This window comes from Streptomyces sp. TRM68367 (genome assembly GCF_014495685.1).
Taxonomy (GTDB): Bacteria; Actinomycetota; Actinomycetes; order Streptomycetales; family Streptomycetaceae; genus Streptomyces.
In genome coordinates this window covers 1-55,749 of record NZ_JACTVI010000054.1, presented here as the reverse complement: position 1 = coordinate 55,749, position 55,749 = coordinate 1, and the positions used below count along the sequence as shown (strand labels likewise).

Here is a 55,749-nt window from a genome sequence, read left to right as displayed (position 1 = left end):
AACGGACACTTCCTTTGTACTCACCGCCAGAGACTATCTCGCGGCTTTCCTCCGGGCGCTTCCCTTCGGTGTTTCCGACTCTATCAGACCTTTTCCCGATCCGATTTCCTCGATGCTTTCCAGGTTCCCGCTTCCGCGTTTCCCTTTCCGGCGATCCGACTTTATCAGAAGTTCCGGGCCGGACTGACCGGCCATCCGTTTCCGAAACCGTCGGAGGGGGGCTTCTTTGAAATCAACGTTTCAAGAAGCTGACAGACATTCACTGTCACCTTCGTGGGCTGAGCCCACCTCCAGGCAACTGTTCAAATCTACCTCCCCGCGCCTCCCGTGTCAACGGCTCTTGCGGGGCGAAGAGGAGACTAGCAGTCCGAGGCGCGCGTCCGCACATCAGGCCGCCGTGGGGGCGGCGGCGCTGCGCTCGGCCGGCTCGACGTCGCCGGTCTCTCCGGTGCGGGCAGCACGACCGCCCAGGACGTAGACGTACGCGAGGAACGCCACCTCGGCGGCGACTCCGATGGCTATGCGGGCCCAGGTGGGCAGGCCGGACGGGGTGACGAAGCCTTCGATCGCGCCGGAGACGAAGAGGACCAGGGCCAGACCGATCGCCATGCCGATGGCGGCTCGCCCCTCCTCGGCGAGGGCCGAGCGTCGGGTGCGTGGGCCCGGGTCGATGAGGGTCCAGCCGAGGCGTAGACCGGTGCCCGCGGCCACGAAGACCGCGGTCAGTTCGAGGAGACCGTGCGGGAGGACGAGGCCCAGGAAGGTGTCGAGGCGGCCGGCCGAGGACATCAGGCCGATGCCGACGCCGAGGTTGAGCATGTTCTGGAAGAGGATCCAGAGGACGGGCAGGCCCAGGAAGACCCCCAGGATCAGGCACAGTGCGGCGGCCCAGGCGTTGTTCGTCCAGACCTGGGCGGCGAAGGACGCCGCGGGGTGGCTGGAATAGTAGGTCTCGTACTGGCCGCCGGGGCGGGTGAGCTCACGCAGTTCGCCGGGGGCAGCGATGGTGGCCTGTACTTCGGGGTGGGTGCCTATCCACCAGCCGAGCAGGGCGGCTACGGCGGTGGACAGGAGGGCGGTGGGTACCCACCAGTGGCGTGACCGGTAGACCGCTGCGGGGAAGCCGTGGGCCAGGAAGCGTGTGACGTCGCGCCAGGAGGCGCGTCGAGTGCCAGTGACGGCACTACGCGCGCGTGCGACGAGCTGGCTGAGCCGGCCCGTCAGCTGCGGGTCGGGGGCGCTGGACTGGATCAGGGAGAGATGGGTGGCGGTCCGTTGGTAGAGACCTACGAGTTCGTCGGTTTCGGCGCCCGTGAGGCGGCGCTGGCGGCGGAGCAGGGCGTCCAGGCGATCCCACTCGGCTCGGTGGGCGGAGACGAAGACGTCGAGGTCCATCTGTGTGCCTGCTCCTGGGCTGTTCGTCGGCGGCTCGTCGCGGATCAGCTTGTCGTACTGCGACGCGATGCGCCCTCAGCTTGGCAGACTGGCCGTGTTCGAGGCAGGTCAGGGGAAGGACGGCGGCGTGAGTGATCTCGTGACGGGCGAGGCGGTGGCGCTGGAGCTGCGCCCCGCGAAGTTGCCCAGCAGGGCGCTGGCCGTGCTGCTCGATCTGGCAGCGGCCGTGGCCGTCTACGTGGTGGTGACCATCGTGCTGGTGGCCTCGACGGCTTCCCTGGACGAGGCGGCGCAGACTGCGCTGTCGATCGCGACGTTCGTACTCCTGCTGGTAGGCGGGCCGATCGCGGTCGAGACGCTCAGCCACGGCCGGTCGCTGGGGAAGGTGGCGTGCGGGCTGCGGGTGGTGCGGGACGACGGTGGGCCGATCCGGTTCCGGCATGCGCTGGTGCGAGGACTGATCGGGGTGATCGAGATCCTGATGACCTTCGGAGTCGTCGCCTGTATCGCCTCGCTCGTGTCGGCACGCGGCCGGCGGCTCGGGGATGTGTTCGCGGGGACGCTCGTCGTGCGTGAGCGGGTGCCTGTCGCGCCGGCCGGCTTTGTGCCGCCGCCTCCGCCATGGCTGGCCGGGCGGTTCTCGGAGCTGGATCTGTCGGCCGTGCCCGATGGGCTGTGGCTGGCCATTCGGCAGTACCTGACGCGGATGCGGCAGCTGGATCCGCAGGTCGGCTGGTCGATGGCGGAGCGGCTGGCGGCCGAGCTCGCGGCCCGTACGGGGGCTCCGGCACCGGAGGGTGTGCCGCCGGCGGCGTATCTGGCGGCGGTGGTGCAGGAGCGGCAGGCCCGGGAGGCTCGGCGGGCCTTCGGGAGCGGCGCGGCGGCGCGTGCGGAGCAGCAGTCCGACGGAGGGGCTGTGCCCGGTGAGCTGGGTGCGTACGGGTTCCCGGCGGCACAGTCGCCGACGGCGGCCGGATACGGGGCCGGGTCCGCCTGGACCGAACGGCAGGGGGATGTTCCGTCGGCGGAGGGTCCCCGGAGCGATGTTCCGCAAGCCGGAGTTCCGCGGACTGATCCTCCGCGAGCCGACGTTCCACGGACCGACGCTCCGCAGGCCCACGTTCCAGCGGATGAGCGGCAGGCCGCCGCATCACCGGACGCGCAGGCGGACGAGCGGCCTGCCACCAGGTTCGTCCCGCCTGCTTGAGTGCGCGTTCGTACGGGAGACGCTCCGCCGGCACGGCGGACTCCGGCGAACGCCGGTCAAGGGAACACGGACGGCGGTGACTCCAGGTCCTCCAGCTCGATGCCGGGTGCTGCGAGGACCACGTCGCCGGCGATGTGCACGGTGTGCTGCTCGCCCGTGTCCAGGGCTGTGACCTGGTATTCGTCCACGATCAGAGGGGCGTTGTCAGTGGCGTGTGCTTCTCTTTTCAGCAAGGCCCAGGACTGGTCCACGGTGCGCGGGGCGAGGACCGGGTCCGTGAAGGCCACGAGGCGTACGCGGGTAGCTGTGGAGGAAGGGGTGAGGCGCAGGAGACGGGTGGTGGCGATGAGGAACGCGGGGGATGTGCCGGTGAAGGCATGGGCGCGCACGCTGCCTTCCGTGGCATGAGTCCCCGTGGGGTCGGTGCGGACCCAGGTGACGCCGTCGAGGGCGGCGCCCCGCACCTGCCAGCTCGTGGCGTGGAGTTCGAGGCGGATAGGGCGGCCGAGTTCGTCGAGGGTGAGGTCGACGGAGCCGCTGTGCTCGCCCGCGGGGCTGGTCAGCTGGGAGACGTAGCGCCAGCCGGAGGGTCCGACGGCGCAGTGGAAGTGTTCGTCTGCGAGGGAGGTGTGATCGTGCGGATCGTGGAGCGAATAACGGCCGCGGGGCATGGAGGTCCTGGGTCTTGACGGGCTGGGCCGGCCGCCGGTCCGCCAACGGGGCAGGCCCCCGGCACGGGGGTGCGGGGGCCTGCCTCGGAGGACCTGCTGCTGAGGGGCGCGTCAGTGCACGGACGCGCTCACCACGAGCCTCGGGGTGATCTCAGTAGCGGTAGTGGTCCGGCTTGTACGGGCCCTCCACCGGCACACCGATGTACTCGGCCTGATCCGGGCGCAGCGTGGTCAGCTTCACGCCGAGGGCGTCGAGGTGGAGACGGGCGACCTTCTCGTCGAGGTGCTTGGGCAGCACGTAGACGCCGATCGGGTACGCGTCGGTCTTCGTGAACAGCTCGATCTGCGCGATCGTCTGGTTCGCGAAGGAGTTGGACATCACGAACGACGGGTGACCGGTGGCGTTGCCCAGGTTCAGCAGACGGCCCTCCGACAGAACGATGATCTTCTTGCCGTCGGGGAAGGCCCAGGTGTGGACCTGCGGCTTGACCTCGTCCTTGACGATGCCCGGGATCTTCGCCAGGCCGGCCATGTCGATCTCGTTGTCGAAGTGGCCGATGTTCCCCACGATCGCCTGGTGCTTCATCCTGGCCATGTCGCCGGCCATGATGATGTCCTTGTTGCCGGTCGTGGTGATGAAGATGTCAGCCGTCTCGACGACCTCGTCCAGCGTCGTGACCTGGTAACCGTCCATCGCCGCCTGCAGCGCGCAGATCGGGTCGACCTCAGTGATGATCACCCGGGCGCCCTGGGCACGCAGCGACTCCGCGCAGCCCTTGCCCACATCGCCGTAACCGCACACCACCGCGGTCTTGCCGCCGATCAGCACGTCCGTGGCCCGGTTGATGCCGTCGACCAGCGAGTGGCGGCAGCCGTACTTGTTGTCGAACTTCGACTTGGTGACCGCGTCGTTGACGTTGATCGCCGGGAACAGGAGGACGCCGTCGCGCTGCATCTCGTACAGGCGGTGAACGCCGGTCGTGGTCTCCTCGGTGACGCCGCGGATCTCGGACGCCAGCTGGGTCCACTTCTGGGGCGTCTCGGCCACCGTGCGGGTCAGCAGTTCGAGGATGACTCGGTGCTCGTCGGACTCGGCGGTGTCGGGCGAGGGGACCTTGCCGTCCTTCTCGTACTCGACGCCCTTGTGGACGAGGAGGGTGGCGTCGCCGCCGTCGTCCAGGATCATGTTCGGGCCGCCGGTGGAGCTGTCCGGCCAGGTCAGCGCCTGCTCGGTGCACCACCAGTACTCCTCCAGGGTCTCGCCCTTCCACGCGAAGACCGGAATGCCCTGGGGGTTGTCGGGGGTGCCGTTCGGACCGACGGCGATGGCGGCCGCGGCGTGGTCCTGGGTGGAGAAGATGTTGCAGGAGGCCCAGCGGACCTGCGCGCCCAGGGCCGCGAGGGTCTCGATGAGGACGGCGGTCTGCACGGTCATGTGCAGGGAGCCGGTGATGCGGGCCCCGGCGAGGGGCTGGGCCTCGGCGTACTCCTTGCGGATCGCCATCAGGCCCGGCATCTCGTGCTCGGCGAGGCTGATCTCCTTGCGGCCGAACTCGGCCAGGGAGAGGTCGGCGACCTTGAAGTCCTGTCGGTTGTCGACAGTCGTCATTACGGGCTGCTCCTCGGGTTGGGTCGAGGTGGGTACGGCTGATCTGCGCGGCGGCGGGCACAGGAATGCCCGAAGAGGACACTGGCATGCCCGCGTACGCGCAGCGCAGTCCGTCGGAGGCCCTCTCTCCCTCGGCCGGTCCGTCACGGGACCGCCCGACCGCCATCAGCAGCGACGTCTGGCTCCGTCCCAAGCTACACCGGTCGGCCCGGCCGACCCCAGCCCACCCGCGAACAGTTCACGCCGACCACGAACGGTAATCGGGCCGCCGGCCGGGACCCCAGGTCGAGCGGACGTGCTCAGGCGGCCGCTACTCTCTGCGGCCGCGGAGGTTCCGTGGGAGAGGGAGGGGCGATGGGCACGGTGCGAAGACTCGCGGTCGCGGCGTGGGTGCTGGGGCTGTCGGGGCTGGCGTTGGCGGCCGCGTGCGTGGTCGGTGTGCGGGCGGGCTACCAGGCGAACACGGTGGCGAGCGACAGCATGGCGCCGACGTACGCCGCCGGGGACCGGGTCGTCTTCGAGCGGATCGGCGGGGAGGAGGTCCGGCGGGGTGATGTGGTGGTGTACGCGGCGCCGGAGCGGTACGGCTTCGACGCCGGTGTCATGGGCCGGGTCGTCGCGGTGGGCGGCGACCATGTCGTGTGCTGTACGGGCCAGGGGGCGAAGGAGCGGATCACCGTCAATGGCAGGCCGCTGGACGAGCCGTATGTGAAGGACGGTGTGGTGGACGGGCTGCACCGGCCGTACGACGTGCACGTGCCCGAGGGGCGGATGTTCGTCCTCGGCGACCACCGGGTGAACTCGCGCGACTCCCGGTTCTTCGCGGGCGACCACGGCGGGACGGTGCCCGTGGAGGCGGTGCGGGGCCGGGCGACGGACAACTGGACGGTGCCGGTGCTGCTGGGTGTGGCGGCGCTGCTCGGGCTGGTCGCCGCGCTGGCCGGGCTGGGCTTGGCGATCGCCGCCGTGGCCGTACGGCGGCGGAGGGCTGCGTCGGCGCCGCCGTGGCCGGTGCGGGCCTAGAACGGCCGCGCCTGCTCGTGCCCCGGGGCGCGGCCGGGGTGCGGCAGCGTCTGCCGTCGTCGGTCGGACCGGCCCCGGGCACGCGCGGACCGACGCCGGTGAGGGTCTGGAGACGGCCTGCGGGGCCCGCCGAACGGCTCGGCGGGCCCCGTGACGCATGGGTGAGGTCAGTGGTCGGAGCCGTGCGAGGCCGGGCCGCCGGGGGCTGCCTCGCGGTCGGGGCCCTTGGCGGCCTCGGACTTGCTGTAGATGTCGGGCTCCAGGTAGATCACCCGGGCGATCGGGACGGCCTCGCGGATGCGGGCCTCGGCGGCGTTGATCGCGGAGGCGATCTCGGTGGCCGAGTCGTCGTGCTGGACGGCGATCTTGGCGGCGACCAGCAGTTCCTCGGGGCCGAGGTGGAGCGTGCGCATGTGGATGAGGCCGGTGACTGTGTCGCCGTCGACGATCGCGGCGTCGATCTTCTGGACCTCCTCGACGCCCGCGGCCTCGCCGAGCAGCAGGGACTTGGTCTCCACGGCGAGGACGAGCGCGATCAGGATGAGCAGGACACCGATGCAGATGGTGCCGATGCCGTCCCAGACGGCGTCGCCGGTCATCAGGGCGAGGCCGACACCGCCGAGAGCGAGGATCAGGCCGACGAGCGCGCCGAGGTCCTCCAGGAGGACGACCGGCAGCTCGGGAGCCTTGGCGTGGCGGACGAACTCCTTCCAGGAGTGCTTGCCGCGCAGGACGTTGGACTCCTTGATGGCCATTCGGAAGGAGAAGGTCTCGGCGATGATCGCGAAGACGAGGACGCCGACCGGCCAGTACCAGTGCTCCAGTTCGTGCGGGTGCTTGATCTTCTCGTAGCCCTCGTAGAGGGCGAACATGCCGCCGACCGAGAAGAGCACGATCGAGACGAGGAAGGCGTAGATGTAGCGCTCGCGGCCGTAGCCGAAGGGGTGCTGCGGGGTGGCCGCGCGCTGCGCCCGCTTGCCGCCGACCAGCAGCAGGGCCTGGTTGCCGGAGTCGGCGAGCGAGTGCACGCCCTCGGCGAGCATCGACGACGAGCCGCTGAACGCGAACGCCACGAACTTCGCTGCAGCGATCGCGAGGTTGGCGGCGAGTGCCGCCACGATCGCCTTGGTACCGCCTGACGCGCTCATGTGTTCGCGTTGTCCCTTCGTACGCCGTTCCCGGGTCGCGCCGCACGCGCGCGTACGGCGTCCCGGACTTTGCCCTTGCTTGACGGTGGGCCATTGTTGCAGCCCGGTCCGACAGCGGGTTGCCGGACCGCCAGGTGGTTGCCGTCAGGCGGCGACAGTGGCTCTGAACAGGGTGCCGGTGCCGGACACTTCGGCCCTTTCGCCCGCCGGTACGAAGACGGACCGGCCGGGGGCCAGCTCGTGCTCCCCGGCGCGTACGTTGCCCGCCGTGCAGAGCAGGATCTGCGGGGTCGCGCGCGTGAGGTCGTGGGCGGCGCCGCCCTCCGGGAGGACGTACCGGGACAGCCGGAACTCGTCGATGGGGGTCTCGTAGACCTCCTCGCCGTCGGGGGGCGCCTCGGGGCGCAGTACGCCGGGGTCGCCGGCCTCGAAGCGGACGATGCGCAGGAGTTCGGGCACGTCGACGTGCTTGGGCGTCAGGCCGCAGCGCAGGACGTTGTCGGAGTTGGCCATGATCTCGACGCCGAGGCCGCTGAGGTAGGCGTGCGGGATACCGGCGCCGAGGAAGAGGGCCTCGCCGGGCTGGAGCCGGACGTGGTTGAGGAGCATCGCGGCGATGACGCCGGGGTCGCCCGGGTAGTGCTGGGCGATGTCGGCGTAGGGGGCGTGGGCGCCGCGGAGGCGGGCGCAGGAGCCCGCGGCCTCCGTGACCGTGCGGGACATCTCCTCGGGGTCGGCGGTGAGGATCGCGGTCAGGACCTCGCGCAGGGCGGCGTCCTCGGGGCGGGCGTGCAGCAGGTCGACGTACGGCTTGAGGGAGTCGACGCCGAGGGCGTCGAGCAGGCCGGCGGCCTCGTTCGGGTCGCGGAAGCCGCACAGGCCGTCGAACTCGGTGAGGGCGCAGATCAGTTCGGGCTTGTGGTTGGCGTCCTTGTAGTTGCGGTGCGGGGCGTCGACCGGGATGCCGCGGCGCTCCTCGTCCTCGTAGCCCTGTTTTGCCTGCTCCAGGTCGGGGTGCACCTGGAGAGAGAGGGGGGCGCCGGCGGCGAGGATCTTGAGGAGGAAGGGCAGGCGGGGGCCGAACTTGGCGACCGACGCCGGTCCGAGTTCCTTCTCCGGGTCGGCGTCGACGACCTCGACGAGCGTGCCGCGCTCGGTGCGCGAGGGGGCGCCCGGGTGGGCGCCCATCCACATCTCCGCCTGCGGCTCGCCGGTCGGCTCGACGCCGAGCAGCCGCGGGATGGCAGTGGTGGAACCCCAGGCGTAGGGGCGGATGGTGTTGTCGAGGCGGTCCATGGGGTTCTCTCTGCCGGTTCTCGGTACGTTACGACGTTTCAGTGCGCTGCGGCTTCGCCGTCGATACGACGCGGCCGGTCTTCGCGTACGCCGGTCAGGGCGTCCTGGGCAAGGTCAGGCGCCCGAGGCGAGCGCGAGGTAAACGGCGGCGAAATCCGTGATGGCGATCAGTTCCGCGAGGGTCTCCAGGTCGCCGCCCGGTTCCGGCTCCAGTTCGCTGATCGGCGTGTCGTGGCTCAGGGCCAGGTCACGGGCGGCCGGAGCGGCGGTGAGGCCGCCGATCGGGCGGTCCCGCAGCAGCACCACGCGCGCGTGCAGGGCGGGCGGCTCCTCGACGCGGTCCCGGAAGAAGTCGTCCGGGTCGGCACTCGCGGCGAGCGGGCCGGCGAGCAGGGCGCTGTGCGCGGCGAGTGCCTCGGGCAGTTCGGCGACGACGGCGGGGTGGCCGGACAGTTCGGCGAGGGCGGCCGCGAACCGGCGGCCCGCCGCGCCGGCCGAGATGCCCTCCGTCCAGACCACCGGGAGCGCGTCGGCGAGTTCGGCGGCCAAGGTCTTGGCGGGGTTGCTGTACGTCGCGATCGCGGGCCCGCAGCGCTCGGCGATGGTGTCGAGGCGGTCGGCGACCTTTCCGAGGGCGTCGGGCGGGGCGGCGAGCAGGCCGATGCGGTCGAGGAGCACGAGGAGGGGCGTGAGCAGGGCCCACAGGACGCCGGGGGCGGAGGCGGCGAGTGGTTCGTCCTGGTCGTACGGGGCGGTCGCCATCGGGATGAACATGCCGTGGGAGCCCTGCACCACCTCGTTCAGCGGGGAGCCGGCGGGGGTGACGGCGACGACGCTGCAGCCGCGGCGGTAGGCCTGCTCGGCGAGCAGGGACAGGCCCGGCTCGCTGCCGTCCGGGGTGGCGATCAGCAGCAGGTCAACGGAGCCGACCCAGCCGGGCAGTTCCCAGCGCAGGGCGCCGGCTGCGGGGGCGACGCCGGTGGGGGCCAGACGGGTGACGGGGCTGCCGGCGCCGGCGAGCGCGCCCAGGAGGTCGGCGGCGTGGGTGGCGGCGGCGCCCGGCCCGGCGATCAGGACGGCGCGGGGGCGGCCGTCGGGCTTGAGGTCGCTGACGCCGGCCTCGGTGGAGTGCCGGGCGGAGGTGCGGACACGGGCGCCGGCCTCGGCGGCGCCGCGGAGCAGGCCGCGGTGGTCGGCCTCGGCGAGGCCCTCCGGGGTGTCGAGCAGCGATTCGTCGAGCATGAGCGGCAGTCTCCGATCGCCGGGGCGTTGGGTGCGCGGGGGCGCGTCGTCTGCGGTGCGCGGGACGCGGGTCGCCGGGTCGTCGGTTTTTCTCCGTGCGCCGGATCTCTGCTCACCGGCTGGCGGGATTTCTCTGTACGTCGGTCTGCGTCTCCGTACGTCGGTTTTTTACGCCGGGCGGCGGGCTTCGTCGACCAGGAGGACGGGGATGCCGTCGCGGACGGGGTAGGCCAGGCCGCAGTCCTGGCTGGTGCAGATCAGCTCGGTGTCCTGCTCCTTGAGGGGGGCGTGGCAGGCCGGGCAGGCGAGGATCTCCAGGAGGCCGGCTTCGAGCGGCATGGGGGCGGGTCCCTTCGGGCGGAGTGGGTACGTGCGGGTATGCGGATGTGCCTGGTCAGGGTACCGCCGGTGGGGGGTGGGGTGGCGGGGTTGGGCGGGGTCCGGTGGGTGGGCGGCGTTGCGGTTGCCGTGGCGGTGTTTCGCCCCCGCCGCCCCTACCCGTCCCGTCCTGAAGGGGCTGCGCCCCTTCGACCCCGCCCGGGGACTCCGCCCCCTGGATCCCCGCCGGGGCTCCGCCCCGGACCCCGGCCTTTGCCCACCCACCACCCGACACTGTCGGCCAAGGGGTGGGCGTGGACCGGCAGACCGCACGGTCGACCGAGAAGTGACCGTTGTCCGGCCGGTCGGACGCGGGGTGGCCATCGCCAGGTCGGCCGGACGCGAGGTGGCCATCGCCAGCCGGCCGGACTCGAGGTGGCCGTCACCCAGGCCGTGTCAGCCCCTGATGATCGACAGGGCCTCGTCCCTCACCTTGGTCATCGTCGTTTCGTCGCGGGCCTCGGCGTTCAGGCGGAGGAGAGGCTCCGTGTTGGAGGGGCGGACGTTGAACCACCAGTCGGCGGAGGAGACGGTGAGGCCGTCGAGGTCATCGACGGTGACGCCCTCGCGTCCCTCGTACGCGGCGCGGATCGCGGCGAGGCGGTCCGTCTGGTCGTCGACGGTGGAGTTGATCTCGCCGGAGCCGGCGTAGCGGTCGTACTGGGCGACCAGGGCGGAGAGCGGGCCGTCCTGGCCGCCGAGGGCGGACAGGACGTGCAGGGCGGCCAGCATGCCCGTGTCGGCGTTCCAGAAGTCGCGGAAGTAGTAGTGCGCGGAGTGCTCGCCGCCGAAGATCGCGCCGGTGCGAGCCATCTCGGCCTTGATGAAGGAGTGGCCCACGCGCGTGCGCACCGGCGTGCCGCCGTTCTCCTTCACGACCTCCGGGACCGACCAGGACGTGATCAGGTTGTGGATGACCGTGCCCTTGCCGCCGTGCTTGGCGAGCTCGCGGGAGGCGACCAGGGCGGTGATCGCCGACGGGGAGATCGGAGCGCCGTGCTCGTCGACGACGAAGCATCGGTCGGCGTCGCCGTCGAAGGCGATGCCGAGGTCGGCGCCCTCCTCGCGTACTCGCTTCTGGAGGTCCACGATGTTGGCCGGGTCGAGGGGGTTGGCCTCGTGGTTGGGGAAGGTGCCGTCCAGCTCGAAGTACATCGGGACGAGGGTGAGGGGCAGGCCGGCGAAGACAGTGGGCACCGTGTGGCCGCCCATGCCGTTGCCCGCGTCGACGACGACCTTCAGGGGGCGGATGGCGGCCAGGTCGACGAGGGAGCGCAGGTGTGCCGCGTAGTCGTTCAACGTGTCGCGCTGCGTGATCGTTCCCGCGTGGGTGGCGGGCTCTGGAGCTCCCGACTCGCTCCACTGCTCGACGAGTTCGCGGATGTCCGCGAGCCCCGTGTCCTGGCCGATCGGGGCGGCGCCCATGCGGCACATCTTGATGCCGTTGTACTGCGCCGGGTTGTGCGAGGCGGTGAACATCGCGCCCGGCAGGTTCAGCGCGCCCGAGGCGTAGTAGAGCTGGTCGGTGGAGCACAGCCCGATCTCGGTGACGTCGGCGCCCCGGGCCGCCGCCCCGTGCGCGAAGGCCCGCGCCAGGCCTGGGGACGAGGGCCGCATGTCGTGCCCGGTCACGATGGCGCTCGCGCCTGTGACCTGCACGAAGGCCGCCCCGAAGAGCTCGGCCAGCGACTCGTCCCACTGGTCGGGGACGACCCCGCGTACGTCGTACGCCTTCACGATCTGCGACAGATCAGCAGCCACGGACAACCCTCCTGAAAGTCCAATCGGTGACCCCAAACTACCCGCCCGCGCTGACAGTCCGCTGTGAACGTCGAGTGGACTTTCCGACGACACATGAGGTCAGGGCAGCATCCAGTCCAGGACCGGGGTGCTCTGCCCGACCACGATCACGCACATCACGAGCAGCGGTCCCAGGCTCCACGGCGGCACTTTGCGCAGCAAGTCACCCTCGCGGCCGCCAGTCCGACGGCCGCGCAGGCAATGGTGAGGTTCTGCGGGGAGTGCCGTGTGCGGACGGTCATCCGGTACACCCAGAGGGCGTTGACGACGATCCACAGGGTGGGGAAGAGGCCGAAGAAGGCTCCCTGAGCGGCGCTGGGGAGCGTCTGGTCCAGGGGCATGCGGTAGGCGAGCCAGGCGACGAGTACGGCGCCCAGAAGGCCGGTGAGGCCCGCCGGGTGCGCCTTCATGCGGACGCCGCCGTGCAGGACGAGGACGATCACGAGGGGCAGGGCCGCCACTGAGGCGGACAGGCCGAGCGAACCGGCGACGGTTCCAGTTCCTGGACGTACACGGGGACGCCTCCCCGGATTCCGCCATGCGAAAGCAATTTCTCGCCACCGAAGACCGGGCGGCCGGATCGCCGGCTGCCCGGGCCGTCAGTTGTCGGGCGACCGCAGCACCCGCAGATGCCCGCGCCGCGCGACCTCCATCGGGTCGGCGCCACGCCCACCGCCGCCCGCCCCCGCGGCCCGTTCCTGAGGACGGGCCGCCTCGCGTACGGCGTTGGCAAGCGCTTCCAGGTCGTCGCCGCTTGGACGGGCCGGGGCCGAGCCGTCGAGGAGCCGGACGACCTCCCAGCCGCGCGGGGCGGTGAGGCGCTCGGAGTGCTCGGCGCACAGGTCGTAGCAGTGGGGTTCGGCGTAGGTGGCGAGCGGGCCGAGGACCGCGGTCGAGTCGGCGTAGACGTACGTCAGCGTCGCGACGGCGGGTCGGCCGCAGGCGGTGCGCGAACAACGACGTACAGGGCTCACGACGTTGGACGGTACCGCACTCTTGAGCGGGCCGCGACGACTCTCCACCAGGTCACTCCACCGTGTCGTGCTGTGAAACGCCCCACACGCCCCTCCGGGCACACCTAGCTGACCTGCATGGACACCGCTTTCCGGGATCCCGAACCGGGCGGGAACCGATCACTATCCGCTACAAACCACACCAATTGCCTTGCTATCGCCAGTCTCGGAGAGATATGGAAACGAGCCCAACCTTGGCTGGAATGGTCATGTAACGACATGCCGTAACGGTCCACCAGGTGCTGTCCGGGATGCCGCGTGGGGGTCGGGCGCGCGGACCCGGCGGGGACTACCCTTCAGCAGTGATGGACAACCCCGTGACCCCCCGCGCCGCCGGCCCAGGGCCCCGCCGACGTGATCGGCACGGCCGGGGCATGCGCGGTCCGATCGCACCGCCGCAGGTACCGCTCGCCGCGAGCCGCGCAGAGGTGTTCGCGGATCTGGTGCAGGATTCCGTGGAGCGCCTGGAGCGGCGGTGGCCGCAGCTGGCCGACATCGATTTCCTGGTGCTTGAGGTGCCGCGGCTGGACGGGCCGGGGCGGGGGTGGAGCGACGAGGCGGTTCCGCTGGGCGGGACGGTGTCGGCGCGGGAGGGACGACCTGCGCGGGTCGTCGTCTATCGGCGGCCCGTGGAGATTCGCACCAAGGGGCGCGATGAGCGGGCGGCGCTGGTGCACGAGGTTGTGGTCGAGCAGGTCGCTGAGCTGCTGGGTTTGACGCCGGAGACTGTTGATCCGCGGTACGGGGAGGACTGAGCGGCGGGGTTGGTGTGCGGGGGTTCGTGGTCCGGCGTTGCTGGGTGACTGCCGTTTGGCGTGGGCCGGAGGTGGGTGCGCTCACCCGCGCCAAGGCACTGGCGGAGGCACGCATGCCCGCAGCTACGACGACGGCTGCGCGTGACTGCAGCTGCGTTGGCCGGTTTGTACGCGTACCCCACCGGCCCGCGGTCGCCGGCGGCGGGAAGGGGACGTGTCGGGGCGTGTCCGCCGCAGCGGCCGGCGTCAGCACACGACCACCCCCGTAGCCCACCACTTCGCCGGACCGAGGACGGACACCCCCCGGCACGGCCCCGACCCACAACGCGACCGCAGGCGCTACGCGCACCCCCGCCCCACCCGCGCAGGCCGCCGCAGGCAGACAACACAAACCCGCACCGACCCACTCACCGGACTACTTCTGCAGGACCGACAAGTCCTCGTCCGCCTGCGGTACCGACACCATTCCGCGGTCGTCGGGGAGGGTTTGGGTGGTGAAGGCGGGGACTCCGTTCTGGGTGGTTGTGAGGGTTCGGGAGGCGTAGACGGGCCCGCCGGAGACGGGCTCGATCGTCAGGGCGTAGGTGCCCTTCAGGGCGGACGGGACCGGGGCGGCAATGTCCTGGGTCGTGCCGGACTTGATCGTGAACGTCTTCGACGCCGGCGTACCGCCCTCGCTCCCGGCCGACGCCGTGACCTTCACCCGGGCCGTGCGGGTCGGCGCGGTCAGGGACAGCGTCGTGCCCTTGGCCCTGTTGTCCACCGCGGTCGCGCGCGTGCCGACAGGACGCGTGGCCGGGATGAACGCCGTCTCCTGTTTGCCGCCCTTGCCCCGCACGACCCGCAATGCCGCGACGACCGGCACCGACTGGTCCGTCGGCGTCAGCACCAATGACCCCGGCTCGCCGCGCGTGACGTCGGCGAGGTCGACGGCGGTCGTCATACCTGCCTTGACGTGCACAGTCTCATGCCCGGCCGGCGTGATCAGCCCCGAGGGAGACGCCAGCCGCACCTTAAGATCCGCGTCGGCGTCACCCGGCGTGAACGCGATCAGACGTACGTCCGTCGCGTCCTTCGGGATGCCCGGCAGCACGAGGCTGCCCGACGGATCCGTGGACGCCGCCAGCCAGTCACCCCCGGCCTTGTCGTCCAGGGCCTGCACCGCGGCACCCACCCGCCCGCTGCGCACACTCACATGCACGGTCAGGTTCGTCTGCTGCTCATCGGTGAGCGTGGACAGCAGGATTGGCTCGCTGGCATGCGGCTGGACCGTGAGGCCCTCCCCCGCCGTGGACTCCAGCGCCCCGTCCTTGCCGTACAGCTCGATGTCGACGACGGCGGCCGAGTCGTCGGGATTGGTCAGGTGCACATAGTCCGTGCGGTCGGCCGCTGTACTGGCGCCGGGGAACCAGAACTCCGTGTCCGGCGCGGAACAATTGACCCCTTGCAGCCCACGGCCCGTGCCCGCGGCGACCTCCGTGGTCTCCTGCACGGTCCAGCCGGGCGCGAACCTCCCCCCGGCGGTCCCCACGAGCGCCGGCGCGTCGGCACCGGTACTGTCCCCGGTGACCGGCGTGCCGGGCTCCTTGGGTTCGAGGACGGGCTTGTCGGCCTTCTTCCCCTTCCCCGCGTTGCCGGCCTTCTTCCCGTCGCCCGACTGCTGCGCCGCGGCCCGGAGTTCGGCATTGCCGCCGCTGCCCGTGCCCTTCGTGACCGGCGTGAAGGACGTGTACGACGTCTCGGCGAGGTCGGAGTCGCTGGGCGCCGGGCACAGCAGGCTCGTGCGCTCCACGGGGAGTTGGGCGGCGGCCTTGGCACCCGCACCGGCGGCGTCCGGCGAGGACAGCGCGGCGAATCCGGTGACGGCGGCGAGCGCGGTCACACCGGCGATCAGGGACATGGTGGTGCGGTTCACTGCTGGCTCCCGTCGGGACGCTCACTGCCCGTGCCGTGGGGGTCGTGCGGTTGCGCCGGTTCGTGCGGTTGCGCCGGGTCGTACGGCGTTTCGTAGCCCTGGCCGTACGCCTGGTTGTACGTCTGGTCGTACATCTGGTCGTACGTCGACGGGTCGTAGCCGTTGTCGTACGACACCTGGTGGGACTGTGCGCCGTACGCGTACGGGTCGTACTGGCCGCCCTGGTAGGGATCCGCCTGGTACGGCTGGCCGTACCCGCCACCCGCGTACTGCTGCTGGCCGCCCTGGTACTGCTCGCCGCCGTACTCCCCGTACCCGGCGCCCTCGTAGCCGCCCCACTCGCCGTAGACCTGCTGCGCAGCCGCCGCCGGTGTCTCGGGCGGGCCGGCCGCGGGAGCGGGCGGGGCCGGGAACTCGCCCGCCTGGCCGGCCCCTTCGGCCTCGGCCTGGGCGCGCAGGCGGCGCGCGCGGCGGCCCTCGCCGGCGACGGCCTGGGCGGGGATCACCGGCTCCTCGGGCATGTCGTCGTCGATGTCGCGGCGCCGGCCGGGCAGGGCGAGCACGACGAGGACGACGGCGAACAGACCCTGCGCCCACAGCCAGGCGGTGTGGGTGACGGGGTCGTCGTAGGTGACGTCCAGTTTTCCGCCGGAGGCGGGGAGCTCGAAGCCCTGCGCCCAGCCGTCGACCGTGGTGCGGGTCAGCGGCTTGCCGTCCAGGGTGGCGGTCCAGCCGTCGGCGGCGGAGTCGGCGAGGCGCAGGATGCGCCCCTCGGCACCGGACGGGATCGTGGTGTGGATCTCCACGGGCCCGGCGGCGACCGGCCGAGGCGCAGCAGAACCGGCACCGGCACCGGCCCCCGGCACGATCGTCGCCCGAGCCACCTCGTGGTCGACCCGCCACAGCGCCCCGCCGGCCTGCTGGCTGAGCCGCTCCATCCCGGGCGTGGCGTCCAGGACGCGGGTGACCTCACGTGGCGCGCCCTTGTGGACGAGGACATAGCGCACGGCGAAGCCACCGAGCTGGTCGGCCTGGTCGGCGCCGGAACCGGCGACAAGGTTGGCGACGACCTTGTCGAGCCTGCTGTTCTCGCCGTCGCCGACGGCGATCTCGGCGTCGCCGAGGCGGGCACCGGAACCTCGGACCAGCATGTAGCCGACGTGAGCGGCGGAGTCGCTGTTGAGAACGAGGGTGCGTGCCTGGTCGCTGGTGCCGCTCTCCTCGGCGACGAACGCGGGCACCTGCGTCGGATCGCGCCGCTCCAGCGGCCCGTCGGCGCCGCGGACCATCCAGCCGACGGCGATGAACAGCGGGCCTGCGGCGGAGGCGAAGGCGATGAACACGGCGACCGGCTGGCGCCAGCCGAAGCTCTGCTCGGCCACACGCGCGCGTGCCCCGTCCGCGCCGAGCACGGCGGCGGCCAGCAGGGCGATGCCGTACACGAGGGTCGCGGGCCCGGCCCAGGCGGAGTCGTTGGACAGGACCGCGAAGACGAGTCCGGTCAGGGCGACCGCCCAGGCCGTCCGGATGCCCAGCTGGCGCTCGGAGCGCAGCAGGGCGGCGAGCGCGGCCAGCACGATGCCGATGAGCATCAGCCCGTCGACCGTGCCCGGGCCACCGGGGCTGGCGCCGAGCAGGTCGAGGGCAGAGGCGGCCGAGGGGCCGTAGTCCAGGCCGGCTTCCGCGAAGAAGCCGAACGGGAACAGCGACAGCGACCAGGGCGCGAGGACCAGCAGGGGCGTGCCGAGCTGGGCCAGCAGCCGCAGCCCGGACGCCGTGAGGTCGGCGCGCCGCAGCGCCAGGACGGCCAGGCCGAGCAGCAGCGCGATCGGCCACACGATCGGTGTGAACGCGGTGGTGATGGTCAGCAGCAGCGCGTACGCCCAGGTGGCGCGCCAACTGCCGCGCGCGCCCGAGGCGCTTGCCAGGCCGCTGGCGGCGAGACCCGCGCGCGCGATGAGCGGCAGCAGTACGGCCAGCACGGCGGTGCCGATACGGCCGCCGGCGAGCGCGCCGGTGGCGGCGGGCAGGAAGGCGTAGACGACGGCCGCCCACGCGCGCAGCAGCCGCGACTCGACCAGCGGGCGGGAGGCGAAGTAGGCGGTGACGCCGGCCAGCGCCACCGAGCAGACGAGCAGGAGCGTGACCGCGAGTCCCGTCGAGCCGAGCAGCACCGAGGCCAGCAGCGCGACGAGTGCGACGTACGGCGGTGCGGAGGCGGTGCCGCCGGCGCCCACCGGATGCCAGGCGTCCGCGTAGCGCGACCACAGCTCGCCGGCGTCGGCCGGGGCGGGCAGCAGGGCTCCGCCCGCGAGCGCGCCGCCGCCGAGGAGTTCACGGCAGGCGAGCAGGGAGACGAACAGCAGCACCAGGAAGAGCACCGGTCCGGGCTTGCGGGCGATGCGCTTGAGGCGGGCGAACTGCTCGATCTCCAGGAAGTCCGCGTCGTCCCCGCCGGGCCCGGACTCGACGGCCCCGCCGTGCCGTCCCGCGCCGACGGCGACCTCGGGGTCGGAGCGGCCGACGAGGTTGCTCGCGACCTGTTCGACGGTGGCGCGGACGGTCGCCCCGGGCGGCGGGAACAGCGGTCGCAGCTCGCCCTTGTCGACCTGCGGGCGGCCTCTGCTGCGCCGCCCGGCGATGATCCGCTCGGGCCGCAGCAACGTGCCCATGAGACCGCGGATCTCGTCGAGGGCCTGTCCGGGAACCTTGCCGACGAGATAGGCGAGGGTGCGCAGGAGCGTGCCGAGGACCACGCGCAGCAGCACCCAGGGCAGCACGGCCGTACGCGTGTTGACGAGCAGGGTGTAGACGGCGCCGGCCTTGTCGACCTTGTGCGGGGAGGCGGTGGTGCGGCCCGCGCAGTCGACGGTGCGGCGCTCGCGGGAGGCGGCCTCGGCGTGTCGTACGACGGCCTCGGGGGCGACGAGGACGCGGTGACCGGCGGCCTGCGCGCGCCAGCACAGGTCGACGTCGTCGCGCATGAGGGGCAGGCGGCGGTCGAAGCCGCCTAGCTGGTCGAAGACGTCGCGGCGGATCAGCATGCCGGCGGTGGACACGGACAGCACGGGCCGGACGTGGTCGTGCTGGCCCTGGTCCTGTTCGCGGCGGTCCAGGCCGGTCCAACGGCGGCCGGAGTGGGCGATGCTGACGCCGACTTCGAGGAGCTGCCGGCGGTCGTACCAGCCGCGGAGCTTGGGGCCCACGACGGCCACGTCCTCGCGGCCGAGCTCGTACTCGTTTTCCACGACCCGCAGCAGCTGGGCCAGGGCGTCGGGTTCGGGGGCGCAGTCGTCGTGCAGCAGCCACAGCCACTGCACCGGCTCCCCGTGCGGGAGCTCGGGCATGTCGTACGCGTCGTCGCGCCAGGTGCGCGTGACCGGGTCCCAACCGCTGGGCCGCTTCAGGTAGGGCAGGTCGTCCGGGGTGAGGACGGGGGCGGTGCGGCTGCACTCCTCGACGGCCTGGCCGAAGCCGGTGCGCCGGGCGAGGTGCAGCACGCGGTCGTCGCGGAGGGCCTCGCTGACCAGCCGGGCGGAGTCGTCCGCACTGCCGGTGTCGGCGGCCATGGCGAACTGCGCCGGGCGCTCCTGGCCGAGCAGTCCGGCTAGCGCGTCGGGCAGCCAGCGGGCGCCGTCGTGGGAGACGAGGACCGCGGTCACCACATGACGCGGGAACTCAGGTGTGGCAGCGGTGTCGTGATGCGCTGCCGTGTGGCTGTGCACGGACATCGAGGTACGGGCCCCGGTTCGGTGGACTGCGGTGGACGCCTGTGCTCCGCGGGAGCAGCGGGGCGTCTCGGACGAGCGACCACACTATCGGCTGGGCAACACGGCGGCCCGCCGCCTGTGGACAGCCCACCGGCGACGGGCCGCAAGAGACATATGTGCGCGGAGATCGAGACGCATGGACGCAGGATCCGTACCACCTCTTGCGACTGCTCAGACTGCGGCCTTCTTCAGCCGGCGGCGCTCCCGTTCGGACAGACCGCCCCAGATGCCGAAGCGCTCGTCGTTGGCGAGGGCGTATTCGAGGCACTCGGAGCGGACCTCGCACGCGAGGCAGACCTTCTTGGCCTCGCGGGTGGAGCCGCCCTTCTCGGGGAAGAAGGACTCGGGGTCGGTCTGGGCGCACAGCGCGCGCTCCTGCCAGCCGAGTTCCTCGTCCGCGTCGTCGACCAGCAGTTGCTGCACCAGCTCGGTCATGCTGCGCCCCTCGTCTGTCTTTCACGTCCCCGTGATGTTGCCGTTACCGATTCCGGCTGAACGACACGAGTGAAATTACAAGTGTGCTGCTCCGGGCGAGTCAAGCCGAGATCTGCTATTGAGCCCCTTATTCACTCTGCGGAACCAAGGCGATGCGAAAAGTGTTCAAATCGCCATAAACCCTGACACGCAGACGAGACCCGAAGGGCATCCGACCCCGCCCAGAGTCTGCACGGAGAAGGACGCCCGGGAGTTCGATCTCGTTGCGACCCGCATGCCGAAGCGGTCCTGATCACATTCGGATCACGGGTTCGCAACGGGGCTTGTGCGCCCGGTTGTGCGCCATGTGTCCCGGCCGACAGGTGAACAAACCTTTCATCGGAGAGATGAACCGGATGAGGTGAACCATGTCCCACATACCGGGCGGCGAGTTGACAGCGGAGGTGTGAACCGCTGTCCTTGTGGGCATGCTCGCGAACTTGGCACTGACCTCGACCCGCACTGCCGGGTCCCACGGTGCTGCCCGCGCTCGCTGTAGCTGTCGCTGTTCCAGCTGTTGAGCCCATCCCGCTCCAGCTGCTCCTGAGTCGAATCCACTCGACCTCGACTCGGCGTGCTGTTCCCTCCCCCCTTGTTACGTCTTCGCTTCTTCCGATCTTCATTCCGAGGAACCACCGCACTCATGAACAGCGACAGCGACCTCCAGATCGCCGGCGACATCCTCGAAGTCCCGCACCTGCTCCAGCCCCCGCGCGAGCACCCGGCCACGGTGGCCGAGTTCGCCGGCCTCGCCCGCGCCATCGCCGCCGACCGCGCACAGTGGGAGCACCTCGTCCGGTACGACGCGACGACACGCTGGTACCACCGGCTGCGCACCGGCCCCGGCTACGAGGGGTGGCTGCTGTCCTGGGTGCCCGGGCAGCGCAGCGGGCCGCACGACCACGGCCGGTCCTCCGGCGTTCTGACCGTCCTGGACGGCACGCTGACCGAGCGCACGGAGCGGGGCACGCGCGCGTTGGGGGCGGGCACGCAGCGGGTGTTCGCGCCGGGGTACGTCCACGAGGTCGCCAACGACGCGCTGGAGCCGGCGGTCAGCCTGCACGTCTACTACCCGGGCCTGACCGAGATGCCGATGCTCCCCCAGTCTCAACTTCGTTCGACCGGGGGGACCCCCATCGCGCCGCACTGCGAGAGCCGTACCGCACCGCGCACCGTGACTGCCTGACGCGTTGTCGTACCCGCCTGCAAGACTTGGCCCATGCGCATTGTGGTTCTGGCAGGCGGCATCGGTGGTGCCCGGTTCCTGCGCGGTCTGAAGCAGGCCGTGCCGGCGGCGGACGTCACGGTCATCGGCAACACCGGCGACGACATCCACCTCTTCGGGCTGAAGGTCTGCCCGGACCTCGACACGGTGATGTACACACTCGGCGGCGGCATCAACGAGGAGCAGGGCTGGGGGCGGGCCGACGAGACCTTCCACCTCAAGGAGGAGCTCGCGGCGTACGGCGTGGGGCCGGAGTGGTTCGGGCTCGGCGACCGGGACTTCGCCACGCACATCGTGCGGACGCAGATGCTCGGCGCCGGGTATCCGCTGAGCGCGGTGACGGAGGCGCTGTGCGACCGCTGGAAGCCGGGCGTACGGCTGATCCCGATGACCGACGACCGCGTCGAGACCCACGTCGCGGTCACTCTGCCCGACAGCGGCTCCGCCGCGGGCTCCGGCGAACGCAAGGCGATCCACTTCCAGGAGTACTGGGTGCGGCTGCGGGCCTCCGTCCCGGCCGAGGCGATCGTGCCGGTCGGCGCGGACCAGGCCAAGCCCGCGCCGGGTGTCCTGGAGGCCATCGCCGAGGCGGACGTGATCCTCTTCCCGCCGTCCAACCCGGTCGTCTCGGTCGGCGCGATCCTCGCCGTGCCCGGCATCCGCGAGGCGATCGCCGACGCCGGGGTGCCCGTCGTCGGCCTCTCCCCCATCGTCGGTGACGCGCCGGTGCGGGGCATGGCCGACAAGGTGCTCGCTGCGGTCGGCGTGGAGTCCACGGCGGCGGCGGTGGCCGAGCACTACGGCTCGGGGCTGCTGGACGGCTGGCTGGTCGACACCGTGGACGCGGGCGCGGTCGGGCGGGTCGAGGGGGCCGGCATCCGCTGCCGGGCCGTACCGCTGATGATGACGGACCTCGACGCGGCCGCGCAGATGGCCCGGGAGGCGCTGACGCTGGCGGAGGAGGTGCGGGGGGTTTGAGCGGCGAGAACGACAAGGGGGCGCAGGGCGGCGGGCAGCCGAAGAGCACTGGCACAGCAGTGGACAGAGGTCTACCGAACGGCGGCAGCGCAGCTCAGCAGTGCCCGGCGGCAGCCGCGGCCCCCGGTTACCGGGTCTGGGCGGTGGGCGGGATTCCCGAGGTGGTGGCCGGGGACGAGCTGGCGAAGGTGATCGCGGCCGCCGAGCCCGGGCTGGCCGACGGGGACGTGGTGCTGGTCACCTCGAAGATCGTGTCCAAGGCGGAGGGGCGGCTGGTCCGGGCGGCCGACCGGGAGGCCGCGATCGACGCCGAGACGATACGGGTCGTGGCCCGGCGCGGCGCGCTGCGCATCGTGGAGAACCGGCAGGGGCTGGTCATGGCCGCCGCCGGGGTGGACGCGTCGAACACGGCGCCCGGGACGGTGCTGCTGCTCCCCGAGGACCCGGACGCGTCCGCGCGTGCGATCCGGGACGGGCTGCGGGAGGCCCTTGGCGTCACCGTCGGGGTCGTGGTCACCGACACGTTCGGGCGGCCGTGGCGCTCGGGGCTCACGGATGTCGCGATCGGCGCCGCCGGGGTGCGCGTGCTGGACGATCTGCGCGGGGGAACGGACACGTACGGCAACGCACTCGACGCGACCGTCGTCGCCACGGCCGACGAACTCGCCGCCGCGGGCGACCTGGTCAAGGGCAAGGCCGCCGGGCTGCCCGTCGCCGTGCTGCGCGGGCTGGCGCACGTGGTGGCGGACGGCGACGGGGAGGGGGCGCGGGCCATGGTGCGCGGTGCGCGTGACGACATGTTCCGGCTGGGCACGTCCGAGGCGGTACGGCAGGCGGTGAGCCAGCGGCGTACGGTGCGGGCGTTCACGGACGAGCCGGTCGACGCCGGGGCGGTGCGCCGGGCGGTGGCCGCGGCGGTGACGGCGCCGGCGCCGCACCACACGACGCCGTGGCGCTTCGTCCTGCTGGAGTCGCCGGAGTCACGCGCGCGTCTGCTGGACGCGATGCGGGACGCGTGGATCGCGGACCTGCGGCGGGACGGCAAGACGGAGGAGTCCATCGCCAAGCGCGTGCGGCGCGGGGACGTGCTGCGCAACGCCCCCTACCTCGTGGTGCCCTGCCTGGTCATGGACGGCTCGCACACCTACGGGGACGCGCGGCGGGACGGGGCCGAGCGGGAGATGTTCGTGGTCGCGGCGGGGGCAGGCGTACAGAACTTCCTGGTCGCGCTGGCCGGGGAGCGGCTGGGTTCGGCGTGGGTGTCGTCGACGATGTTCTGCCGGGACGTGGTGCGCGAGGTGCTGGGGCTGGCGGCGGAGTGGGACCCGATGGGCGCGGTGGCGATCGGACATGCGGCGGAGGAACCGAGACCGCGTCCGGACCGGGATGCGGGGGCGTTCATAGAGGTGCGGTGACCGTGCCGCACAAGGGTCTACCCTCATAGAGTTCGCAAACCCCTCCCCTTCTCTCCTGGACATCATTCGTGGCCGGACGTTTCGCTCCCCGGCCCACGCTCCCGCACAGCCTTGAGGGCGTGGGAGGGACCCCCATGACGGTGCCCGCCGGGGTGCCGCGGCAGGCGGCGCGGGCGCCGGCGCGGGTGCGTACGTGGGTGCCGGAGGGGCCGCTCGATCTGGGGCTGGTACTGGGGCCGCTGCGGCGTGGGCCGGGGGATCCGACGTTCCGGGCGATGCCGGACGGGTCCGTGTGGCGGGCCAGCCGGACACCGGCCGGGCCGGGGACGCTGCGGGTGGTGTCGTACGGCGATGGGGTGCGGGGTGAGGCGTGGGGGCCGGGGGCCGAGTGGCTGCTGGAGCAGTTGCCGGAGCTGTTGGGTGCCGCCGATGATCCGTCGGCGTTCGCGCCGCGGCACAAGGTGGTGGCGTTCACGCGGCACCGGCGGCCCGGGCTACGGCTGACGCGTACCGGGCTGGTGCTGGAGTCTTTGATCCCGTCGATTCTGGAGCAGAAGGTCACGACGGGTGAGGCGTACCGGGCGTGGCGGTTGCTGGTACGGAAGTACGGCGAGCCGGCGCCGGGGCCCGCGCCCGGGCGGATGTGTGTGATGCCGGACGCGCGGACCTGGGCGCTCATCCCTTCCTGGGAGTGGCACCGGGCCGGGGTGGACAACAAGCGGGCGTCGACGATTCTGCGGGCCGTCCGGGTTGCTGCGCGGCTGGAGGAGGCGGTTCGGATGCCGGCTGCGGTGGCTCAGGCTCGGTTGGAGGTGGTGCCCGGGGTGGGGCCGTGGACGTCGGCGGAGACTGTGCAGCGCAGTCATGGGGCGCCGGATGCGGTGACGGTCGGGGACCTGCATCTGCCGGGGATCGTGGGGTGGGCGCTGGCTGGGGATCGGCATGCGGACGACTCCGTGATGCTGTCGCTGCTGGAGCCGTATGCGGGGCAGCGGCATCGGGCGGCTCGGTTGATTCTGCTGAGCGGGCGCGTGCCGCCGCGGAGGGCGCCGCGGATGTCTCGGGGGGATATCGGGCGGTTGTGAGGCGGGTTTGACTGCGTCAGCTGCACCACGTTTGCCAGGCGCCCGGAGTTGCCGCCGGCCGGGGATGGGTCGTGCAGCCCGTCGGTGGGGACGGCCGTGTGTCGGGGCGTGTCCGCCCGCAGCGGCCGGCGTCAACACACGACCACCCTCGTAGCCGACCACATCGCCGGACCGAGGACGGACCCCCCGGCGCGGCCCCGACCCACAACCCCACCGCAGGCGCTACGCGCACCCCCCGCCCCACCCACGCAGGCCGCCGCAGGCATACAACACAAACCCGCACCCGACCCACCCACCGGCCTACTCGTCGGACGAGAAGCGCACCGCTCCCGGTGGGATCTGGGCGTCGCACCAGATTCGGGCGCCGTTTCGTAGCTCGTTGTCGGGGCCGATGGTCGCGCCGTCGCCGATGACCGTGCCGGTGATGATGGTGCGTTCGCCGATGCGGGCGCGGGTGCCTATGAGGGAGTCGGTGATGACGGCGCCCGGTTCGATGACGGCGCCGGGGAGGATCGTGCTGCCGAAGACTCGGGCGCCCTCCGCCACAAGCGCGCCCTCGCCCACCACCGTGCCGCCCGCCAGCTTGGCGTCGGGGGCGACCCTCGCCGTCGGCAGGATCAGACGGTCGCCGCACCGGCCGGGGACGGCAGGGGACGGGGCCCGGCCCAGGACCAGGTCCGCCGAGCCGCGGACGAAGGCGGCCGGCGTGCCCAGGTCCAGCCAGTACGTGGAGTCGACCATGCCCTGGAGGTGGACCCCGGCGGAGAGGAGGCCGGGGAAGGTTTCGCGTTCGACCGAGACCGGGCGGCCCGTGGGGATCGTGTCGATGAGCGAGCGGCGGAAGACGTATGCGCCTGCGTTGATCTGGTCGGTGACTATCTCATCGGAGGTTTGGGGCTTTTCGAGGAATGCCAGGACGCGGCCCGTGTCGTCGGTGGGGACCAGGCCGTACGCCCGAGGGTCCGTCACCTTCGTCAGGTGGAGCGAGACGTCCGCGCCCGTCGTCTCGTGCGTGCGGATCAGCGCCCGGATGTCCAGGCCCGTCAGGATGTCGCCGTTGAAGATCAGCACCGGGTCGTCGGGGCCGGAGTGGAGACGGGAGGCCACGTTGCGGATCGCGCCGCCCGTGCCGAGGGGCTCCTCCTCCGTGACGTACTCCAGGTGGAGCCCCAGCGCCGACCCGTCGCCGAAGTACGGCTCGAAGACCTCGGCCAGATAGGACGTCGCCAGGACGATGTGCTCGACGCCCGCGGCTCTCGCTCTCGCCAGCTGGTGCGTGAGAAAGGGCACCCCGGCCGCCCGCACCATCGGCTTCGGCGTGTGCACGGTGAGCGGCCGCAGCCGGGTTCCCTTACCGCCGACCAGGAGGATCGCTTCTGTCACCTGTCGTCTCTGCTTCCTGCCGGGACCACCCGAACGACCCTTCGATCTTTCGAGCGGCCAGTGTATGCAGACCGTTCCAAGACGCCCTCGATGGTCGTGCGGTGACCCGCCCCTGCCCCCGACGGCGGTGAATGTGACTCCGGCAGGACGGTTCCCGGTTCCGGCTCAGCGCCCCTGAAAGCGGGCCGCCTTCGAACGGGCCGAGCCGAGCTTGCCGTAGAGCCGCCGCCCCGGACACTCCGTGGCGAAGCCGTCCCGGTGCCCCGAGATCACATTCAGTCGCACCTTCTTGCCTTTTCGGTAGAGATTGCTACCAGCGGACTTCAGGTATGTCTTGCTCCGCGGATTCATCCCGTGCAGGCCGAGCTTCCAGGCGGTGAGCCGTGCGACGGCCTTCACAGCGGCGGCGGACGGCTTGGTGGCGCCGTAGGAGCCGAGGACCGCGATTCCCATGCTCTTGGTGTTGAAGCCGAGGGTGTGCGCACCCATGACCGGCTTCGCCACGCCCCCGGCGCGCCCCTCGTAGATGTTTCCGCACTTGTCGACGAGGAAGTTGTAGCCGATGTCGCGCCAGCCCATGCTCTTGACGTGGTAGCGGTAGATACTGCGGATGAGCGACGGGGCCTGCGAGCACGAGTAGTTGTTGCCGGAGGCCGAGTGGTGGACGAAGGCCACCTTGACCTTCTTCGTGTACACGAACCTCTTCTCGCGCAGCTTCTCGTCCGCGCCCCAGCCGCGCCGGGTGACGATGCGCGGGCGCGGGCCGATGTACGGCTTCGCCTTCTGCTGCTCCGTCAGTTCCGCGCTGCGCAGGGTGAGCAGTTCCTGTTCGGTCTGGCGGCGGCTCAGCGCCGGGATCTCGGTGACGCCGACGGGCGCGAGGCCGGCGTTGTCGGCGGACGCGGCCGAGGCGGCGGACGCCTCCGCGCCGAGCGTGCCCCCGCGGGCGGCGTCGACGGGGAGGGACGGGGGCGGCGGGGCGGCGTCGCCGGGGTCGACGAGTTCCAGGCGCAGTCCGGAGGGGAGCGGGGCGGGGGCCGGTACGGCGGACCGGCCGGCCGGGTCGTACGTCACCGCCCGGACGCGCACCTCGACGCCGTCCGAGTCGCCGACCCACAGCGGTGCCGTGGCGCCGCGCACGTGGTCCGAGGTGCGCTCGGCCATGCCACGGTCGGCGCCGTGGTCGGCGTTGTGCGTCTCGATGTCCTGCCAGCCGGACCAGGTACGGGTGCCGACGGCGCGGGTGCGGACCTGGACGCGGCCGTGCAGTTCGGTGTCGGGGTCGTCCCAGACGACGCCGACGAGGGAGAAGTGCCGTACGGCGCGGCGGGGCAGGCGGAGTTCGGCGGCGGAGGTGGGGGCGGCGGAGCGGTCGCGGGCGCGGGGGGCGAGGGGGTCGAGGGGGAGGGACTGGGTGCGGCCGGAGAGGGGGGCCGGATCCGTCGGGTGAGCCGCCCCTTCCGCTGCCGGCGCCGGTCTCGCGGTCGCCGCGGTGGCGGGCGGGGTGAGGGGCAGGGCGAGGGCCGCCGCGCAGGTGACACCAATCGAGGAAGCAAGGAATCCACGCATGCCCCTGATGTTGGACATAGTCATATAATTCTGTCCATCCGGGAGTTGACGGGCCGTCGGTGATCGTTCGGCCGAACCGGTGGCGGATCGGGGGTGATCCGGTGGGCCGGGCGCTCGGTGCCGGGGCGGGGGCCGCGTACGCTTGTGCGGGTGAACGCCACCGATCGCACCCCTGCCGACCTGCTGGGTTCCGCGCTGGCCGCGGATCCCGGGCGCCCGCTGGTGACCTTCTACGACGACGCCACGGGTGAACGCGTCGAATTGTCCGTGGCCACCTTCGCCAATTGGGTGGCCAAGACCGCGAATCTGCTCCAGGACGAGCTGTCCGCCGAGCCCGGTGACCGGGTGGCGCTGCTGCTGCCCGCGCACTGGCAGACCGCGGTGTGGCTGCTCGCGTGTGCGTCGGTGGGGGTGATCGCCGACGTCGGCGGGGAGCCGGGGGTGGCGGACGTGGTGGTGAGCGGGCCGGACACGCTGGAGGCGGCGCGGGCCTGTGGTGGGGCGCGGGTGGCGATGGCGTTGCGGCCGCTCGGGGGGCGGTTTGCGCAGCGGCCGGAGGGGTTTGCCGACTATGCGGTGGAGGTGCCGGGGCAGGGGGACCGGTTCGTGCCGTACGCGCCGGTGGATCCGGAGGAGCCGGGGCTGATCGTGGCCGGGCGTGAGTTCAGCGGGGCGGAGGTCGTGGAGCGGGCGCGGGCGGAGGCGACGGGGCTGGGGTTGATCGGGCCGGGGTCACGGATTCTGTCCGGGTTGCCGTACGACACGTGGGAGGGGTTGAACGCGGGGTTGTACGGGCCGTTGGCCACCGGGGGGTCGGTGGTGTTGTGCCGGCATCTGGGGCGGCTGGCGGGCGAGGCGTTGGACAAGCGGATCGAGAGTGAGCGGGTTACGGCGGTTGCGCGGTGACCGTTGGCCGGTGCGGGGTCCGGCGTTGACTGGGTGACTGTCGGTTGGTGCGAGCCGGGGGTGGGTTTGGCTCGCCCACGCCGGCGAGGCGCCGCTGCGCCCACGGCGAGACGGCGTCAGCTGCACCACGATTGCCAGGCACCCGGAGTTGCCGCCGGCCAGGGGTAGGTGCGCTCGCCCACGCCGGCGGGGTGCCTCCCCCACGCTCGAACGAGCTCGCGCGGGGGCACCCCCATCGCCCGCCCGTGCCGCCCCGGGCAGCACGCATGCCCGCAGCCGTGTCGGCTGCGCCGGGCGCCGTCGTCGGGTGCGGCTCGGTGGGGGCGGGCGTGGCACACCCCTGTGGGTGCGAGCAGGCTGCGATGTGTCGCCGGTGCCCAGAGGCTCCCGTCGATGTCGAGGTGTGTGTCACCTCGGGTGCGTGCCGTTTCGTCCCCCGTTCGGCCTACATCACCCTGCCCCCGGCCTCCGCCCACGTCATGGTCGTAGGAGCAGCTCGTGTGGTGACCTTCGTCGTACCGCTTGAGGGGTGGACGCAGAGTGATCGGGTCCGTGGGAGGTGAAGCGCTTGGGCCGGGGGTGGGGGCGTCGGCGAGTGGGGACGGGTTGGTGCGGCGGAGGCGGCGGCGGTGGGTGCGGGGAGTTGCCGTCGGGGTCGCCGGGGTCATGGTCGGGGCGGGTGCCGTCGGCGGGGCCGTGTACGTGAAGCTCGATGGGAACATCACGCCTGACGAAGCGGCTGCGGCCGAGCTTGCGCGGTTTGAGAAGGAGCGGCCCACTGCGCTCGTCAAGGACGCGCGGAATATTCTGCTCATCGGGTCGGACACCCGGCAGGGCAACGGGAACGCCCGGTACGGGCGGGATCCGGGGACCGAGCGGTCGGACACTACGATCCTGCTGCACCTGTCCGCGGGGCGGCGCACCGCGACCGCCGTCTCGCTGCCCCGGGATCTGATGGTGGACGTGCCGGGCTGTCTGCGTCGGGACGGCACCCGCACCGAGCCGATGTTCGCGATGTTCAACTACGCCTTCCAGGTGGGCGGCTCGGCCTGCACGATCCGGACCGTGGAGAGGCTCACGAACATCCGCGTCGACCATCACGTCGTCGTCGACTTCCGGGGCTTCAAGGAGATGGTGGACGCCGTCGACGGAGTGCGGATCTGCCTGAGGGAGCCGATCCGCGACAAGGACGCCAAGCTTCGGCTGCCCGCGGGACGCGTGAGCCTGAACGGCGAGCAGGCCCTCGGCTACGTCCGCGCCCGCAAGTCCCTCGGCAACGGCAGCGACACCGACCGGATGGAACGGCAGCAACGCTTCCTCGGCGCGCTCGTCAACAAGGTGCAGAGCAATGACGTACTGCTGAATCCGGTGAAGCTGTATCCCGTGCTGGACGCCGCCACGTCGTCCCTCACCACCGACCCGGAACTGGCGAATCTGCGTGGTTTGTACGAACTCGTTCGCGGCCTGCGCGACATCCCCACTGAACGTGTGCAATTTCTGACCGTTCCACGAGAGTCGTATGTCTACGACGCGAATCGCGACCAGCTCGTGGAACCCGAGGCACAGAGGCTGTTCGGGCGGCTGCGCACGGATGCGCCCTTGGTTGTCACGAAGGAAGCCTCCCAGGGGGCGGCGACAAAGGGGCGTAATTCGGAATCCCGTGAGGACGCGGACGCGGACGAGGGGCCGAACGATTCAGGTGCGGAGTCATTCGACTACCGCGGGTACGGATCCGACGGCGGCCGCGGCGGATACCGGGACGGAAAGGGCGGGGAAAAGCGGCCCGCCGGACCCGGCGCCGACGTTTCCCCGGCGCCGACGTTCCGCGGGAACACCGCCGCCGAGGACGGCTGCGCGTAAAGCATTTGCCAAGGCGGCGCACACGCGATCAGAGAAATGGGCGGATTGCCCAGTTGTAGGGACGTGGAATTTGTCACCAACGTCGCTACACGTTGAACTGGCCGGATAGTGTGAGCGATCCGGTGCATCCGGCCAGAGGTCCTTCCTGGGGTCGTGCACTGTGAAACCGAGACCCGAGCGCCTTTGGGGGGAGGCGCCGCGTGGCCCCGACGGAGGATTCGGACAACCGTGGACGCGCAAGGCCGTGGGCGGGCGGACAACATCGACCCCGCAGACCAGTGGGTGCTCAATCCGAACACCGGCGAATACGAACTGCGACTGAGTCCTTCCGCACCGCAGTCGGCGGTCCCCAGTCCCCGTAGAGCCCCCTCCCCCTCCCCCGCCCCCGCCGCGGGTACGCCCGCGCGCAGCCGTCGGGCGTCCCCCGAGGCCCCCGGCCGCGACGTGCCGGCTCCGCGCAGGCGCCGCGGCGCGCCCGCCGAGCCGCCGCCGGGGCGGCGCGGGCACCGACCGGTGAAGAAGGCCTCGAAGCGGAGGAAGATCGCGCTGTGGACCGGCGCCACGATGGCGTTCGTGCTGGTCGCCGGGGCGGGAGCCGCCTACCTGTACATCGAGCACCTCAACGACAACATCACGGCCGTCTCCGACGACGGCGCGAGCACCGGTGGCTTCGAGAAGGACAAGCCGATCAACATCCTGCTGATCGGCACGGACAAGCGCACCGGCAAGGGCAACACGAGCTACGGCGACTCGGGCAGCGTCGGGCACGCCGACACCACGATCCTGCTGCACGTCTCCAAGGACCGGACGAACGCGACCGCGCTGAGCATCCCGCGTGACCTGATAGTGGACGTCCCGGACTGTCCGACCACGCAGGAGGACGGCAGTCAGAAGGTGATCCCGGGCACGCAGGACGTCCGTTTCAACACGAGCCTCGGCCAGGACGGCCGGACGCCCAGCTGCAGCATGCGCACGGTCACCGAGCTGACCGGGATCACGCCGGACAACTTCATGGTGGCCGACTTCAACGCGGTCAAGACGCTGACCACAGCGGTCGGCGGCGTCGAGGTGTGCCTGGCCAAGGACATCAACGACCCGGAGTCGCACCTGAATCTGCCGAAGGGCACGCACACCATCGAGGGCGAGCAGGCGCTCGCCTACGTGCGCACCCGGCACTCCGTGGGCACGGGCGGCGACCTGAGCCGGATCAACCTGCAACAGCAGTTCCTGAGCGCGCTGATGCGCAAGCTCAAGTCGGACGACACGCTCACCAACCCGTCGAAGATGATCAAACTGGCGGAGGCGGGCACGAAGGCGCTCACCGTCGACTCCCAGCTCGACAGCATCACCAAGCTGAAGGACCTCGGTCTGGAGCTGGGCAAGCTCAACATCAAGAATCTGACGTTCACCACGATCCCCGTGCTGGACAACCCGACGGAGAAGGTCAAGGCGACGGTCATCCCTGACCCGTCGAAGGCTCCCCAGGTCTTCCAGGCCATCAAGGACGACGTGTCCTTCACCGAGGTCAAGCAGCAGGAGAAGGCGAAGAAGGCGAAGCAGAAGGACGCCGAGGCCGCCCGTCTCAAGGGGACCAAGGCCGCCCCCCCGGAGGTGCGGGTGCGGATCCTCAACGGTGGGGCGCCGGCCGGTTCCGCGCAGCAGATGCTCAACTACCTGCAGAACCAGGAGGGTGTCACCAAGTCCGAGAACTCCGGCAACGCGCCGGCGGAACTGAGCAAGACCACGCTCGAGTACGCGCCCGACCAGGCGGACCAGGCGCGCAGGCTGGCCGACATCATGGGGCTGGCCGGCTCGGCGCTGAAGCCGGGCGAGAGCGTGACCAACTCCCAGGGTATGCCGGCGATGACGCTGACCCTGGGCAAGGACTTCAAGGGTGCGGGCTCGTCCGTGACCGGTCCGGCAACGGCGCCGGATGTCGAGAAGTCCACGGCAGACAAGGTTCAGTGCGCGAGCTAGGGACTGTCGCGACCTGCCCGGCGTCCGCCCCAGGGGCGGGCGCCGCGGTGTAGCGGAATCCGGTGGCAGGACCTCGCACGCCTCCAAGTGTGACCTGACGGGTCTGTCGTGCGTCTGACAGAGCGCACGGCAGGCCCGTCAGTGGCGCAAAGGGTGGGAGGACGGTGGGAGATGACGAAGAGCAGCGTGCGGGGGGCGGAGCCTCGACCGGGGACGCGGCGGGCCCGGGAGGGCGGCCGCCGCGGTGGGCCGTACGACGGTGAACGCGCCGCCGGCGCGGGCGACTCCGGCGCGGGCGGCTCCGGAAGACGCGGGTCCGGAGGACCGGGGTCCGGAGGACCGGGGTCCGGAGGACGGGGGTCCGGAAGACGGGGGTCCGGAAGACGGGGGTCCGGAAGACGCGGGTCCGGGAGAGGCAGAGGCGGCGGGCGGCGGGCGCTGCGCTGGTCGGCGTCGACCCTCGCGGTGCTGATACTCGGCACGGCCGGCGCCGGATACCTCTACTACCAGCAGCTGAACGGCAACATCCAGAAGGGCGAGCGCAGCAGCGGCGACTCCAAGGCCAGGAAGGCGGAGCCGAACGCGGCCGGGCAGACGCCGCTGAACATCCTGCTGGTCGGCTCCGACAGCCGTAACTCCGACGAGAACGTCAGGCTGGGCGGCAGCCGGGACACCCGCGGCAATCCGCCGCTGGGCGACGTGCAGATGCTGATCCACCTGGCCTCGGACCGCAAGAGCGCGGCGGTGGTGAGCATTCCGCGCGACACCCGGGTCGACATACCCAAGTGCACGAACCCGGAGTCCGGCGAGACGTACAAGGCGACGAACACCATCATCAACGCCTCGCTGGCCCGCGGCGGGGCCGGCTGCACCCTCGCCACCTGGGAGAACCTCACCGGAGTCTATATCGACCACTGGATGACGATCGACTTCGCGGGCGTGGTGAAGATGGCGGACGCCGTCGGCGGGGTCGAGGTCTGTGTGAAGCAGAACGTGTGGGACCGGCCCCTGCCCAACGCGCGCGGCGGCTCCGGTCTGAAGCTGACGGCCGGCACCCACAAGATCCAGGGCCAGCAGGCGTTGCAGTGGCTGCGCACCCGGCACGCCTGGGGCAGCGACCTGCTGCGGGCCAAGGGCCAGCACATGTACATGAACTCGATGATCCGTACGCTGCGGGGGCAGAACGTCTTCACCGACACCGGCCGGCTGATGAACCTGGCCGAGGCCGCCACGAACTCCCTGAAGGTCTCCGAGGAGCTGGGCTCGGTCAGGAAGCTGTACGACCTGGGCACGCAGCTCAAGACGGTGCCGACGGACCGCATCACCATGATGACCATGCCGACCGACACCGACCCGATGGACGCCAACCATCTGGTGCCGGGCGCGGACGCCGAGAAGATCTGGTCGATGCTCCGCGACGACGTGGCCTTCGACGACAACGGCAGCGCGAAGGACACGGCCAAGGCGGCCGAGAGGGCGAAGAAGGCCGAGGAGAAGCCCTCCGAGGACCCCTCGGCCGCGGACGACCAGATCGGGGTGCTGGTTCAGAACGGCACCCGATCCGACACCCTCGGCGTGGTCAACGGCCGCGCGAGCACGGTCGTCGGGACGCTGGTGAACAAGGGCTTCACGCGGGCCTCGGCGGACACCTCCGGGTCGTACGCCGAAGCGAAGACGCTGGTGCGCTATCCGAGCGCCGAGCTGGCGGGCGATGCGCAGCGGGTCGCCAAGTCGCTGGGGATTCCGCTGAGTTCGGTGCAGAGGTCGACCGACGTGTCCGGTGTCACGCTCGTCGTGGGCGGCGACTGGCGCTCGGGCACGACGTACCCGAAGCAGTCGGCGCCGAAGGCCGGTGACGTCCCCGAGTCGGCCGACGCCCTCAACGGCTCGGACAGCAAGCAGTGCATGGACGTGTACGCGCCCTACCGCTGGTAGCGGAGCGGGGGCGGGTTCACCGGCGGCAGCCCCCGACGTCACGCGGTCGCGGAGTCCCGTACCGCCGGGCGCCGTGACGCGATGACCTTCCTCGCCAGGGACTTCGGGCTGGTCAGGAAGCCCCAGCCCCACGACATGTGCATCGTGGCCAGCGAGACGGGGATCTGCAGCCGTGCCTTCAGCGGCAGGCCCCGGCCCGCGGGGAGGGAGCCGGCGAGGATCACCGCCAGGTAGCCGCCGGGGATCAGGAAGCCCCACGGGGTCAGTACGGCGCCCACGACGAGGCCGGCCGCGATCGCGCACACCGCGGTCGGCGGGGCGAGGTAGCGCAGGTTGATGGAGCCCTCGTGGTAGCGGGCGACGACGTGCCGCCAGCGGCCGTAGTCCCTGTACTGCCTGGCGAGCGCGCGCACGCTCGGCCGCGGCCGGTACGACACCTTCAGCTCGGGCGAGAACCAGACCAGCCCGCCCGCCTCGCGGATCCGGAAGTTCAGCTCCCAGTCCTGGGCGCGGATGAACTCCTCGTTGTAGCCGCCCTGTTGCTCCAGCGCCTCGCGCCGGAACACGCCGAGGTACACGGTCTCGGCGGGCCCGGCCTCACCCCCCGTATGGAAGGAGGCGTTGCCGACCCCGATCTTCGACGTCATGGCCGCGGCGACGGCGTGCTCCCAGTCGTTCTCGCCCTCGGCGTGCATGATGCCGCCGACGTTCTGCGCGCCGGTCTCGTTCAGCAGCCGTACGGCGGTCGCGATGTAGTTCGGCGAGAGCATGCCGTGTCCGTCGACGCGGACCACGACCGGATGGCGGGAGGCCTTGATCGCGGCGTTCAGGGCGGCGGGTGTACGGCCCGTCGGGTTCGGCACCGTGTGCACACGCGGGTCTTCGGCCACGAGTTCGGCTGCGATCTCGTCCGTGCGGTCCGTGGACGGACCGAGGGCGATCACCACCTCCAACTCGCCGGCGTACTCCTGCGCGAGGATCGCTTGGACGGCGCCGCGCAGATGCCGCTCCTCGTTGAGGACGGGCATGATCACGGACACGGCGGGGTGCTGCACGTCGGGATTGGCGTTCATAGGGGGTTCACGTTACCGCGAACGGGGGACACCGGTGCGCGCCGCCAGGGCGTTGGCGCGGGCCTGGCGATCGTATGGGCCTACGGTGCTCACGGATCCCACGCTCGGCCCTCGCCCGGAGGTGTCCCCTTGCCCACGCCGCCCCGGTCCCCCGCCAGACAGCCGAAGCGCCGCCCACGGCAGCAGGCGCCGCAGCCGTCGTCTCGCGCGCAGCAGCCGTCGCCGCGCCCCGCGCGCCGGGCACCCGCGCGGGCGCCCGAACGGCGGAAGAAGCCGCGCTGGGCCATGCGGGCGGTCACCACGCTCTCCGTGGTCGTCCTCGCCTCCGCCGGGATCGGCCACACGGTGATCACCAGCCTCGACCGGGACATCGCCCGGGTCGACCCCTTCAAGGACATGAAGAACCGCCCGCAGGCGGGCCACGGCATGAACGTCCTGCTGGTCGGCACCGACGGCCGCGACCGGATCAGCGACGAGGAGCGGCGCAGGTACCGGCTGGGCGGCGCGCCCTGCCACTGCACCGACACGATCATGATCGTGCACATCTCGGAGGACCGGGAGCGGGCCAGCGTGGTGAGCCTGCCGCGCGACTCGTACGCCGTGCCGCCCGCGCACACCGACGCCACCACCGGCAAGCGGCACGGCGGGCACCCGATCAAGCTGAACGCGGCGTACGCGGAGGGCGGGCCGCAGTTGACCGTGCGCACGGTCGAGCACATGACCCATGTGAAGATCGACCACTATCTGGAGGTCGACTTCACCAGCTTCATGAAGACCGTCGACGTGGTCGGCGGCGTGCAGATCTGCACCGTCGAGCCGCTCAAGGACAGCTACACGGGTCTCGACCTGCCCGCGGGCCGGCACCAGCTCAACGGCGGCCAGGCGCTGCAGTACGTCCGTGCCCGGCACGTCGACGGCGCCTCCGACCTGAGCCGGATGGAACGCCAGCAGCGCTTCCTCGCGGCGCTGGTCGACCGGGTCACCTCCTCCGGGATCCTGCTCAACCCGATGAAGTTCCGGGACGTGACGCGGGCGGTGCTCGGCTCGGTGCGGGCCGACAAGGGCTTCGGCACGGACGAGCTGCTCGACCTGGGCCGCGCGATGCGGAACTTCTCGCCCTCCTCCTCGGAGTTCACGACCGTGCCGATCGGGCGGATGGGCTACGCCGTCAAGGGCGTCGGCTCGACCCTGAAGTGGGACCCGGTCAAGTCGGAGCGCCTCTTCACGGCTCTGCGGGAGGACCGTCCGCTGACCGCGCACCGGCCGCGCAGCACGGTGGTGCGCGTCCCGGTGGCCCCGCAGCAGATCCGCGTCCAGGTCGAGAACGGCACGGGGACGGCGGGCCTGGGCCGCCGGGTGGACGCGGCGCTGGCGGCCACCGGCTTCCGCACCACCCGGGCCCCGGTCAACGCGGCCGACCGCTCCGTGCGCCGTACGATCGTCGCCCACGACCCCCGCTGGGACCGCTCCGCCCGCTCCCTCGCGGCGGCCCTGCCCGGCAGCCAGTTGCGCGCGGTCAAGGGTCTCGGCCCGACGCTGAAGGTGATCGCCGGCTCGGACTTCGAGAAGGTACGGCGGGTGAAGGCGGACGATCCGGGCCAGAGGGAGTCCGGGGTGGTGCGCGGTGACGAGGTGGGGTGCCCGTAGGGCGAGGTGATCGCTTACGGGCAGAGTTGGCCAAGTGCCCGTCATTCCTGAGGACTTGTGTCTAGGTTGAGGCATGTCCCGACCGGTTCCGTCCGAAGGAGGCCCCACGCCGTGTCCGATCCCTCCGCTACCCGCGACGAAGGCGTCGCCCGCATGGCACGGATGCGGGCCGACGTCTCCCACTCGGCCCGCATCTGGAACTACTGGCTGGGCGGCAAGGACCACTACCCGGTCGACGAGGAGGTCGGCGACCAGATCCTCTCGTTCGTGCCGGCGCTGCCCCGCTCCGCCGTCGCCGACCGGCGCTTCCTGGCGCGCGCGGTGCGGTACCTGGCCGGGGAGGCGGGCGTACGGCAGTTCCTGGACATCGGCACCGGGCTGCCGACCGCCGACAACACCCACGAGGTCGCCCAGGGCGTCGACCCGTCCTGCCGGATCGTGTGTACGTCGACAACGACCCGCTGGTCCTCAGCCACGCGCACGCCCTGCTCACCAGCGCGCGCGAGGGCGCCACGGACTACATCGAGGCCGATGTGCACGATCCCGGCGCGATCGTCGAGGGCGCTGCGCGCACCCTGGACTTCGGCCGGCCCGTCGCGATCACGATGCTGGGCATCCTGAACTTCGTGCTGGACACCGACGAGGCCGTCTCGATCGTGCGCCGGCTGCTGGACGCCGTACAGTCCGGCAGTCACGTGGTGATCTCCCACCCCACCACGGAGGTCGACGGCGAGGCGATGACCACGGCCGTCGACTACTGGAACGGCCAGGGGTCCGCCCCGATGACCCTGCGCAGCCGCGCCGAGGTCCTCCGCCTCTTCGCCGGGACCGACCTGCTCGAACCCGGCGTCGTCTCCTGCTCCCGCTGGCGGCCCGACGCCGCCGGGCAGGACATCACCGACGTCACGCACTTCGGCGGCGTGGGCCGGAAGCCGTAAGGCTGCGTCGTAAGCCGTGAGGCTTGGGCCGGACGCCGTGAGGCTTGGGCCGGACGCCGTAACCGGAGCCCGTCCGGCGGATCCCCTGCGTCCGCCCCATGGCGGGCGCCGCCGGGCAGGCGTACCACGGAGTGACGAGGGGTCCGACTCAGCGGAGCCCCCGCCCCGTCCCCGGGAGGAATCATGACCCAGCAGCAGCCCGCAGCGGCGACGCCGATGAGCCAGGAGATGCAGGACTGCGTGCAGGCGTGCATGTCCTGTCACAGCATGTGCGAGGAGACGATGAGCTCCTGTATGGAGATGGGCGGCCAGGCCCAGATGCAGATCATGCGCGCGCTGATCGACTGCTCCGAGATGACCCGAATGTGCGCGGACATGATGATGCGCCGCTCTCCGCTGTCGGCCGAGATGTGCGCGATGTGCGCCCGGGCCTGTGACATGTGCGCCGAGGCGTGCATGTCGATGCCGGACGACGCCCAGATGATGCGCTGCGCCGAGGCCTGCCGCCGCTGCGCCGAGATGTGCCGCTCGATGGCGGGCGCCACGATGTGAGCCACTGCCCGACCGGCGGCTGACGGCTTCGAGGGCACCTGCGGGGTGCCCTCGGTCCGGCGCGGGGCGGGTCGGGTCGGCGCTCAGGCAAGCAGCGGCTGCAGCGCCCGTTCCAGGTCGGCGGGTTCGCGGTAGTGCAGCGGGGTCATGCCGAGGGCGGCGGCCGCGTCGACGTTCTCCAGGGTGTCGTCGACGAAGAGGCAGCGGTCGGAAGCCGTGCCGGCCAGGGAGGCGGCGTGGCGGTAGATGCGGGGGTCCGGCTTGACGAGGCCGACGCGGGCGCTGTTGACGACGTGGTCCGCGAGGTCGGCCAGGCCCAGCGAAGCGAGGTCCTCCTCCAGGCGGAGCGTGGCGTTGCTGACCAGGACCAGGGGGACACGGGCGCGCGCCCGGCGCAGCAGCGACACCACCGTCTCCTCGGCCCGGAAGGGCGACTCCAGCAGGGCCGTGCCCAGCTCCCACGCCGTCGCCTCGGGCACCAGGCCGGACAGGCCCGCCGCGATCGAGCGCACCCACTCCTGGTCGTCGATCCGGCCCAGCAGCAGCGGCAGGTCGGTCTCCGGTGCGAAGGCCACCTTCTTCGTCGTGCCCTCGGCCAGCCCGGCGGCGCGCTCCAGCGCGTGCAACCCGGACGAGTCGAAGTGGCGGATGACGTTGTCGACATCGCAGAGCACCGCGCCGAACGGCGCCCCGCCGCGGCGGTCACTCACTCGAGACCGTGACCTTGTCGTCGTTCTTCAGCTCGTTGACCAACTGCTTCACCTTGGCGGTGTCCCACTGGAGGTTGCCGTTCGCGGTGTTGCCCGAGATCGGCATGTTCATGGACTTGCCCTCGCCGCCACTGACGCTCTTCATCGCCCAGAACATGGAGGCCAGGTCCCACAGGCCCGTGTCCTTGTCGACGACGAGGGAGTCCAGGCCCGCGCCCATGGTCGGGTACAGCTTGAACGGGTTCATGATCGTGCTCGGGGTGGCCACCTGGTTGGCGAGGGCCGAGAGGAACCTCTGCTGGTTCTTCGTGCGGTCCAGGTCGGAGCCGGCCAGCGCGTACCGGGTGCGGACGAAGGCGAGGGCCTGCTCGCCGTTCAGGGTCTGCTTGCCCTTCTTGAGGTCCGCGCCGGACTTGGCGTCCTTGATGTTCTGCGGGATGTCCATCTCGACGCCGCCGACCGCGTCCACGATGTTCGCGAAGCCGGCGAAGCCGATCTCCACGTAGTGGTCGATGTGCAGGCCCGTGTTGGCCTCGACGGTACGGACCAGCAGCTCCGGCCCGTCCTCGGCGTACGCCGCGTTCAGCTTCGTCTGACGGCCGGTGGCCGGGTAGAGCTTGCCGGAGTCGGAGCCCTTGAACGACGGGATCGTGACGTTCGAGTCGCGCGGCAGCGAGAGCAGCGTGTCGCCGTTGCTGCCGGTGTGCAGGATCATCATCGAGTCCGTGCGCTTGCCCTCGGCGGAACCGGTGTGCAGCTTCTTCTTCTGCTCGTCGGACAGCCCGGCGCGGCTGTCGGAGCCGACGATCAGGTAGTTCGTGCCCTCGCCGGTCTCCGGACGGTCGATGACCTTAGAGAGGTCGACGTCACGGTGGAGCTTGGAGTCGGCCCAGAAGTACGTGCCGACGGTCGTCACGACCAGAACCATCACCAGGATGATCGCGGTCCGCTTGAACCGGCGCCGCCAGTTCGGCGCGGGCCGCGGCTCACGCGTCGGCGGGCCGCCCGGGCCGCCGGGACCGCCGCCGCCGTAGACCTGGCCCGTGTTGTAGCCGCTGTCGTACGGCTCGCCGGCGCGGTAGTCATGGCCATCCACGTACGACGGCTGCTGCGGCACACCGCCGCCGTACGGCGGGGCCTGGTGGCCGGGGCCGCCGTAGCCGCCCTGCCCGGGGGGCGCCGCCGGACCGCGGCGCACCTGCCTCATCACCCGCGCGCCCTCGGGCTGCGCGCTCGCGCTGCCGCGTCCGTAGCGGGAGCCGCGGTTGTCGTCGTGCCATCCCTCGGGCCAGTTGTTCATGCGCCCCAGTGTGCAGGGCACGGCAGTGCGGCTTACAAGGTTCGTAGGAAAATAAGGGCACGGCTGTTGCGAAGCTGACACAAATTCCCCAGATGTCTACTCCGCATATGGTGGAGCGTATGACAGACCAGGCCACGGGCGCACAGGCGGATACGCCGGACATCCCCGGCGAGCCGACTTCGGCATGAAGCCGGCCGACGGTGCGGCGGGCGCCGTGGCCGGGCGGCACTCTGGGGGGCCGGCGGTGACCGCGTCCATGGACGCGATGGCATTCTTGGAATCGGTCCGTGTCGGTTACCTGGCGCGTGTGAAGGCGCAGGTCAACTGGACCGGACGGACGTCCATGGAGGTCGGTGTGCGGGTCTTGGCCGAGCGGTGGAACGAGTCGATGCCGCCGACGCCGGCGGGCTCGGCGTACCTGGTCTTCGCGGCAGTGGACGCCGACGGCAAGCCGCGCCGCGTACCGCCGGTACTGCATTTCCCGGGGGACAAGGACAACCCCCGGACACCCAGCAGAAAAGCAGGTCGGCCGGATGACCGGCGTGGACATCGAGAGCAAGCCCGAGTGACAACGGAGACCGAGCGCGACGAGCGCCGCTACCAGGAGGCCCAGATCCGCCGCACCCATCGCCTGGCCCGGCGCCGGGCGATCATGGAGCTGCGGGAGAGGCGGGCGGCGGAGGGCTTCAAGGACTGAGCGTGGATGATGTGGCTCACCCGCCCACCTCGAACCACAGCAGTTTCCCGACGTGGCGGTCGAGCAGACCGTCTCCGAGCGACCAGCCGCCCCAGTTGTCGGCGCACTCCTGCACGAGCCGCAGCCCGCGCCCGCCCTCGCCCTCCACCGGGGCAAGCGGCACCCGGTCCCGGGGCGACCTGCCGAAGGGCGCGGGGACACGCGGGTGACTGTCCCAGACGCCGACCCGCAGACGCCCGTCCGCGAGCGCGGTCAGCCGGAGGGAGGCGGGGCCGTCGGTGTGCCGGTAGGCGTTGCTGACCATCTCGGACGCCATCAGCTCGACGGCGTCCAGGATTTCCGGTCTCCCGTGACTGTCGAGCACCGACCGTACGGTCATACGTGCGACCCGTGCCGCGCGTGGGTCGTGAGGCAGGCGGAGGGCGTACACCCAGGTGTCGGGCAGGGATACGGTGCGCATGAAACCTCCAGAAGTGTCACGGGGAAGGGAGCTTGGGCTCGCACAGCTGCCGCGCCGGGCGGTGGCTCTGCCTGGGTTGGTGCGCTTCCGGCTTATGGGCGGCGGGAGTTGGGCGGCTTGGGTTTCACCATAGACTTCAGGAGCTGAATGTTTTGCAGAATTCAGCAAAACCTTCAGCAATCTCCCTCGTGTGGGTGACCGCGACGCCATGCGTACGAAACGGAGCGAGGACATGACAGCGAGGCCCAGCCCGACGGCACGCCGCCTCCGCATCGGCGTAGAACTACGCCGGCTACGCGAGCGCGCCGGCATGACCGCCGCCGAGGCCGCCAAGGCCCTGGGTACGACTCAGGCGCAGATCAGCAACATCGAGGCCAACCGCTTCGGCGTGAGCGCGGACCGCGTACACACGCTCGCCCACATCTACGGCTGTACGGACCGGCCCCTGGTCGACGCGCTCGCCGCCATGGCCGCCGACCGTACACGTGGCTGGTGGGAGGAGTACCGCGGCACTCTGCCGCCCCGTCTCCTCGACTTGGCGGAGCTGGAGCACCATGCCACGGCGCTGCGCGTGACCCAGGTCATCAACATCCCAGGTCTGCTCCAGACACCCGACCATGCCCGCGCGTTGTTCCGCGAAGCGGTTCCAGCCTTGCGTCCCCATGAGATCGAGTACCGCATCTCGCACCGCATCAAGCGTCAGGCCATCCTCCACCGCGAGCAGCCACCGCCGTACACGGCGATCGTCCACGAGGCCGCCCTGCGCATGCAGTTCGGCGGTCGCGAGGTAGCCAGGGCCCAACTGCATCACCTCACCGAGATCAGCGGCCACCCCACCATCAGCCTCCGCGTGATCCCCTTCGACGGCACCTCGTTCCCCACCACAGGCCACGCCGTCGACTACTTCCATGGCCCGGTGCCCATCCTTGACACCGTCGAGGTGGACACGGCCCATGGCAGTGAACTCGTCGATGCGGTAGGGCAACTGGAGAAGTACCGGTTCGTCCTTGACCGCATGGAGGCCGTCGCCCTGAAGCCCGCCCCCTCACTCGACCTCATCCACCGCATCGCCCAAGAAATCTGAGAGACGAAGTGACCGAACTGTCCTGGCAGAAGTCGACCTACAGCGAAGAAGGCTCCGCCTGTGTCGAGATAGCCACCACGCCCTCGACCATCCACATCCGCGACTCCAAGAACCCTGCTGGCCCGCATCTCACCCTCCAGCCCACGGCCTGGGCGGACTTCCTTTCGCACGCGGCGAACGCGAGGCGCTGAGCACGAGGCACACTCACGCGAGTGATCCGCATGCAAGTTCTCGCAAGTGACTGGCCTCTGCCTGGTGCTGGGCACAATTGCCCTGGGCACCGAGGCCGCCATGAAGGGCTACCGCGTCCGCTACACGCTCGCCACGAAACTGGTAAATGAGTTGGTCAAAGCCGCCGACGAGAAACAGCTGAACAAGGCCATCGCCCGCTACGGACGCGTCGACCTGCTCTGCATCGACGAACAACCGGCACCGACTCCTACTGCCTGGCCAGCACCCGCGCACGAGCCGAAGAACCCGCTTGATGGCTTTGAGCCGTCTCTTCCATAGTTGCGGAGTGGATTCAGGCAGGACGCTACCTACAAGAAGGGCACGCACTCATGCGCACTATTTACGTAGTCACCCACCCGGAGGCGACACACCACGTCGAGGGGGTCGTCGGTGGATGGCATGATTCTCAGCTCACGCCCGCCGGCATCCACGCGGCGGGCTCCATTGCCCAGGCGCTGCGGGCACAGATCCGGGACGGCTCCGAGGTGGAGCTGTTCTCCTCGGATCTACAGCGCACCCGGCAGACGGCCGAAGAGGTTGCCGAGCTGTTCGGCGTGAAACCGATCCTGGACCGCAGGCTTCGGGAGAAGTCATTCGGAGAAGCGGAGGGAAGGCCGCAGGAGTGGCTGGACCAGAGGTTCATTCCGCCGCCAGCCGTCGGCGACCGGATGGGACACGATCAAGGCGTGCCAGGTGCCGAGTCCAATACGGCGCTCGCACAGCGCATCTATGCCGCCGTGGACGAGATTCTACAGAGCCCGTGCGAACACCAGATCATCGTGACACACGGTTTCGCCCTGACGTTCGTCCTGGCGTCTTGGATCAAGATGCCAATCGAATCGCTCGATTATGTCATATTCCAGGCGCGCTCCGGCAGCATCACCACGCTACGCGAGGACGACTTCTATCACAGCCGTCGGCTCGTCAGCCTCGGTGACACCCGCCATCTCGACTCTGCGGCCGGCTGACCTCTGCCTGGCCCGCTCCACGGCCCGCCACCCTCATGAGCGGCGGGCCGCCCCGTGAACTGACGTCATTTCTCGTGAACATCCACGACGCCTCAATACGCCACCTGCCTCCCGAACCCACGTACAAACGCTGCTGCTGGAAGTGAACGAAGCCACCAGACAGAACGCCCGCTCCAGCGTGACTACAGCGCCGTGACCGACACCAACGTACGAATGCGCCAGCACCACACAGAGGCGCATGCGTCATGAGCAGGAGAACGGGCTCACCGCGGACGCTGCGGGCGCTGGCTTCGTCGGTCTCGGGGGCGGTTCCGTCGAAGTCGAGGTCGCGCCAGTCGATCCACTCGCCGCTGGTGGTGCTACGGGTGCGGATCTGGGCGGTGCCGTCGAAGTTCTTCGCGTGGTCCTTCCAGGAGACACCGATCAGCGAGAAGGCGTCGGTGTCGGTGTCGGTGCGGGGAAGGGAGCGGGCGGAGGTGCTGGATCCGGCGAGTGCGAGCGTGTGCGCGCTTGCGGGCCGGGCTTCGTCGGTGTCCTCCGCGTGGTCGGGGCGATGGCGACGGCGGCCGTGGCCAGGCCCGCCCCGCCGAGTACGGTGGCGCCGACGGCCAGCCAGGTTCTGCCCTTGCCGATCAGCGGACGGCGGGCGCGGGATCGTCTGGAGCTCATGGTCTTCCCTTGCGGTTGTCTCGTGCGTGCGGTGCGCAGCATGGGGCGCAGCGCCGGGGACGAGGCACCACGTCAGTTCTCGGGCGCGTCCGGGCGCGGAAGCTGGCCGGCGCAGGTGGCGCGGCCGAACTCCCCGGCTGCGGTGGCGCTTTGGACGTGCTGTCCGCGGATGGCGAGGGCGCAGCGGGCCTGCCCGCCCTGTGCGTCGAGGACGATGCTGACGACCGGGTCCTGGCCGAGGGGCACGTTGACGGTCGCGCGCCATGGCAGCGAGGCCGCCTTCACGACGGCCGCCCTTCCGGTCTCGCTGCGCCCCTGGTAGGTGATGTCGGCGGTGCCCTCACCGGTCACCTCGTAGGTCACCGGCGCGGTGGGAACCTTGGGTTCCGCTTTGTTGTCGCCGTCGTGGGTGTCGAGCACGCCGTAGAGGACCAGCCCGAGGCAGGCGGCCAGCGCGGCCCCGGCCACGACGAGCCCGGCGCGCAGGGAGCGCCGGTCGGCGGAATCGGCTGCCGACCCGTTTGTCGAGTCCGGGGATTCCTCGGGAGTTCCTTCAAGGTTTCCCTTGGCGGTTCCCTCGGAATCCGGCTGATCGGTTGTCGGTTCGGGGGCCGTTGTGCCCATTGCTTCGTCCTCTCGCACATGCCATCGCTGTTGCGTGAGCCGGGCGGTTTATACCTGTCCGCGGGAACGGCTGTCCAGCGAGCGGAAATAGCGGAGATTTTTCAGACCGGTTCGCCCCAGCCCCCGTCTGCCGACATGCAGGGTCAAGTGTCGGCAATGTCTGGTCACTTGACTTCTCGTCATCGAGCTGGCTAGAAACCGGGCGCTGCTGCGCATGACCTTCCGTCACCGCAGGTGGTGGCGGGTTCTCGGCGGCATGTTTCGTACTCGATGCACGAGGAAAGGTTTGATGTGAGACCCAGATGGGGCAGGCTGGTTGCGTGCCTGCTGGTATCCGCGGTGACGAGCACCGCGCTGCCACAGGTCGCGTATGCGGCACCCGCCGATGACGGCGACGGAAAGGGAATCGTCGACACCGTCAAAGGCTGGTTCGCGGATGATAGCAAGGAAAACGAAAAACCGCCGTCGCATGACGAATTGGGAATAGCCGACCGGCAGAAACTGCCGAAGGGCACCAAGGATCCCAAGGCCAGGCGGGTCAAGGAGCTGACCGGACGGCGCACGGCGAACGCGCGGTACTGGCAGCTGTCGGACGGCCGGATCGAGGCGGAGCTGTCGGCGGCGCCCACCTCCTACCGGTCCGGCTCCGGCAAAAAGGCGACCTGGAAGTCGATCGACACCACGGTCCGCGCGAGCGGGGCGAAGGGCTTCGAGTTCGCCAACACCACCAACTCCGGCAAGAGCTGGTTCGGTACGGATGCGGACCGGCTGCTGCGCTTCGCGGCCGGCGACGGCCGGTCCGTCACCCTGGGCCTTCGGGGCGTGACCGGCAAGAGCCTGGATCCGCAAGCAAAGGGCTCCACGGTCACCTACAAGGACGCAGTCCACGGTGCCGACCTGGCCTATGAGGTCGGGCCAGGCCGGGTGAAGGAGAACATCACCCTGGCCGAGCGCCCTAACGGCCCGCTGACGTTCACCTTCACCCTGGACCCCGACGGCCTGACGCCCAAGGCGCGCAAGGACGGCTCGATCGCCCTGTACGGGGAGCTGCCCCACACGCCGGTGATGGTGATCCCGGCGGCGTTCATGACGGACGCACGCAAGGACGCCAACTCCCCCTACGGGTACGCCTACAGCCCGAAGGTCTCGCAGAAGCTGACCCGGGACGGCAAGGACTGGAAGATCACCGTCACGCCGGACGCGACGTGGCTGGCCGCCAAGGAGCGGCAGTACCCCGTGGTGATCGACCCGACGATCACGATCGCGCCGTCCCCGTCCGCCTCGCAGGACACCATGGTCCTGCAGGAGGCGCCGACGACGAACTACAACAGCACCTGGAAGCTGTCGGTCGGCAAGACCACCTCCGGGGCAGCCCGTTCGCTGATCAGGTTCCCGCTGGACGAGATCCCGTCCGGCACGAAGATCGACTCGGCGCGTCTGGAGATGTACTACGACCAGACGCACACCACCAACGGCAACAAGGTCACCCTCGAGGCGCACCGGGCCACCGGCACCTGGGACGAGTCCACGGCGACCTGGAACACCACCAGCTCGCTGGCGGGTGAGCTGTCCGGCACCAGCGTGCAGGTCGACGACGGGGACGCCGGCACAACGGCCGCGAAGGGCACCTGGCCGGCGTCCGGCTCGTCGCTGACCCAGTACGCCATCGGCTCCGACTACCACTACAACAAGGACTCCATCGCCGGGGACACCTACACCTGGCAGCCGAAGATCCCCGAGACCGACGGCTACCGGGTCGACGTGCACTACGTGGCCGCCACCGACCGCGCCACCAACGCCCCGTACACGGTGACCTACGACGGCGGCTCGGCGACGTACACGGTCAACCAGCAGTCCGGCACCAACGGCGTGTGGACGTCGCTGAACAGCGGCACCAAGCTGCCCTTCGCCAAGGGCACGGCCGGCAAGGTGGTTCTCGGCGACGGTCCGGCCTCCACCTCGACGGCGGTGATCGCGGACGCGGCGCGGCTGGTCAACCCCGCCCAGATCGACAAGCCCAAGGGCGCCTACAACCAGTGGCACAAGTTCCCGGTCACCGACACCGTCCAGGCGTGGCTGAACGGCACCTACGCCAACAACGGCTTCGTCCTCAAGGCGGCCGACGAGTCCTCCACCGCCCCGCAGGGCGGCCCGCGCTACGAGGCGGGGGACGGCGACTACGGCGGTGAGACAGCAACCATTCCGCGGCTGACCGTGACCTACGGTGCGGTGGGTACCGAGCTGGACTCGCCGACCGTGGTGCACTCCACCGGCCCGGAGCTGTCGTGGAAGCCGTACACCAACACCAGCGGTGACCCGGGCCGGGACATCGTCGAGTACCAGCTGCACCGCTCCACGCAGCAGGCGTTCACCCCGTCCGCGGCCACCCTCATCGCCCCGATCGACAAGTCGGCCACGGCGTACACGGACACCACCGCGACCCCGTCCCCTCCTTCGCCGACGGTGGAGATCGGGCGGTCGTACTACTACCAGCTCGCGGTGAAGACGGAAGACGGCCAGCTGCTGGGCTCGCCGACGCGGATCGTGGGTATGCCGCAGGCGGGCCGCACGATGCGGCTGATCCAGGGCACGTCAGGGGTGACGGACACGACCCTGTCGTCGGCGCAGCCGACCACCAACCAGGACACCATCAAGTCCTGGGACGTGGGCCAGAAGTGGCTGAGCGTCGGCAACAACTCCTCCACGTACGGCAAGACGCGCGCGGTGATGAAGTTCGGCACCTCCGACATCCCGGACACGGCCACGGTGCTGGAGTCGCGGCTGTTCATGTGGGGCGCGGAGACCACCAACACCGGCGCGGGAAGTGCGACGTACGAACTGCACGGGCTGAACCGGGACTTCGGCGAGACGAGCGCCACCTGGAACAACGCCACGTCCGCCACGGCGTGGACCACGCCGGGCGGCGACTACTCGGCCACCGTCTCGGACATTGTTCCGCAGGTCTCGGAGGTCGGCCGCCACTGGTGGGACGCCACCTCGCTGACCCAGGGCTGGATCAGCACGCCGGCCAGCAACAAGGGTGCGATGGTCAAGCTGAAGGACGAGTCGTCCTCCGGCCCGCAGGAGCGCACTCTGTTCCTGGCCTCGGAGGCGTCCGACTACCAGCTCGGCCCGCTGCTGCGGGTGATCTACGTCGACTCCACGACGCAGGACACCTACTACGCGCCGCAGACCCCGTCCCGGATGACCCCGAACTCCACCTACACGGTGGACTTCACCGTCACCAACACCACGTCCAGCAACTGGGCGGCCGGTGAGCGGGAGCTGTCCTACACCTGGAAGCTCCCCGACGGCACCGACGTCACCACCGGCGGCAACCAGGCCGCCACCGCCATCCCGGCGCTGGCACCGGGCGATTCGGCGACGATCCAGGCCACCGTCAACACGCCGATCAACTCCGACTCCGGCAACAAGCGCACCGACTACGTCCTCGGCTGGGACGTGCACAAGATGGCGGACGGCTCCTGGCTGTCGACCACCAACACCAGCATCCAGCCGCTGAAACAGAACGTGGCGGTGGAGGACCCCACCTCCAACACGCTCGGCTTGGAGAAGTTCTACTCCTACACCGGCAAGAACACCGGCGCCGGCTCCACGGTGATGAACAACCTCGCCTCCGGCAACACCGTCTGGTCCTACAACGCCTTCACCAACCCCGGCCGCGGCCTGACCACGTTCGCACGCTTCGCCTACAACTCCCTCGACACCAGCGACACCGTGTCGGGCGCGGGCTGGTCGGCGCAGCTGGCAGGTCCCATCCGGCTCGGGGCCCCGCTGGACTTCCACCCCAACCCCAACCCGACCGAGATCCGCCTACCGGACGGGGACGGCACCACGCACCTCTTCACCAAGCAGGCCGACGGCAGCTGGAAGGCCCCGGCGGGCGTCCACTACCGCATCACCATGAAAGCGGGCCTGGACTGCACCCCGGACAAGGACCCAGTGCCCGACGCCTGGACACTGCTGCGCCCGGACGGCACCCGCTTCCTCTTCGGCTGCGACGGCTACCTGACCTCGGTGGTCGACAAGAACGGCAACACGCAGACGTACACGTACGAGGAACGCCAGTCCAACAACAAGCCGACCAAGTTCCTCAAGTACATCACCGACCCGGCCAGCCGGCAGTCGCTGACCGTCGACTACTACGAGAAGGGCGATGCGTCCTACGAGTACATCGACGGCACGGGTGCGAAGGTCACCGGTTCGAACCTGACCAACTCGAAGATCTACGACCACATCAAGTCGGTCACGGATATCTCCGGGCGGAAGATCTCCTTCTTCTACACGGCGAAGGGTCTGCTGGGTCAGTTCACCGACGGTGTGGGCTCCGCCCAACCGAAGGACTTCACGTTCACCTACGACGCCACGCAGGGGAACAAGAACGTCAAGCTGGTCCAAGCCACCGACCCGCGCGGTAACGCGACCGGGATGGCGTACTTCACGCCGCAGGCTGGTGACGACCCGTCGTACCACTGGTGGACCAAGACGATCACCGACCGTCTGAACGGCACCACCGGCTTCGTGTACGCGGCCGACGCGGCGAACCCCGAGTTCACCGCGACCAAGGTCACCGACGCTGAGAACAACGCCACGGACTATGTGGCGGACGACTTCGGCCGGCCGGTGCAGACCACGAATGCCAAGTCCCAGACGACGAAGATGTCGTGGGACGCGGACAACAACGTCACATACATCGAGGAGGACAACGGCGCCAAGACCGCGTACTGCTACGACCAGAAGACGGGTTACCCGCTCTGGCAGCGCGACGCGGAGAACAACAAGACCGGCGTCCCGGCGCAGTCCGAGTGTGCCCCGGGCACCTACCCGGTGAACGCGGCGACGTACGAGTACCAGCCCCGCGCCGAGGGCTACTCGGTCGACCTGGTCAGGAAGAGCTCCCCGGAGGGGCGTGCCTGGGAGTTCGGCTACGACGCCTTCGGCAACCTGACGGCGGTCACGGACCCAAAGGGTGTTGCGACCACGACGGTTGACGATGACTACCAGACGGTCTACGAGTACAACTCCTACGGCCAGCTGACCCGGGCCACGGACGCCAACGGCAACGCGTCGACCCACAGCGACTTCGGGCCCACCGGTTACCCGAAGACGATGACCGACGCGCTGGGCAAGTCCACGAAGTTCGTCTACGACGAGCGCGGCCAGGTCACGTCGGTCACCGACGCCCTGCTGAAGACGACCACGCAGACGTACGACACGTTCGGACGTCCGCTGGTCTCGACGGTGCCGAAGGACCAGGACGAGGGTGAGCTGATCACTACCTCCGCCCCCGTCTACGACGCCAACGACAACGTCACCGAGTCGACGGCGCCGAACGGTGCGGTGTCGACGGTCGTCTACGACGCGGCGGACCAGGTCATGGAGGCGACGGCGCCGAAGGACACGGCGACGTCGGACGAGCGGAAGTCGGTCTACACGTACGACAGGACCGGCCATCCGAAGACGGTGACGGAGCCCAAGGGCACGCTGACCACGGCGGACCCGGACGACTATGCCACCACGCACCACTACGACGAGATCTACCAGCTCACGGACGTGGTCAACGCGGCCGGTGACAAGGTCAGCTACGAGTACGACAACGTCGGCAACGTCGTCACGGTCATCGACCCCAAGAAGAACGCGACGACGGACACGACCGACTACTCCAGCAAGACGGCCTATGACCTGAACCACCGGGTCACGCAGGTGACGGACGCCGCCGGGAAGACGACGAAGCGCTCCTACGACAAGGACTCCCTCGTCATCTCGACCACGGATGCGGAGAACAACACCACGACCGTCACCTACGACGAGCGTGGCAAGACCGCCGAGGTCAAGGCTCCGTACGACGGCACCACGTTCCGTATCACCAGGTACGAGTACGACGAGGTCGGCAACGCCACCAAGATCGTCTCGCCGCGGGCTGTGGCGGCTGGTTCAACGGAGGCGTTCACCGCGCGTACCGAGTACGACGCGCTGAACCGTCCGGTCAAGCAGTTCCAGCCGTACGACCCGGCGGACGCCCGCTACAACGACCCGAACGTCTACATGCAGACGGTGTACGACGCTGTCGGGCGGGTGGCGAAGACGTCGCTGCCGCCGTCGGAGGGCCAGACGGGGCGCAACGACACGACGTTCACCTATTTCGACAACGGGTGGGCGAAGTCGTCCACGGATCCGTGGGACATCTCCACCACGTACGACTACAACGACCTGGGCCAGCAGACGGCCCGGACACTCACGTCGGCCGGAGGTTCCTCGAACCGCACCATGAGCTGGTCGTACTTCCCGGACGGCAAGCTCAAGTCGAAGTCCGACGACGGTGTCCCGGTCGGCAAGTCAGTCGTTCTGGCCGACAACTCCGACACCCAGACCACCACGGCCACCGGCACCTGGACGACGGCGGACACCGACGGCCAGCAGGGCTACGACCACGCCACCCATGGGCCGGGCACGGGCACGGACTCCTTCGCCTGGACGCTGAACATCCCCGCAGACGGCACGTACGACGTGTATGTGAAGTACCCGGAGGTGACGGGCGCGGCCACGGCGGCGAAGTACACCCTCACCCACGCCGACGGCACGGTCGACAAGACAGTCGACCAGTCGGCCGGTGCAGGGGCCTGGGTGCCGCTGGGCTCGTACTCCTTCACCCAGGGCAACGCAGCGAAGCTGGAGCTCTTCGAGAACAGCGCCGACACTGTGGTCGCCGACGGTGTGAAGCTGGTGCGGGACAACTCGGCCGACACGGACAACGAGCAGAAGACGTTCACGTACGCCTATGACGTCAACGGCAACCTGACCTCGATCGACGACACCTCCTCCGGTGCGACGGTCGACGCGTACACGGTCACCTACACCGGCCTCAACCAGGTCGGGAAGGTCACCGAGGCGCTGGCCGGGCAGGAGCAGAGGTCGACGTCGTACACGTACGACGCCAACGGCCAGCCGGAGACGGTCACCCACCCCGACCAGTACTCGAAGTACACCTACGACCTGCGGGAACTGGTCAAGACGGTCTCGGTCGGCAAGACCGCGACCGACACCGACCCGAAGGTGTCGTCGTACACGTACACCGACCGCGGCCAGAAGCTGAAGGAGACCAAGGACAACGGCAACACCGTCGACTACACCTACTACCTCGACGGCTCGCTGAAGACCTCGGTGGAGAGCAAGGGCAACGGCACCCTCGTCGCCTCCCACACCTACGCCTACGCCTACGACCCCAACGGGAACAAGGCGCAGGACGTCGCAAAGAAGATGAACGCCGACGACCACGCGTCGTACCTCGAATCCACCACGGACTACACCTACGACCCGGCCGGCCGACTCGCCAAGTCGGTCAAGACCGGTAACGGCGCGAGCACGGACACCTACGTCCACGACGACAACGCCAACGTCGTCAGCCAGACGGTCCAGGGAACGGCCGTCACCTACACCTACGACCGCAACCGGCTGCTCAGCTCCACGACCGATGGGGTGGCGGCCGGCTACACCTACGACCCGTTCGGGCGTCAGGAGTCGGTCACCTCGGGCGGGGAGATCATCTCCCGGAAGGTGTACGACGGCTTCGACCACGTCATCGAGTCCCAGATGATGGATGACGCCGGTGCGATGAAGTCGACCACGTACACCTACGACCCGCTCGACCGGACCTCGTCCAGGACGGCGGACGGCAAGACCACCGACTTCACCTACCTCGGCCTGTCAGGCGAGGTGCTGAACGAGGAGGTCGCCGGCGAGCTGACCAAGTCGTACCAGTACAGCCCGTGGGGCGAGCGCCTGTCGCAGGTCAAGCACAACACCGACGGCACAACGGAGGACGGCTACTACGGCTACAACGGGCACACCGACGTCGAGACGCTGACCGACGGCAACGGTGACACCAAGGCCACCTACGGCTACACCGCCTACGGCAAGGACGACGACGCCGAGTTCACCGGCATCGACAAGCCCGACACGGCCGACCCCACCAAAGAGGCATACAGCCCGTACCGGTTCAACGCCAAGCGCTGGGACGCTCAGTCCGGCACGTACGACATGGGCTTCCGCGACTACGACCCGGGGCTCAACCGCTTCACCACCCGGGACATTTACAACGGCGCCCTTGCCGACATGGGACTCGGCGCAGACCCGTACACCAGCAACCGTTACGCCTTCACCGGTGGAAACCCGATCAGTTTTGTCGAACTGGATGGGCATCTTCCGTGTGTCGACGGGATCAAGGATGTGTGCGGCGGCGGTGACCCGGCAACGGCCGGCTGCCTCATCTGCCTGACAAACTCGAATCCTGGTGCTACGAAACCGCGGGCCAGCATGCCCGAGGTTGAGAGCAAGGAGCTGCGAGGCATCATCGAAGAGCTCTATCTTCGCGAATCCGAGAAGGGCGGGTTCGGTGACGGTCGCACTTCCACCGCGCTGATCCATGAATTCAACACAGGACAGCCGGTCAAGGCGTCGGCCGCGAAGGTGAGCTGGCATCTGGAAAAGGCGTCGAACAAGCTGGCGGGCCTGGCTGACCTGCTGGAGAGGGATCGCAAGAAGCGACTCAAGGGCAATGGAATCCTCTCTGAATCCGACCTGAAAATCGCTCAGCAAGAAGCTGCCGATCTCTACAATGCGCTGAACTCCAACGACGTCGGAGGGGCGCTGACCAAAATGGTGAACGACGATGCCGATTTGCGTCGCACGCTCGCCGTCAACCGGGACACAGTGGTGCAGGCTCAGTCTCTGAGCCACCTCACAGGCCAAGAGTTCAAACCCGTGGGGCGGAACCCTGCTCCCAAGCCGTCAGGTGAACCGACCAAGCTTCGCGGGTTCTACAAGGCCTTCGGAATTGCAGGTGGCGTGACGACCGCTGCGCAAGCACCCAGTTACGTACGGGAGTACGGCTGGGGTGGCGGCGCTTGGGAGATGTTCAAGGATGCGATAGATCCATTTGGCTTCCATGAACTCACGGAACCGCAGCCGCAGCCTTATGTGTAGTTCCCTGCGTGTAAGGTAGAGGTAGGTTGCCAGCTTGGGCGACCCGTCCCTGATCTGAGGATGGGTCGCCCAATCTATTGAAGGATTCAGAGATGGTTGAGGTTCGCCAGCGATCAGATATTCCTGGACTGCTTCTCGATGTGGTCCCTGAATCTCGCACTGCCGTTGAGGAGATGCTGAGAACTCCCGCCGTCAAGATCCTTTCAGAAGGTCCCCCCTGGTATGATCTCTACAACTTCCTCAAAGAGGTCCTCTGGCATGGCGTCATGCTTCCGGAGTTTCGAAGTGATTCGCCGAACAAGGAACTTCTCCGACGTTGCTTCACTTTTGTGGAAGTCCTCATCTCCAGTCCGGTTCAATCGATCAGCGATGCCGGATATTTTCAGGCGATCGAGCCGCTTTTTGCTGACGAAGAGCTCGTTTTGATCTCGTTCCCGCTGATGGGGGAGAAAACGCTGAGTGTAGCCCAGGAGACCCTGGACCCTGAACGCATCTCTCCTGCGGCACGTGAGACTCTCGCGCCCTTCTTGCCCTGACTAAGGCCCCGGCGGAGTTGTGGGCGGCAGCAAACTTCCAGATGTAGGTGGTATGGACGTCATCAAATCGGAATACGTTGTTACCGAGTTCTTGCGGCAGGTTCCGGGAGCCCGGGATGTGCTCGACGAAATCAGGGAGCGCGACCGCGACCTCGGTGATGGCTGGGGGAGGGGAAATGTTCCGGACCTGCTCGAATTCTTTCTGAGTGCCTTCAGTCGGCCCGTACTCCTGCCCTTGTTGCGGAATGAATCGGTGAGCATGGATGATCTCGCGCCCTGCTTCCGTTACCTCGAGGGTCTCTGCTTGAACGAGGAGGCGTACTTTCGGAGTTCGGTCGAGTTCGGCGTCCTTGAACAGTTTCTTGAGGGGCGGGAAATCATCCTCCGCTCATACGCGTGCAGCCTGCCGAAAACCCGGGCAGGCGTTACTGGGATGCTCAGTCAATATCCGGAAACGTATGCCGGAATGCGGGATGACTTGGACAGGATCGACGGCGTACGCGGAGAGGGGCCGCCGAGTAAGCGGTACCCGAGGTGAACCATAGATCTCGGCGAGATCGTTCCATCTCACCTGAATTCGGCGTCAGCCGTCGGCGGCTTGTTCAGCTGACGCCTGAACCCTGATGCTGGGCGGCCTGCCGCCCCCTGCGGATGCGGCAGGCCGCCCAGCGATTTACGATCTCACGAACGGGTGAAAATGAACCTTGCAGCGAAATTCAGTGACGACATCATTGTCAGGATGGGCTTCGCCCCCTTCATGCTGATAGTTGGCCTTCTGATCCTGACTAACTTCAGGGGGCTCATTAATTACGCCTACTTCAAGAGTCAGGGGAAGGCAGCCACCCCTGCCTGGGTAATCCTATTTCGCATAGGCGGCTCCTTTTGGGTGATCGCTGCAATCACCTTGCTCATCGGGATCTGGTGACGGCTGGGCCAATGGTGCGCGCCTCACCCGGCGATGAATGAGCTCTTCCGAACTTGCCCGGATCGGGTGGTGACGCAGGGGCCTGCCGATCAATAACTCTTCGGTTTTCGTGGGCTGTTGGGTCGTAGGATGCGGGAGTGTCGGAGGGGACGAAGGCAGAGCTGGTGGATGCGTTCGGGCTGTTGCTGCCGCATCTCGATGAGCGCCAGCAGCGCCTGGCCTCGATCATTCACGTGCGCGCGCCGGCCTGGGGTGGTCGGTCGGGGTTGAGGATTCGTCCTGGTTCGTCCTTCGGGTGGTGGT

41 protein-coding genes and 4 pseudogenes are annotated in these 55,749 nt (G+C 69.8%); 23 read left to right on the top strand and 22 right to left on the bottom strand.

Annotated features, from left to right (window positions below):
- On the top strand, window positions 1-252 hold a 252-nt coding region (locus H8R17_RS45850), incomplete at its 5' end, for a hypothetical protein (protein WP_223125567.1).
- A 135-nt stretch (window positions 253-387) separates the two neighbouring features.
- Here H8R17_RS45850 and H8R17_RS28595 read toward each other — a convergent pair.
- Window positions 388-1,395, bottom strand: a complete 1,008-nt coding sequence (locus H8R17_RS28595) for a stage II sporulation protein M (RefSeq protein ID WP_187826107.1) — start codon at window positions 1,393-1,395, stop codon at window positions 388-390.
- Window positions 1,396-1,522: 127 nt separating this feature from the next.
- On the opposite strand from H8R17_RS28595, the gene H8R17_RS28590 reads away from it, so the two are divergent.
- On the top strand, window positions 1,523-2,602 hold the full coding sequence (locus tag H8R17_RS28590) for an RDD family protein (protein WP_187826106.1): 1,080 nt from the start codon (window positions 1,523-1,525) through the stop codon (window positions 2,600-2,602).
- Between the two features lie 56 nt (window positions 2,603-2,658).
- On the opposite strand, the gene H8R17_RS28585 is transcribed toward H8R17_RS28590, so the two are convergent.
- Both H8R17_RS28585 and ahcY read right to left on the bottom strand, forming a co-directional pair.
- Window positions 2,659-3,273, bottom strand: a complete 615-nt coding sequence (locus tag H8R17_RS28585) for a hypothetical protein (RefSeq protein WP_187826105.1) — start codon at window positions 3,271-3,273, stop codon at window positions 2,659-2,661.
- A gap of 151 nt (window positions 3,274-3,424) precedes the next feature.
- A complete protein-coding gene (gene ahcY, locus H8R17_RS28580; protein ID WP_187826104.1) occupies window positions 3,425-4,882 on the bottom strand; it encodes an adenosylhomocysteinase in 1,458 nt (485 codons plus the stop codon).
- 354 nt (window positions 4,883-5,236) lie between these two features.
- On the opposite strand from ahcY, the gene lepB reads away from it, so the two are divergent.
- Window positions 5,237-5,905 carry a signal peptidase I gene (lepB, locus tag H8R17_RS28575; protein WP_187826103.1) on the top strand — a complete coding sequence of 223 codons (669 nt, stop codon included), beginning with the start codon at window positions 5,237-5,239 and terminating at the stop codon, window positions 5,903-5,905.
- Between the two features lie 167 nt (window positions 5,906-6,072).
- Here the strand turns inward: lepB and H8R17_RS28570 are convergent, their stop codons facing one another.
- The 7 genes and pseudogenes from H8R17_RS28570 to H8R17_RS28540 form a co-directional block, all read right to left on the bottom strand.
- Window positions 6,073-7,053, bottom strand: coding sequence for a cation diffusion facilitator family transporter (locus tag H8R17_RS28570; protein WP_187826102.1), 981 nt, complete (start codon window positions 7,051-7,053; stop codon window positions 6,073-6,075).
- A gap of 144 nt (window positions 7,054-7,197) precedes the next feature.
- The gene (gene manA, locus H8R17_RS28565; RefSeq protein WP_187826101.1) at window positions 7,198-8,349 is read right to left on the bottom strand and encodes a mannose-6-phosphate isomerase, class I; all 1,152 of its coding nucleotides are present in this window, start codon (window positions 8,347-8,349) and stop codon (window positions 7,198-7,200) included.
- Window positions 8,350-8,463: 114 nt separating this feature from the next.
- A complete protein-coding gene (locus tag H8R17_RS28560) occupies window positions 8,464-9,591 on the bottom strand; it encodes an SIS domain-containing protein (RefSeq protein WP_187826100.1) in 1,128 nt (375 codons plus the stop codon).
- A gap of 168 nt (window positions 9,592-9,759) precedes the next feature.
- A complete protein-coding gene (locus tag H8R17_RS28555) occupies window positions 9,760-9,930 on the bottom strand; it encodes a Trm112 family protein (RefSeq protein ID WP_079060162.1) in 171 nt (56 codons plus the stop codon).
- Between the two features lie 435 nt (window positions 9,931-10,365).
- Window positions 10,366-11,730, bottom strand: coding sequence for a phosphomannomutase/phosphoglucomutase (locus H8R17_RS28550; protein WP_187826099.1), 1,365 nt, complete (start codon window positions 11,728-11,730; stop codon window positions 10,366-10,368).
- A 260-nt stretch (window positions 11,731-11,990) separates the two neighbouring features.
- Window positions 11,991-12,283: pseudogene (locus tag H8R17_RS28545) on the bottom strand (L-lactate permease); the annotation flags it as partial.
- An 85-nt stretch (window positions 12,284-12,368) separates the two neighbouring features.
- The gene (locus tag H8R17_RS28540) at window positions 12,369-12,791 is read right to left on the bottom strand and encodes a DUF3499 domain-containing protein (RefSeq protein ID WP_187826098.1); all 423 of its coding nucleotides are present in this window, start codon (window positions 12,789-12,791) and stop codon (window positions 12,369-12,371) included.
- Window positions 12,792-13,087: 296 nt separating this feature from the next.
- On the opposite strand from H8R17_RS28540, the gene H8R17_RS28535 reads away from it, so the two are divergent.
- Complete coding sequence (locus H8R17_RS28535) at window positions 13,088-13,537, top strand: metallopeptidase family protein (protein ID WP_187826111.1); 450 nt, start codon at window positions 13,088-13,090, stop codon at window positions 13,535-13,537.
- A 415-nt stretch (window positions 13,538-13,952) separates the two neighbouring features.
- Here H8R17_RS28535 and H8R17_RS28530 read toward each other — a convergent pair whose 3' ends face one another.
- The 3 genes from H8R17_RS28530 to H8R17_RS28520 all read right to left on the bottom strand — a co-directional run bounded on the left by H8R17_RS28530 (window position 13,953) and on the right by H8R17_RS28520 (window position 19,657).
- The gene (locus H8R17_RS28530) at window positions 13,953-15,452 is read right to left on the bottom strand and encodes a DUF5719 family protein (protein ID WP_187826097.1); all 1,500 of its coding nucleotides are present in this window, start codon (window positions 15,450-15,452) and stop codon (window positions 13,953-13,955) included.
- Window positions 15,449-19,183 carry a glycosyltransferase family 2 protein gene (locus H8R17_RS28525; RefSeq protein WP_187826096.1) on the bottom strand — a complete coding sequence of 1,245 codons (3,735 nt, stop codon included), beginning with the start codon at window positions 19,181-19,183 and terminating at the stop codon, window positions 15,449-15,451. The genes H8R17_RS28530 and H8R17_RS28525 overlap by 4 nt, the downstream gene beginning before the upstream one ends.
- 210 nt (window positions 19,184-19,393) lie before the next feature.
- Entirely contained in the window at window positions 19,394-19,657 is a 264-nt protein-coding gene (locus H8R17_RS28520) for a WhiB family transcriptional regulator (RefSeq protein ID WP_003975777.1), read from the bottom strand.
- Between the two features lie 682 nt (window positions 19,658-20,339).
- Between H8R17_RS28520 and H8R17_RS28515 the strand changes: the two genes are divergently transcribed.
- The 4 genes from H8R17_RS28515 (at window position 20,340) to H8R17_RS28500 (ending at window position 24,399) form a co-directional block, all read left to right on the top strand.
- Window positions 20,340-20,882, top strand: coding sequence for a cysteine dioxygenase family protein (locus H8R17_RS28515; protein ID WP_187826095.1), 543 nt, complete (start codon window positions 20,340-20,342; stop codon window positions 20,880-20,882).
- A gap of 33 nt (window positions 20,883-20,915) precedes the next feature.
- A complete protein-coding gene (cofD, locus tag H8R17_RS28510; RefSeq protein ID WP_187826094.1) occupies window positions 20,916-21,899 on the top strand; it encodes a 2-phospho-L-lactate transferase in 984 nt (327 codons plus the stop codon).
- A 59-nt stretch (window positions 21,900-21,958) separates the two neighbouring features.
- Window positions 21,959-23,314 (top strand): coenzyme F420-0:L-glutamate ligase, encoded by a 1,356-nt coding sequence (locus H8R17_RS28505; RefSeq protein WP_187826110.1) that lies wholly within the window; start codon window positions 21,959-21,961, stop codon window positions 23,312-23,314.
- Window positions 23,315-23,382: 68 nt separating this feature from the next.
- Window positions 23,383-24,399, top strand: coding sequence for a DNA-3-methyladenine glycosylase (locus tag H8R17_RS28500; protein WP_187826093.1), 1,017 nt, complete (start codon window positions 23,383-23,385; stop codon window positions 24,397-24,399).
- Window positions 24,400-24,699: 300 nt separating this feature from the next.
- Here the strand turns inward: H8R17_RS28500 and H8R17_RS28495 are convergent, their stop codons facing one another.
- A complete protein-coding gene (locus H8R17_RS28495; RefSeq protein WP_187826092.1) occupies window positions 24,700-25,782 on the bottom strand; it encodes a sugar phosphate nucleotidyltransferase in 1,083 nt (360 codons plus the stop codon).
- A gap of 165 nt (window positions 25,783-25,947) precedes the next feature.
- A complete protein-coding gene (locus H8R17_RS28490; RefSeq protein ID WP_187826091.1) occupies window positions 25,948-27,369 on the bottom strand; it encodes a peptidoglycan recognition protein in 1,422 nt (473 codons plus the stop codon).
- 132 nt (window positions 27,370-27,501) lie between these two features.
- Here H8R17_RS28490 and H8R17_RS28485 point away from each other — a divergent pair, with 132 nt between their 5' ends.
- The 4 genes from H8R17_RS28485 (at window position 27,502) to H8R17_RS28470 (ending at window position 34,029) form a co-directional block, all read left to right on the top strand.
- Complete coding sequence (locus H8R17_RS28485) at window positions 27,502-28,257, top strand: TIGR03089 family protein (RefSeq protein WP_187826090.1); 756 nt, start codon at window positions 27,502-27,504, stop codon at window positions 28,255-28,257.
- 579 nt (window positions 28,258-28,836) lie between these two features.
- The gene (locus tag H8R17_RS28480; protein ID WP_187826109.1) at window positions 28,837-30,117 is read left to right on the top strand and encodes an LCP family protein; all 1,281 of its coding nucleotides are present in this window, start codon (window positions 28,837-28,839) and stop codon (window positions 30,115-30,117) included.
- Window positions 30,118-30,345: 228 nt separating this feature from the next.
- The gene (locus H8R17_RS28475; RefSeq protein ID WP_187826089.1) at window positions 30,346-32,094 is read left to right on the top strand and encodes an LCP family protein; all 1,749 of its coding nucleotides are present in this window, start codon (window positions 30,346-30,348) and stop codon (window positions 32,092-32,094) included.
- Window positions 32,095-32,265: 171 nt separating this feature from the next.
- On the top strand, window positions 32,266-34,029 hold the full coding sequence (locus H8R17_RS28470; protein ID WP_187826088.1) for an LCP family protein: 1,764 nt from the start codon (window positions 32,266-32,268) through the stop codon (window positions 34,027-34,029).
- A 38-nt stretch (window positions 34,030-34,067) separates the two neighbouring features.
- On the opposite strand, the gene H8R17_RS28465 is transcribed toward H8R17_RS28470, so the two are convergent.
- Together H8R17_RS28465 and H8R17_RS28460 are read right to left on the bottom strand one after the other, a co-directional pair.
- Complete coding sequence (locus H8R17_RS28465; RefSeq protein WP_187826087.1) at window positions 34,068-35,102, bottom strand: glycosyltransferase family 2 protein; 1,035 nt, start codon at window positions 35,100-35,102, stop codon at window positions 34,068-34,070.
- Window positions 35,103-35,191: 89 nt separating this feature from the next.
- A complete protein-coding gene (locus tag H8R17_RS28460) occupies window positions 35,192-35,401 on the bottom strand; it encodes a hypothetical protein (protein WP_187826086.1) in 210 nt (69 codons plus the stop codon).
- Between H8R17_RS28460 and H8R17_RS28455 the strand changes: the two genes are divergently transcribed.
- The 3 genes and pseudogenes from H8R17_RS28455 (at window position 35,388) to H8R17_RS28445 (ending at window position 38,239) form a co-directional block, all read left to right on the top strand.
- Window positions 35,388-36,749, top strand: coding sequence for an LCP family protein (locus H8R17_RS28455; protein ID WP_187826085.1), 1,362 nt, complete (start codon window positions 35,388-35,390; stop codon window positions 36,747-36,749). The genes H8R17_RS28460 and H8R17_RS28455 overlap by 14 nt on opposite strands.
- Before the next feature lie 162 nt (window positions 36,750-36,911).
- Window positions 36,912-37,687, top strand: a pseudogene (locus tag H8R17_RS28450) (SAM-dependent methyltransferase).
- 183 nt (window positions 37,688-37,870) lie between these two features.
- Entirely contained in the window at window positions 37,871-38,239 is a 369-nt protein-coding gene (locus tag H8R17_RS28445; protein WP_187826084.1) for a four-helix bundle copper-binding protein, read from the top strand.
- A gap of 83 nt (window positions 38,240-38,322) precedes the next feature.
- Here the strand turns inward: H8R17_RS28445 and H8R17_RS28440 are convergent, their stop codons facing one another.
- On the bottom strand, window positions 38,323-38,949 hold the full coding sequence (locus tag H8R17_RS28440) for an HAD family hydrolase (RefSeq protein WP_187826083.1): 627 nt from the start codon (window positions 38,947-38,949) through the stop codon (window positions 38,323-38,325).
- Window positions 38,942-40,249: an LCP family protein gene (locus H8R17_RS28435; protein ID WP_187826082.1), complete on the bottom strand. Its 1,308-nt coding sequence runs from the start codon at window positions 40,247-40,249 to the stop codon at window positions 38,942-38,944. Before H8R17_RS28435 ends, H8R17_RS28440 begins: the two co-directional genes overlap by 8 nt.
- 119 nt (window positions 40,250-40,368) lie before the next feature.
- Here H8R17_RS28435 and H8R17_RS28430 point away from each other — a divergent pair.
- Window positions 40,369-40,946, top strand: a pseudogene (locus tag H8R17_RS28430) (acyl-CoA thioesterase).
- Window positions 40,947-40,962: 16 nt separating this feature from the next.
- Here the strand turns inward: H8R17_RS28430 and H8R17_RS28425 are convergent.
- Complete coding sequence (locus tag H8R17_RS28425; protein WP_187826081.1) at window positions 40,963-41,406, bottom strand: ATP-binding protein; 444 nt, start codon at window positions 41,404-41,406, stop codon at window positions 40,963-40,965.
- Between the two features lie 232 nt (window positions 41,407-41,638).
- Between H8R17_RS28425 and H8R17_RS28420 the strand changes: the two genes are divergently transcribed.
- The 4 genes and pseudogenes from H8R17_RS28420 (at window position 41,639) to H8R17_RS28405 (ending at window position 43,689) form a co-directional block, all read left to right on the top strand.
- Complete coding sequence (locus H8R17_RS28420; protein WP_187826080.1) at window positions 41,639-42,490, top strand: helix-turn-helix transcriptional regulator; 852 nt, start codon at window positions 41,639-41,641, stop codon at window positions 42,488-42,490.
- A gap of 8 nt (window positions 42,491-42,498) precedes the next feature.
- Window positions 42,499-42,681 (top strand): DUF397 domain-containing protein, encoded by a 183-nt coding sequence (locus H8R17_RS28415; RefSeq protein WP_187826079.1) that lies wholly within the window; start codon window positions 42,499-42,501, stop codon window positions 42,679-42,681.
- Window positions 42,682-42,757: 76 nt separating this feature from the next.
- Window positions 42,758-42,913: pseudogene (locus H8R17_RS28410) on the top strand (ATP-binding protein); the annotation flags it as partial.
- A gap of 137 nt (window positions 42,914-43,050) precedes the next feature.
- A complete protein-coding gene (locus H8R17_RS28405) occupies window positions 43,051-43,689 on the top strand; it encodes a histidine phosphatase family protein (protein ID WP_187826078.1) in 639 nt (212 codons plus the stop codon).
- A 423-nt stretch (window positions 43,690-44,112) separates the two neighbouring features.
- Here the strand turns inward: H8R17_RS28405 and H8R17_RS28400 are convergent, their stop codons facing one another.
- Together H8R17_RS28400 and H8R17_RS28395 are read right to left on the bottom strand one after the other, a co-directional pair.
- Window positions 44,113-44,358: a hypothetical protein gene (locus H8R17_RS28400; protein ID WP_187826077.1), complete on the bottom strand. Its 246-nt coding sequence runs from the start codon at window positions 44,356-44,358 to the stop codon at window positions 44,113-44,115.
- 72 nt (window positions 44,359-44,430) lie between these two features.
- Window positions 44,431-44,982, bottom strand: coding sequence for a hypothetical protein (locus tag H8R17_RS28395; RefSeq protein WP_262505563.1), 552 nt, complete (start codon window positions 44,980-44,982; stop codon window positions 44,431-44,433).
- A gap of 1,293 nt (window positions 44,983-46,275) precedes the next feature.
- Here H8R17_RS28395 and H8R17_RS28390 point away from each other — a divergent pair.
- The 3 genes from H8R17_RS28390 (at window position 46,276) to H8R17_RS28380 (ending at window position 55,059) form a co-directional block, all read left to right on the top strand.
- Window positions 46,276-53,985, top strand: a complete 7,710-nt coding sequence (locus H8R17_RS28390; RefSeq protein WP_399477395.1) for a DNRLRE domain-containing protein — start codon at window positions 46,276-46,278, stop codon at window positions 53,983-53,985.
- 92 nt (window positions 53,986-54,077) lie between these two features.
- Entirely contained in the window at window positions 54,078-54,521 is a 444-nt protein-coding gene (locus tag H8R17_RS28385; protein ID WP_187826075.1) for a hypothetical protein, read from the top strand.
- A 52-nt stretch (window positions 54,522-54,573) separates the two neighbouring features.
- Window positions 54,574-55,059, top strand: a complete 486-nt coding sequence (locus tag H8R17_RS28380; protein WP_187826074.1) for a hypothetical protein — start codon at window positions 54,574-54,576, stop codon at window positions 55,057-55,059.
- The last annotated feature ends 690 nt before the right edge of the window (window positions 55,060-55,749 follow it).

Bases quoted from the DNA above. Each gene is read 5' to 3' on its own strand.
- H8R17_RS28595 (WP_187826107.1), bottom strand. From the start codon at position 1,395: ATGGACCTCGACGTCTTCGTCTCCGCCCACCGAGCCGAGTGGGATCGC.
- H8R17_RS28585 (WP_187826105.1), bottom strand. From the start codon at position 3,273: ATGCCCCGCGGCCGTTATTCGCTCCACGATCCGCACGATCACACCTCC.
- ahcY (WP_187826104.1), bottom strand. From the start codon at position 4,882: ATGACGACTGTCGACAACCGACAGGACTTCAAGGTCGCCGACCTCTCC.
- lepB (WP_187826103.1), top strand. From the start codon at position 5,237: ATGGGCACGGTGCGAAGACTCGCGGTCGCGGCGTGGGTGCTGGGGCTG.
- H8R17_RS28570 (WP_187826102.1), bottom strand. From the start codon at position 7,053: ATGAGCGCGTCAGGCGGTACCAAGGCGATCGTGGCGGCACTCGCCGCC.
- manA (WP_187826101.1), bottom strand. From the start codon at position 8,349: ATGGACCGCCTCGACAACACCATCCGCCCCTACGCCTGGGGTTCCACC.
- H8R17_RS28560 (WP_187826100.1), bottom strand. From the start codon at position 9,591: ATGCTCGACGAATCGCTGCTCGACACCCCGGAGGGCCTCGCCGAGGCC.
- H8R17_RS28555 (WP_079060162.1), bottom strand. From the start codon at position 9,930: ATGCCGCTCGAAGCCGGCCTCCTGGAGATCCTCGCCTGCCCGGCCTGC.
- H8R17_RS28535 (WP_187826111.1), top strand. From the start codon at position 13,088: ATGGACAACCCCGTGACCCCCCGCGCCGCCGGCCCAGGGCCCCGCCGA.
- H8R17_RS28525 (WP_187826096.1), bottom strand. From the start codon at position 19,183: ATGTCCGTGCACAGCCACACGGCAGCGCATCACGACACCGCTGCCACA.
- H8R17_RS28520 (WP_003975777.1), bottom strand. From the start codon at position 19,657: ATGACCGAGCTGGTGCAGCAACTGCTGGTCGACGACGCGGACGAGGAA.
- H8R17_RS28515 (WP_187826095.1), top strand. From the start codon at position 20,340: ATGAACAGCGACAGCGACCTCCAGATCGCCGGCGACATCCTCGAAGTC.
- cofD (WP_187826094.1), top strand. From the start codon at position 20,916: ATGCGCATTGTGGTTCTGGCAGGCGGCATCGGTGGTGCCCGGTTCCTG.
- H8R17_RS28490 (WP_187826091.1), bottom strand. From the start codon at position 27,369: ATGTCCAACATCAGGGGCATGCGTGGATTCCTTGCTTCCTCGATTGGT.
- H8R17_RS28470 (WP_187826088.1), top strand. From the start codon at position 32,266: ATGACGAAGAGCAGCGTGCGGGGGGCGGAGCCTCGACCGGGGACGCGG.
- H8R17_RS28465 (WP_187826087.1), bottom strand. From the start codon at position 35,102: ATGAACGCCAATCCCGACGTGCAGCACCCCGCCGTGTCCGTGATCATG.
- H8R17_RS28455 (WP_187826085.1), top strand. From the start codon at position 35,388: ATGCGGGCGGTCACCACGCTCTCCGTGGTCGTCCTCGCCTCCGCCGGG.
- H8R17_RS28445 (WP_187826084.1), top strand. From the start codon at position 37,871: ATGACCCAGCAGCAGCCCGCAGCGGCGACGCCGATGAGCCAGGAGATG.
- H8R17_RS28435 (WP_187826082.1), bottom strand. From the start codon at position 40,249: ATGAACAACTGGCCCGAGGGATGGCACGACGACAACCGCGGCTCCCGC.
- H8R17_RS28425 (WP_187826081.1), bottom strand. From the start codon at position 41,406: ATGCGCACCGTATCCCTGCCCGACACCTGGGTGTACGCCCTCCGCCTG.
- H8R17_RS28420 (WP_187826080.1), top strand. From the start codon at position 41,639: ATGACAGCGAGGCCCAGCCCGACGGCACGCCGCCTCCGCATCGGCGTA.
- H8R17_RS28405 (WP_187826078.1), top strand. From the start codon at position 43,051: ATGCGCACTATTTACGTAGTCACCCACCCGGAGGCGACACACCACGTC.
- H8R17_RS28400 (WP_187826077.1), bottom strand. From the start codon at position 44,358: ATGAGCTCCAGACGATCCCGCGCCCGCCGTCCGCTGATCGGCAAGGGC.
- H8R17_RS28395 (WP_262505563.1), bottom strand. From the start codon at position 44,982: ATGGGCACAACGGCCCCCGAACCGACAACCGATCAGCCGGATTCCGAG.
- H8R17_RS28390 (WP_399477395.1), top strand. From the start codon at position 46,276: ATGGTCCTGCAGGAGGCGCCGACGACGAACTACAACAGCACCTGGAAG.
- H8R17_RS28385 (WP_187826075.1), top strand. From the start codon at position 54,078: ATGGTTGAGGTTCGCCAGCGATCAGATATTCCTGGACTGCTTCTCGAT.
- H8R17_RS28380 (WP_187826074.1), top strand. From the start codon at position 54,574: ATGGACGTCATCAAATCGGAATACGTTGTTACCGAGTTCTTGCGGCAG.